Annotated in this window: 50 protein-coding genes, 1 tRNA gene and 1 pseudogene (2 of these 52 cut by a window edge); 26 read left to right on the top strand and 26 right to left on the bottom strand. The window is 71.1% G+C overall.

Annotation, left to right across the window (positions count from 1 at the left end):
- Both Q392_RS10040 and Q392_RS10035 read right to left on the bottom strand, forming a co-directional pair.
- Window positions 1-480 carry the 5' portion of a tyrosine-type recombinase/integrase gene (locus tag Q392_RS10040; RefSeq protein WP_084216977.1) on the bottom strand. 876 nt of this gene lie to the left of the window's left edge, so the window shows 480 of its 1,356 coding nt (coding positions 1-480); it begins with the start codon at window positions 478-480; its stop codon lies beyond the left edge, outside the window.
- Window positions 481-766: 286 nt separating this feature from the next.
- Entirely contained in the window at window positions 767-1,678 is a 912-nt protein-coding gene (locus Q392_RS10035; RefSeq protein ID WP_084216976.1) for a YicC/YloC family endoribonuclease, read from the bottom strand.
- A 130-nt stretch (window positions 1,679-1,808) separates the two neighbouring features.
- Between Q392_RS10035 and Q392_RS10030 the strand changes: the two genes are divergently transcribed.
- From Q392_RS10030 to Q392_RS10005, 6 genes are all read left to right on the top strand, one after another.
- On the top strand, window positions 1,809-2,816 hold the full coding sequence (locus tag Q392_RS10030) for a serine/threonine protein kinase (protein WP_038205746.1): 1,008 nt from the start codon (window positions 1,809-1,811) through the stop codon (window positions 2,814-2,816).
- An 82-nt stretch (window positions 2,817-2,898) separates the two neighbouring features.
- On the top strand, window positions 2,899-3,795 hold the full coding sequence (locus tag Q392_RS10025; protein ID WP_038205743.1) for a PP2C family protein-serine/threonine phosphatase: 897 nt from the start codon (window positions 2,899-2,901) through the stop codon (window positions 3,793-3,795).
- Window positions 3,796-3,853: 58 nt separating this feature from the next.
- The gene (gene rph / locus Q392_RS10020; RefSeq protein WP_038205740.1) at window positions 3,854-4,597 is read left to right on the top strand and encodes a ribonuclease PH; all 744 of its coding nucleotides are present in this window, start codon (window positions 3,854-3,856) and stop codon (window positions 4,595-4,597) included.
- Window positions 4,598-4,601: 4 nt separating this feature from the next.
- Window positions 4,602-5,210, top strand: a complete 609-nt coding sequence (gene rdgB / locus Q392_RS10015) for an RdgB/HAM1 family non-canonical purine NTP pyrophosphatase (RefSeq protein WP_038205737.1) — start codon at window positions 4,602-4,604, stop codon at window positions 5,208-5,210.
- On the top strand, window positions 5,207-6,460 hold the full coding sequence (gene hemW, locus Q392_RS10010) for a radical SAM family heme chaperone HemW (protein ID WP_038205734.1): 1,254 nt from the start codon (window positions 5,207-5,209) through the stop codon (window positions 6,458-6,460). Before rdgB ends, hemW begins: the two co-directional genes overlap by 4 nt.
- Window positions 6,461-6,473: 13 nt before the next feature.
- Window positions 6,474-6,561: transfer RNA gene (locus Q392_RS10005), tRNA-Ser, on the top strand.
- Between the two features lie 183 nt (window positions 6,562-6,744).
- Here the strand turns inward: Q392_RS10005 and Q392_RS31845 are convergent.
- The 5 genes and pseudogenes from Q392_RS31845 to Q392_RS09990 all read right to left on the bottom strand — a co-directional run.
- Window positions 6,745-6,984 (bottom strand): annotated as a pseudogene (locus Q392_RS31845) (inositol monophosphatase family protein); the annotation flags it as partial.
- Complete coding sequence (locus tag Q392_RS32735) at window positions 6,918-7,079, bottom strand: hypothetical protein (RefSeq protein WP_157007882.1); 162 nt, start codon at window positions 7,077-7,079, stop codon at window positions 6,918-6,920. The pseudogene Q392_RS31845 and the gene Q392_RS32735, both read right to left, overlap by 67 nt.
- Before the next feature lie 41 nt (window positions 7,080-7,120).
- On the bottom strand, window positions 7,121-8,344 hold the full coding sequence (locus tag Q392_RS10000) for an MFS transporter (RefSeq protein ID WP_038205731.1): 1,224 nt from the start codon (window positions 8,342-8,344) through the stop codon (window positions 7,121-7,123).
- Window positions 8,345-8,450: 106 nt separating this feature from the next.
- A complete protein-coding gene (locus tag Q392_RS09995; protein ID WP_038205728.1) occupies window positions 8,451-9,566 on the bottom strand; it encodes an alpha/beta hydrolase in 1,116 nt (371 codons plus the stop codon).
- Window positions 9,567-9,610: 44 nt separating this feature from the next.
- A complete protein-coding gene (locus Q392_RS09990) occupies window positions 9,611-10,123 on the bottom strand; it encodes a cyclophilin-like fold protein (protein WP_038205725.1) in 513 nt (170 codons plus the stop codon).
- 102 nt (window positions 10,124-10,225) lie between these two features.
- Between Q392_RS09990 and Q392_RS09985 the strand changes: the two genes are divergently transcribed.
- From Q392_RS09985 to Q392_RS09960, 6 genes are all read left to right on the top strand, one after another.
- Window positions 10,226-11,191, top strand: coding sequence for a LysR family transcriptional regulator (locus tag Q392_RS09985; protein WP_084216975.1), 966 nt, complete (start codon window positions 10,226-10,228; stop codon window positions 11,189-11,191).
- Window positions 11,192-11,241: 50 nt separating this feature from the next.
- Complete coding sequence (locus tag Q392_RS09980) at window positions 11,242-11,910, top strand: response regulator transcription factor (RefSeq protein WP_038205722.1); 669 nt, start codon at window positions 11,242-11,244, stop codon at window positions 11,908-11,910.
- Window positions 11,907-13,298 (top strand): sensor histidine kinase, encoded by a 1,392-nt coding sequence (locus Q392_RS09975; protein WP_051953195.1) that lies wholly within the window; start codon window positions 11,907-11,909, stop codon window positions 13,296-13,298. The genes Q392_RS09980 and Q392_RS09975 overlap by 4 nt, the downstream gene beginning before the upstream one ends.
- A gap of 96 nt (window positions 13,299-13,394) precedes the next feature.
- The gene (locus tag Q392_RS09970; RefSeq protein ID WP_038205720.1) at window positions 13,395-13,805 is read left to right on the top strand and encodes a YgiW/YdeI family stress tolerance OB fold protein; all 411 of its coding nucleotides are present in this window, start codon (window positions 13,395-13,397) and stop codon (window positions 13,803-13,805) included.
- Window positions 13,806-13,907: 102 nt separating this feature from the next.
- Complete coding sequence (locus tag Q392_RS09965; protein ID WP_038205718.1) at window positions 13,908-14,909, top strand: YcjF family protein; 1,002 nt, start codon at window positions 13,908-13,910, stop codon at window positions 14,907-14,909.
- A gap of 15 nt (window positions 14,910-14,924) precedes the next feature.
- Window positions 14,925-16,478, top strand: a complete 1,554-nt coding sequence (locus tag Q392_RS09960) for a phenylacetate--CoA ligase family protein (RefSeq protein ID WP_157007879.1) — start codon at window positions 14,925-14,927, stop codon at window positions 16,476-16,478.
- Window positions 16,479-16,491: 13 nt separating this feature from the next.
- On the opposite strand, the gene Q392_RS09955 is transcribed toward Q392_RS09960, so the two are convergent.
- Window positions 16,492-17,805: a trypsin-like peptidase domain-containing protein gene (locus tag Q392_RS09955; RefSeq protein WP_245610683.1), complete on the bottom strand. Its 1,314-nt coding sequence runs from the start codon at window positions 17,803-17,805 to the stop codon at window positions 16,492-16,494.
- Window positions 17,806-18,023: 218 nt separating this feature from the next.
- Window positions 18,024-18,551: a flavodoxin family protein gene (locus Q392_RS09950; protein WP_038205860.1), complete on the bottom strand. Its 528-nt coding sequence runs from the start codon at window positions 18,549-18,551 to the stop codon at window positions 18,024-18,026.
- Between the two features lie 182 nt (window positions 18,552-18,733).
- Here Q392_RS09950 and Q392_RS09945 point away from each other — a divergent pair, with 182 nt between their 5' ends.
- Window positions 18,734-18,937: a hypothetical protein gene (locus Q392_RS09945; RefSeq protein ID WP_157007876.1), complete on the top strand. Its 204-nt coding sequence runs from the start codon at window positions 18,734-18,736 to the stop codon at window positions 18,935-18,937.
- A 117-nt stretch (window positions 18,938-19,054) separates the two neighbouring features.
- Here Q392_RS09945 and Q392_RS09940 read toward each other — a convergent pair whose 3' ends face one another.
- Entirely contained in the window at window positions 19,055-19,378 is a 324-nt protein-coding gene (locus Q392_RS09940; protein WP_038205715.1) for a hypothetical protein, read from the bottom strand.
- Between the two features lie 255 nt (window positions 19,379-19,633).
- Here Q392_RS09940 and treZ point away from each other — a divergent pair, with 255 nt between their 5' ends.
- The 4 genes from treZ (at window position 19,634) to Q392_RS09920 (ending at window position 25,269) form a co-directional block, all read left to right on the top strand.
- Complete coding sequence (gene treZ / locus Q392_RS09935) at window positions 19,634-21,472, top strand: malto-oligosyltrehalose trehalohydrolase (RefSeq protein ID WP_399684604.1); 1,839 nt, start codon at window positions 19,634-19,636, stop codon at window positions 21,470-21,472.
- Window positions 21,465-24,251 carry a malto-oligosyltrehalose synthase gene (gene treY, locus Q392_RS09930; protein WP_051953192.1) on the top strand — a complete coding sequence of 929 codons (2,787 nt, stop codon included), beginning with the start codon at window positions 21,465-21,467 and terminating at the stop codon, window positions 24,249-24,251. The genes treZ and treY overlap by 8 nt, the downstream gene beginning before the upstream one ends.
- Before the next feature lie 82 nt (window positions 24,252-24,333).
- Entirely contained in the window at window positions 24,334-24,564 is a 231-nt protein-coding gene (locus Q392_RS32730; RefSeq protein ID WP_038205713.1) for a DUF3606 domain-containing protein, read from the top strand.
- 525 nt (window positions 24,565-25,089) lie between these two features.
- Window positions 25,090-25,269 (top strand): hypothetical protein, encoded by a 180-nt coding sequence (locus Q392_RS09920; protein ID WP_038205711.1) that lies wholly within the window; start codon window positions 25,090-25,092, stop codon window positions 25,267-25,269.
- 73 nt (window positions 25,270-25,342) lie between these two features.
- Here Q392_RS09920 and Q392_RS09915 read toward each other — a convergent pair whose 3' ends face one another.
- Together Q392_RS09915 and Q392_RS09910 are read right to left on the bottom strand one after the other, a co-directional pair.
- Complete coding sequence (locus tag Q392_RS09915; RefSeq protein ID WP_245610682.1) at window positions 25,343-27,217, bottom strand: diguanylate cyclase; 1,875 nt, start codon at window positions 27,215-27,217, stop codon at window positions 25,343-25,345.
- A 254-nt stretch (window positions 27,218-27,471) separates the two neighbouring features.
- Window positions 27,472-28,992: a hypothetical protein gene (locus tag Q392_RS09910; protein ID WP_038205705.1), complete on the bottom strand. Its 1,521-nt coding sequence runs from the start codon at window positions 28,990-28,992 to the stop codon at window positions 27,472-27,474.
- Between the two features lie 334 nt (window positions 28,993-29,326).
- Here Q392_RS09910 and Q392_RS09905 point away from each other — a divergent pair, with 334 nt between their 5' ends.
- From Q392_RS09905 to Q392_RS31270, 6 genes are all read left to right on the top strand, one after another.
- Complete coding sequence (locus Q392_RS09905) at window positions 29,327-30,649, top strand: EAL domain-containing protein (protein ID WP_169748294.1); 1,323 nt, start codon at window positions 29,327-29,329, stop codon at window positions 30,647-30,649.
- Window positions 30,646-30,996 (top strand): hypothetical protein, encoded by a 351-nt coding sequence (locus tag Q392_RS09900; RefSeq protein WP_157007873.1) that lies wholly within the window; start codon window positions 30,646-30,648, stop codon window positions 30,994-30,996. Before Q392_RS09905 ends, Q392_RS09900 begins: the two co-directional genes overlap by 4 nt.
- 156 nt (window positions 30,997-31,152) lie before the next feature.
- Window positions 31,153-31,686, top strand: coding sequence for a hypothetical protein (locus tag Q392_RS09895; protein ID WP_038205699.1), 534 nt, complete (start codon window positions 31,153-31,155; stop codon window positions 31,684-31,686).
- A gap of 20 nt (window positions 31,687-31,706) precedes the next feature.
- Window positions 31,707-33,119: a CsgG/HfaB family protein gene (locus Q392_RS09890; protein WP_038205698.1), complete on the top strand. Its 1,413-nt coding sequence runs from the start codon at window positions 31,707-31,709 to the stop codon at window positions 33,117-33,119.
- Window positions 33,120-33,251: 132 nt separating this feature from the next.
- On the top strand, window positions 33,252-38,111 hold the full coding sequence (locus tag Q392_RS09885) for a beta strand repeat-containing protein (protein ID WP_038205697.1): 4,860 nt from the start codon (window positions 33,252-33,254) through the stop codon (window positions 38,109-38,111).
- 681 nt (window positions 38,112-38,792) lie between these two features.
- A complete protein-coding gene (locus tag Q392_RS31270; RefSeq protein ID WP_169748293.1) occupies window positions 38,793-39,521 on the top strand; it encodes a Crp/Fnr family transcriptional regulator in 729 nt (242 codons plus the stop codon).
- 13 nt (window positions 39,522-39,534) lie between these two features.
- On the opposite strand, the gene Q392_RS32725 is transcribed toward Q392_RS31270, so the two are convergent.
- Together Q392_RS32725 and Q392_RS32720 are read right to left on the bottom strand one after the other, a co-directional pair.
- The gene (locus Q392_RS32725) at window positions 39,535-40,881 is read right to left on the bottom strand and encodes a YadA family autotransporter adhesin (protein WP_051953188.1); all 1,347 of its coding nucleotides are present in this window, start codon (window positions 40,879-40,881) and stop codon (window positions 39,535-39,537) included.
- A 60-nt stretch (window positions 40,882-40,941) separates the two neighbouring features.
- Window positions 40,942-41,553, bottom strand: a complete 612-nt coding sequence (locus Q392_RS32720) for a hypothetical protein (RefSeq protein ID WP_051953181.1) — start codon at window positions 41,551-41,553, stop codon at window positions 40,942-40,944.
- A gap of 446 nt (window positions 41,554-41,999) precedes the next feature.
- Here Q392_RS32720 and Q392_RS09865 point away from each other — a divergent pair, with 446 nt between their 5' ends.
- Complete coding sequence (locus Q392_RS09865) at window positions 42,000-44,039, top strand: AsmA family protein (protein WP_051953180.1); 2,040 nt, start codon at window positions 42,000-42,002, stop codon at window positions 44,037-44,039.
- Between the two features lie 19 nt (window positions 44,040-44,058).
- On the opposite strand, the gene Q392_RS09860 is transcribed toward Q392_RS09865, so the two are convergent.
- From Q392_RS09860 to Q392_RS09815, 10 genes are all read right to left on the bottom strand, one after another.
- The gene (locus Q392_RS09860; protein WP_038205694.1) at window positions 44,059-44,664 is read right to left on the bottom strand and encodes a glutathione S-transferase; all 606 of its coding nucleotides are present in this window, start codon (window positions 44,662-44,664) and stop codon (window positions 44,059-44,061) included.
- On the bottom strand, window positions 44,661-46,397 hold the full coding sequence (locus Q392_RS09855; RefSeq protein WP_038205691.1) for an FAD-dependent oxidoreductase: 1,737 nt from the start codon (window positions 46,395-46,397) through the stop codon (window positions 44,661-44,663). Before Q392_RS09855 ends, Q392_RS09860 begins: the two co-directional genes overlap by 4 nt.
- A 62-nt stretch (window positions 46,398-46,459) precedes the next feature.
- Entirely contained in the window at window positions 46,460-47,200 is a 741-nt protein-coding gene (locus Q392_RS09850) for an SDR family NAD(P)-dependent oxidoreductase (RefSeq protein ID WP_038205839.1), read from the bottom strand.
- Window positions 47,201-47,212: 12 nt separating this feature from the next.
- Window positions 47,213-47,965 (bottom strand): SDR family NAD(P)-dependent oxidoreductase, encoded by a 753-nt coding sequence (locus tag Q392_RS09845; protein ID WP_038205688.1) that lies wholly within the window; start codon window positions 47,963-47,965, stop codon window positions 47,213-47,215.
- A gap of 31 nt (window positions 47,966-47,996) precedes the next feature.
- A complete protein-coding gene (locus Q392_RS09840) occupies window positions 47,997-48,716 on the bottom strand; it encodes an ABC transporter ATP-binding protein (protein ID WP_038205678.1) in 720 nt (239 codons plus the stop codon).
- A complete protein-coding gene (locus Q392_RS09835; RefSeq protein ID WP_038205675.1) occupies window positions 48,709-49,473 on the bottom strand; it encodes an ABC transporter ATP-binding protein in 765 nt (254 codons plus the stop codon). The genes Q392_RS09840 and Q392_RS09835 overlap by 8 nt, the downstream gene beginning before the upstream one ends.
- Window positions 49,470-50,438, bottom strand: coding sequence for a branched-chain amino acid ABC transporter permease (locus tag Q392_RS09830; protein WP_038205673.1), 969 nt, complete (start codon window positions 50,436-50,438; stop codon window positions 49,470-49,472). The genes Q392_RS09835 and Q392_RS09830 overlap by 4 nt, the downstream gene beginning before the upstream one ends.
- On the bottom strand, window positions 50,435-51,337 hold the full coding sequence (locus tag Q392_RS09825; RefSeq protein ID WP_038205670.1) for a branched-chain amino acid ABC transporter permease: 903 nt from the start codon (window positions 51,335-51,337) through the stop codon (window positions 50,435-50,437). The genes Q392_RS09830 and Q392_RS09825 overlap by 4 nt, the downstream gene beginning before the upstream one ends.
- Window positions 51,338-51,341: 4 nt before the next feature.
- Window positions 51,342-52,550, bottom strand: coding sequence for an ABC transporter substrate-binding protein (locus Q392_RS09820; protein WP_211260221.1), 1,209 nt, complete (start codon window positions 52,548-52,550; stop codon window positions 51,342-51,344).
- Window positions 52,551-52,597: 47 nt separating this feature from the next.
- A complete protein-coding gene (locus Q392_RS09815) occupies window positions 52,598-53,461 on the bottom strand; it encodes an SDR family NAD(P)-dependent oxidoreductase (protein ID WP_051953179.1) in 864 nt (287 codons plus the stop codon).
- Window positions 53,462-53,600: 139 nt separating this feature from the next.
- Here Q392_RS09815 and Q392_RS09810 point away from each other — a divergent pair, with 139 nt between their 5' ends.
- Window positions 53,601-54,308 (top strand): GntR family transcriptional regulator, encoded by a 708-nt coding sequence (locus Q392_RS09810; RefSeq protein ID WP_051953177.1) that lies wholly within the window; start codon window positions 53,601-53,603, stop codon window positions 54,306-54,308.
- Window positions 54,309-54,411: 103 nt separating this feature from the next.
- Window positions 54,412-55,002 (top strand): HdeD family acid-resistance protein, encoded by a 591-nt coding sequence (locus Q392_RS09805; protein ID WP_084216968.1) that lies wholly within the window; start codon window positions 54,412-54,414, stop codon window positions 55,000-55,002.
- 16 nt (window positions 55,003-55,018) lie between these two features.
- Here the strand turns inward: Q392_RS09805 and recJ are convergent, their stop codons facing one another.
- Window positions 55,019-56,824, bottom strand: a complete 1,806-nt coding sequence (gene recJ / locus Q392_RS09800; RefSeq protein ID WP_038205667.1) for a single-stranded-DNA-specific exonuclease RecJ — start codon at window positions 56,822-56,824, stop codon at window positions 55,019-55,021.
- Window positions 56,824-56,844 carry the 3' end of a hypothetical protein gene (locus tag Q392_RS09795; RefSeq protein WP_038205664.1) on the bottom strand. The gene runs 954 nt beyond the window's last position, so the window shows 21 of its 975 coding nt (coding positions 955-975); the start codon falls outside the window, past its right edge — the gene reads right to left on this strand; its stop codon occupies window positions 56,824-56,826. The genes recJ and Q392_RS09795 overlap by 1 nt, the downstream gene beginning before the upstream one ends.

The raw sequence follows: 56,844 nt of genomic DNA, 5'->3' as shown, positions 1-56,844 counted from the left end.
GATGCGTTCGATGTGCTCCGGCTCGACCTGGTCGACCATGAGGTGCCCGATGATCGGGTCCACATAGCGCACGAACGTGGACTCGATCCGTTCCGGCTGGCCGTAGTTCGGCACGATGTAGCGTCGGTGCCACACCCTTCGCAGGGCCAGGCAGGGCCGCTTGCGCCGCTCGAGGATTCTGGCCTGCTGCTTCTCCGCAGCGACGTCTATGCCTTGCTGGACCTTCGCCCGATCAATGCGGGCGAGCTCGCGCGCCGCCTGCAGCGAGATGTCGGGGTAGCGTCCGAGCATCTTCTCCTTGCTCTTGCCGGCGAAGCGGTAGCGCAGGACCCAGGAGGCCTGACCTCTCTCGGCAGCGAAGGCCGAGGCCACAAACGTCAGTCCACCACCGATGCCCTTGTCGACAGGCCCGGCGCGTAGCCAGGCCCGCAGGGCAATGTCACTCACCTTCTTTGCGATTTCATTGTCAGCCACTGACATCACGCGATCTCCTTCCAGATTTGGAACATGGAGAGCGCGCCATGTGGGGGTCCGCGGGAAACGCGGAAATCCAGTCCTGGCGCGGCTCTCCGGGGAGCCTGTGGGGGTCTGTGCCAAAACACCGCGGAGATCTGGGCGCTGAGCCCGAGACCCCCACGGATACCCCCACAAGAGCGTGCACTGTGGTGAGACGCCGCGCGACGGCCTGAACCTACTTTCCTATGAAGATCAACGGTTTACGTGGTGGGTTGGAGTGGCATGAGACCGCTTGAACCCGCCAATTTGCCTACTCAATGTTTTGCACCTGCTCGCGCATCTGCTCGATCAGCACCTTCATGTCGACGCCGACGCGCGTCAGTTCCAGGGTGGCCGATTTGGAGCCTAGCGTGTTGGCCTCGCGGTGCAGTTCCTGGATGAGGAAGTCCAGGCGCTTGCCGATCTCGCCGCCGTTGTCGAGCAGGGCCTCGATCTCGTCCAGGTGCGCGGCCAGGCGGGTCAGTTCCTCCGCCACGTCGATGCGGATGGCGAAGGCGGTGGCTTCGGCCAGGGCGCGTTCCTGGGCGGCCTCGGGGGCGGTGCCGCCGGCCAGGCCCATGGCCTCCTGCCAGCGCTGCAGGAAACGGGTGCGCTGCTGTTCCACCAGCTGCGGAACGATCGGCGCAGCCTGGCCGGCCAGGCGTCGCAGCGCGGCCAGCCGCTCGCGCAGCATGGCGGCCAGCCGCTCGCCTTCGCGCGCCCGGGCGGCGACCAGGTCGTCGACCACACGGCCCACGACGGCCACTACGTCGAAGCTGCCGGCGGTGGGCGTGGCGGTGTCGCCGGCCGCCATGCGCAGCACGTCGGCGACGCTGAGTCCGCGTGCCTCCGGCAGCCAGGCGCGCACCGCGTCCTGCAGGCCGTTGAGGCGCTGCAGCAGTCGGGTGCTGGGCTCGGCCAGGCTGGCGGAGGGCAGATCGACGGCGGCGCGCACCTCGACTTTGCCGCGCTTGAGCCGCCGGGTGAGCAGTTCGCGCAATGCCGGCTCGTGCTGTCGCAGGTCTTCGGCGAGCTTGAAGCTCAGGTCCAGATAGCGGCTGTTGACCGAGCGGAGCTCGACCCCGAGGCGGCCTGCAGGCGTCGCCCTGCCTTCCTTGTCTTCGGGGGGGCCGGACGGGCCGCTCTGCCCGCTGGCGTAGCCGGTCATGCTGTAAACTGGCATCGAGCCTCGCTCTCGCTGTGTATTGCGTGCCGCCCGGCCACCTTCGGTGTTTCCTCGGTGGCCGTTTTCGCGAGGTTCCGGCGATGCGCTCGCTTGCCGCTTTCCCCGCCTTCAGGCGAAACTCCCGATTATGTCAAAGGTCAAACCCGCGCCACTGCTGCCGGACACCATGATTGGCGGCTATCGCGTGATCCGCCGGCTGTCGGCGGGCGGCTTCGGCGTGGTGTACCTGGCGGTCGATCCCAATGGCCAGCAGGTGGCGATCAAGGAGTACCTGCCCTCGTCGCTGGCCAGCCGCGCCACGGGCGAGCTGACGCCGCAGGTGCCGCCCGAGAAGCTGTCGCTGTACCGGCTCGGGCTGAAGAGCTTCTTCGAGGAGGGGCGCTCGCTGGCGCAGATCTCCCACGCGTCGGTGGTGAGCGTGCTCAACTTCTTCCGCGAGAACGAGACGGTCTACATGGTGATGAACTACCTGGAGGGCGCCACCCTGCAGGACTTCATCGTCACCGCGCGCGACCTGAAGAAGGCCAAGGTGTTCCGCGAGTCCACCATCCGCTCGCTGTTCGACGAGATCCTGCGCGGCCTGCGCGTGGTGCACCAGCACAAGATGCTGCACCTGGACATCAAGCCCGCCAACATCTTCGTCACCAACGACGACCGAGCGGTGATGATCGACTTCGGTGCGGCGCGCGAGGTGCTGTCCAAGGAGGGCAACTTCATCCGCCCCATGTACACGCCCGGCTTCGCCGCGCCCGAGATGTACCGGCGCGACTCCTCCATGGGCCCGTGGACCGACATCTACGCCATCGGCGCGTGCATGTACGCCTGCATGTACGGCTACCCGCCCAACGACGCGCCCCAGCGCATCGAGAAGGACCGGCTGGGGCTGTCGCTCTCGCGCCTGCGCGGCGTGTATTCCGACGACCTCATCGAGGTCGTGGAATGGTGCATGGCGCTGGACCCGCTGTCGCGCCCCCAATCCGTCTTCGCGCTGCAGAAGGAGCTCAGCCGCGAGGGCGAGCGCCGCTACACGCGCCTGTCGGTCGGCGAGAAGATGCGCCTGTCGCTGGACAACATGCGCTCGTCCGAAAAACGCACCCTGCCGAAGGCCGTGGCACCGACCACGCGGCCCGTATGAACGCCCCCCACGCTCCCCACTTCGTGTGTCCGCTGCCCCCCCGGGGGGGGCGCAGTGCCCTTCGGGCGGCCGGGCGGGCACCGTGAAATTCTCCGTCTACCAGGTCAGCCGCAAGGGCGGCCGCGCCACGAACGAGGACCGCATGGGCTACTGCTACACGCGGGAGTCCGGCCTGTTCGTGCTGGCCGACGGCATGGGCGGCCACCCGGAAGGCGAGGTGGCGGCGCAGCTCACGCTGCAGACCATCGCCGCGCTGTACCAGCGCGAGGCGCGGCCGCTGCTGAAGGACGCCAAGACCTTCCTGGCGTCGGCTGTGATGGCGGCGCACCAGCAGATCATGCGCTACGCGAGCAACAAGGCCATGCTCGATACGCCGCGCACGACGGTGGTGGCTGTGGTGCTGCAGGACGGCACCGCCACCTGGGTGCATTGCGGCGACTCGCGCCTGTACCTGGTGCGCGAAGGGCACCTGCTGGCCCGCACGCGCGACCACTCGCACGCCGAGCGCCCGCGGCCGGGCGTCGTCGAGCCGGCCAACCGCAACCTGCTGCTCACCTGCCTGGGCTCGCCCACGACGCCGCTGTTCGAGGTCTCCGCGCCGACGCCGCTGCAGCAGGGCGACCGGCTGATGCTGTGCTCCGACGGCATCTGGGGCGTGATGGACGACACGCTGCTGGTGCGCACGCTGGCGTCGCGCCCGGTGTCCGACGCCGCGCCCGAGCTGGTCGAGATGGCGCTGCGCCGCGGCGGCCCCAACGGTGACAACGCGACGCTGATCGCCATCGACTGGGAGACGCCCGACGCGCCGGGTTCGGCCGGCATCTCCACCGACAGCATCAGCGACGAGGTGTTCGCCTCCACCATCCAGGCGGGCATGCCGGCCGAAGGCGAAATCGACGACCTGGACGACGACGCCATCGAGCGCTCCATCGCCGAGATCAACGAGGCCATCCGCCGGTCGGCTTCCCGCAAGACCTGACCGCGGGCCGTCCCTGCGGGCCGCGGGTTTTCCGTTCTTCCCTTCCTGAATCTTCTTCATGACTGCTTTCATCCGAAGCGGCGGCCGTGCCGCCGACCAGCTGCGTCCGGTGCGCATCACCCGTGGCTTCACCATCCATGCCGAGGGCTCGGTGCTCATCGAGTTCGGCCAGACGCGCGTGCTGTGCACCGCCTCGGTCGAGGAGAAGGTGCCGCCGCACAAGAAGGGCAGCGGCGAAGGCTGGGTGACGGCCGAGTACGGCATGCTGCCGCGCGCCACCCACACCCGCGGCAGCCGCGAGGCGGCCAAGGGCAAGCAGAGCGGGCGCACGCAGGAGATCCAGCGCCTGATCGGCCGCTCCATGCGCGCCGTGTTCGACCTGAAGCTGCTCGGCGAGCGCACCATCCACCTCGACTGCGACGTGCTGCAGGCCGACGGCGGCACGCGCACCGCGGCCATCACCGGCGCCTTCGTCGCCGCGCAGGACGCGGTGGGCACGCTGCTGGCCAGCGGCGCCCTGGCCGCGTCGCCCATCAAGGAGCACGTGGCCGCCGTCTCGGTCGGCATCGTGCAGGGCACGCCGCTGCTGGACCTGGAGTACGTCGAAGACTCTGCCTGCGATACGGACATGAACGTGGTGATGACCGGCGCCGGCCACTTCGTCGAGGTGCAGGGCACGGCCGAGGGCGCCGCCTTCTCGCGCGAGGAGATGAACCGGTTGCTGGCGCTGGCCGAGAAGGGCATCGGCGAGCTGGTCGAGCTGCAGAAGCAGGCGCTGGCCGCACCACTGAGCAAGCAGTGAGGTCATGAAGCTCGTCCTCGCCTCCAACAACGCCGGCAAGCTGGCCGAGCTGCAGCAGCTCTTCGGCGGCCTGGGCATCGAGCTCGTGCGCCAGGGCGACCTGGGCGTGGGCGAGGCCGAGGAACCCTTCCGCACCTTCGTCGAGAACGCGCTGGCCAAGGCGCGCCACGCCAGCGCCGCGACCGGCCTGCCGGCCATCGCCGACGACGCCGGCCTGTGCGTCGAGGCCTTCGGCGGCCTGCCGGGCGTGGACACCGCCTACTACGCCACGCAGTTCGGCTACGAGAAGGGCGACGACAACAACGTGCGCGCGCTGCTGGAGCAGATGCAGGGCGTGGCCGACCGCCGGGCCGCGCTGGTCAGCACATTGGTGGCGTTGCGTTCGGCCGACGACCCTGAGCCCCTGATCGCGGTCGGCCGCGCGGCGGGCGAAATCACGCGCGAGCCTATTGGCGAGCACGGCTTCGGCTTCGATCCGGTGATGTTCATCCCCGCCTTCGGCAAGACCTTCGCGCAACTGCCGTCCGAGGTGAAGAACGCGCACAGCCACCGCGGCCAGGCCGCGCGCGCGATGCTGTCCCTGATGCGCGAGCGCTGGATGCCGCCGGCGTGAACATCCCCATCCATCCGGCGCAGGAAGAGGGCGCGGGTGCGCAGCACGCCAACGATGCCCTCCACCAGATGCGCCCGGGGCCGCTGCAACTGGCCGCGCTGCCGCCGCTGGCGCTGTACATCCACCTGCCCTGGTGCCTGCGCAAGTGCCCGTACTGCGACTTCAACTCGCACGAGTGGCGGGACCGGGGCGAGGGCGATGCGCCGCTGCCCGAGGCACAGTACGTCGACGCGCTGATCGCCGACCTGGAGGCCGCGCTGCCGCTGGTGTGGGGGCGGCCGGTGACCAGCGTCTTCCTCGGCGGCGGCACGCCCAGCCTGTTCTCGCCCGAGGCCATCGACCGCCTGCTCGGCGCGGTGCGCGCGAGGCTCGTGCTGGAGCCCGGCTGCGAGATCACGCTGGAGGCCAACCCGGGCACCTTCGAGCGCGACCGCTTCCGCGCTTTCCGGGCCGCGGGCGTCACGCGGCTGTCGGTCGGCGTGCAGAGCTTCGACGACGCGCACCTGAAGGCCCTGGGCCGCGTGCACGACCGCGCGCAGGCCATCGCGGCGGTGGAGGAGGCCGCAGCCGCCTTCGAGACCTTCAACCTCGACCTGATGTACGCGCTGCCCGGGCAGACGCTGGCGGGTCTGCAGGCCGACCTGGCGCAGGCGCTCGCGCTGCAGCCGCCGCACCTGTCGGTCTACCACCTCACGGTGGAGCCCAACACCGTCTTCGCCAAGTACCCGCCCGCGCTGCCCGACGAGGACCTCGCCTGGTCCATGCTCGACCACATCACCGAGCACACCGCGGCAGCGGGCATGGGGCGCTACGAAGTCTCGGCCTATGCGCGGCCGGGACACGCGTGTACGCACAACCTCAACTACTGGCAGTTCGGCGACTACCTGGGCATCGGCGCCGGCGCGCACGGCAAGCTGAGCTTCGCGCACCGCATCGTGCGCCAGACGCGCTGGCGCGACCCGCGCTCGTACCTGGAGAAGGCGCTCACCGGGCAGGCCGTGGCGAGCAGCGAGGACGTCGCGCTGGCCGAACTGCCCTTCGAGTTCATGCTCAACGCGCTGCGGCTGGCGCAGGGCTTCACGCTGGCGCAGTTCAGCGAACGCACCGGCCTGCCGGTCAGCGCCATCCAGCGCCCGCTGGAAGAGGCCGAACGCCGCGGCCTGGTGGCGCGCGACCTGCATCGCGTGTGGCCGACGCCGCGCGGCTTCGATTTCCTGAGCGACCTGCAGGAGATGTTCCTGCCCTCCTAGAATCCGCTGCCTCGGAGAGTTGGGTGAGTGGTTTAAACCAGCAGTCTTGAAAACTGCCGACGGGCAACCGTCCGTGGGTTCGAATCCCACACTCTCCGCCAGCTATCAATAAAATCAAGAACTTACAAGGCCGCTGCCGTCTCTCGAGCAGCGGCTTTTCTTTTGCCTGTCCAACAGATGTGCTGCGACCGCTTGAAGCGGGCTTGAGCAGGATCGACGTTCACGAGACCGCCAAGCATGAACGTTGCATGAGTCATCGCGGCACCTGACCAAGAGGCGGTGGCTCAGCCCCGTCCTCGTCCAGCAGCCGTCCTCAGCGCTTGCCAACTGGCGGCGTCGGGGACGCAGAGCAGGCCGCCCGAGGTGTGAGTTGGCTGATAGGCCGAGCCGTCGAAGTTCGCGCTGTGGCCACCGGCCTCGTGGTGCAGGAGCCAGTCGCCGGCATGGTCCCAGGGCATCAGCTTGTTGTAGAGGAGGACGTGCACCTGTCCGGCGGCCGCCAGCCGGTACTCGTGCGCAGTGCAGCCAGCCGCCGGTTCACCCGGATGCGCAGTTCGACCTGGCCTGCAGCTCGCAGCGCGTCGCCCACCCGCGCCAGGTCATCGACGGAAAGCGGCATGCATCGGCCCCTTTGCGGAGGCCGATTGTCGGCCCGCGCGGTCAGGCTCCCCGCGGGCCCGCGCTGCGCGCGGTCATCGCCGTCAGTGCCGCGCAGGTCGCCAGCAGTGCCGCGCTCATGAAGAAGGTGCTCCGGTAGCCGCTGTGGTCGAACAACAGGCCGCCCACGGTGGAGCCCAGCGCGATGGACAGCTGCACCACGGCGACGAACAGGCCGCCGGCGGCCTCGGCATCCTTCGGGAACACCCTGGCGATCCAGGCCCACCAGCCCACGGGCGCCGAGGTGCCGGTCAGGCCCCACAGAGCGAGCAGCGCGACGACGATGGCGACCGAGCCGCCGAAGGCGATCAGCGCCAGGGCCGTCACGGCCATCAGCACCGGGATGACGACCAGCGTCCGGTAGAAGCCTCGCTGCAGTACATGGCCGATGAGCACGGTGCCGACGAAACCGGTCGCGCCGATCACGAGCAGGACCAGCGAGATCGAAGTCCCATGCACGCCCGTGACGGCTTCCAGGAAAGGCCGCACGTAGGTGAACAGCCCGAACTGCCCCATGAACAGCAGGCTGCCGGCCAGCATGCCCACGGCGACGCCCGGGTGCTTGAAGAGGGTGAACACCTTGAATACGTTGCCGATGCCGGGTGGGCGTGCAGCGGCCGGCATGGCCGGCAGCGTCTTCCATTGCCAGGCCAGCGCGATCAGCGACACCGGAACGAGGCACAGGAAGGCACCGCGCCAGCCGACGACGGTGCCCAGGCAGGCGCCCAGCGGCGCGGCCACCACCGTGGCGAGCGCGTTGCCGCCATTGACGATGGCCAGGGCGCGGGGAACATCGCGCGGCGGCACCAGCCGGATCGCCGTGGCCGCCGACAGGGACCAGAAGCCGCCGACGACCACACCGATCAGGGCGCGGCCCAGCATGTAGGTGGCGTAGTTGGGCGCCAGTGCGACGATGGCGCCGGACAGGCCCATCGCCAGCGTCAGGCCCAGCAGCAGCGTCTTGCGGTCGAGGCTGCCGGCCAGCGCCGAGATGAACAGGCTCGTGAGCACGGCGAAGGCGCCTGAGATGGCGATGCCCTGGCCGGCCATGCCTTCGGTGACATGCAGGTCCGTTGCCATGGGCGTCAGCAGGCTGACGGGCAGGAATTCCGAGGCGATCAGCGCGAAGGCGCACACCGACATGGCGAAGACACCGCTCCAGGACGTCGGCTTCTCCGGGCTGAGGGTGTTGGCGCCCTGGGAGGCGTCGATGCTGGTGGCAGTCATGGAGTGCTTTTCTTCTTCTGTCGCTCGGCAGGCCGTGCCGCGCCACCGTGACGTGCGCGGTCAGTGGCATGCGAATGCAAGGGGCGCGGCGGGCGCGTCCGGGGCCCTACGCCGAGGCCGCCAGGTTCTTCTGGAAGAACGCCGTCAACTTGTCGAACGGGATCTTGTCCATCCGGTCGTACAGGTCCACGTGGACGGCCCCCGGAACGATCACGAGTTCCTTCGGCTCCGCCGCCGCGGCGTAGGCGGTTTCGCTGAAGTAGCGCGAATGCGCCTTCTCTCCATGGACCAGGAGGATCGGCCGCGGCGCAATCCCCTGGATGTAAGTGAGGATCGGCAGGTTCATGAACGGCAGCGGCGTGGTGAGCGTCCAGGCGTTGCCGGAGTTGACCGCCCGCGGGTGATAGCCGCGCTTCGTTCGGTAGTAGTCGTGGTACTCGACCAGGAACGGTGCCTCGCCGCCCTTCAGTTCGTTGTAGGGCGGCTGGTAGGCGGGCTTGCCGGCCTCCGCGTCCTTCCAGCGCTGCCGGCCCAACTGCTCCAGCGCCTGCGCGCGCTGCGCCGGAGTCATGCTGTCGTCGTAGCCCTTGGACATGACGCGCGTCATGTCGTACATGGTGCTGGCGACGACGGCCTTGATGCGCTTGTCCACGGCCGCGGCGCTCAGTGCCATGCCGCCCCAGCCGCAGATGCCGATGATGCCGATGCGCTCGCGGTCCACGTTCGGTAGCAGGCCCAGGCAATCCACCGCCGCGCTGAAATCCTCGACGCTGATGTCGGGCGAGGCGACGTTGCGCGGCTCGCCGCTGCTCTCGCCGGTGTAGGAGGGGTCGAAGGCCAGGGTGACGAAGCCGCGCTCGGCCATGGTCTGCGCGTACAGGCCGGAGGATTGTTCCTTCACGGCGCCGAACGGGCCGCCCACGGCAAGCGCCGCGAGCTTGCCGCTCGCGTTCTTGGGCTGGTACAGGTCTCCGGCCAGGGTGATGCCGTAGCGGTTCCTGAAGGTGACTTTCCTGTGGTTCACCTTGTCGCTCTTGGGAAACACCTTGTCCCACTTGCCGGTGAGTTTCACTGCCGGCTGCGCCGTGGCCGGGCCTGCGGCGACGGCGCCGACGCCCAGGGCGGCGATTCCCGTGCCGGTCATCTTCAGCAAGCTGCGGCGGCCGGCGTCGGCGACATCCAGCGTGGCGACGTCGCTGCTCGTCTCGATGGTCTTGGTCATGATGGGTATTCCTTTCATGCGGATCGCTGCCGCGTGCAGACGGTTCAGGGCGTGACGCGTTCGATGCGCAGCTTGTACGGGCCGGGCTGGGACAGGACGGCGAGGCCTTCGTCGACCTTGCCCAGCGGCAGCAGGCTGCGCGAATAGGAGCGCGGCTCGACGAAGATCGCCAGGTTGCCCCACGGCGCGTAGTGGGTCAGTTCACCGGCCGCGGGCGCCATGCCCTCGGGGGCGCCCTGCACGGAGAGCCTGCGCGGCAGGTCGGAGACGCGTTCGATGGTGTCGTAGTCCGTCATCGTCAGGGACAGCGGCAGCAGCGATGCGAAATCCCTGGCGGTGGCGTTGTCGTACAGCGTGGCGGTGGCGACCTTGTCGCCGACGATCAGGCGGATCTTCATGGTGGATTCCTTCGGCGGCGTGGACGAAGTGCCGCGCGGCGTCTGGGCCATGGCATGGCCGCCGAATGCGCACGCTGCCAGCCCGAGGATCGGCCCGGCCAGCAGCGCCAGCGCCGCGCGTCTCGGCCGGTGGGTCGTTGTGGGTGCGGGCGTTTCCATGCTTCGAATGATCCCCGTCGAGGTCGGTCCTGACTAGCTAATGAATGCTTAAAGACCTTATTAGCTAGACTAATCCGATCTCGGCATGCGGGGAGACTGCCCATGGCCCGGCGCAACCTCAACGACCTTCTGTCCTTCGTCACCATCGCGCGCGAGGGCAGCTTCACGCGCGCCGCGGCCCTGCTGGGGGTGACGCAATCGGCGCTGAGCCAGGCCATCAGCGGCCTGGAGGCGCGGCTTCGGATCCGGCTGCTGACCCGCACCACGCGCAGCGTCTCGCCGACGGCGGCGGGCGAGCGCCTGCTGAATGCCATCGGCCATCGCTTCGACGAGATCGAGGCCGAGCTGGACGCGCTCACCGAGCTGCGCGACAAGCCCTCGGGCACCGTGCGCATCACCTGCGGCGACAACGCGCTGCACACTCTCCTGCTGCCCAGGCTGGCGCCGCTGCTGCGCGAGTACCCCGACATCGCGCTGGAGTTCGACGTGAACTACGGATTGCGCGACATCGTGGCCGACCGCTTCGACGCGGGGGTGCGGCTGGGCAGCACCATCGACAAGGACATGATCGCGGTGCCCCTCGGCCCGCCGCTGCGCATGGCGGTGGTGGCCGCGCCGGCGTACCTGGCGGATCGCACGGCGCCCAGGACGCCGCATGACCTCACGGCGCACAACTGCATCAACCAGCGCATGCCCACGTCCGGCGGGCTCTACGTGTGGGACTTCGAGCGCAAGGGGCGCAGGCTGAACGTGCGCGTGGACGGGCAGTTGATCTTCAACACCACGCAGCCCCAGGTGGATGCGGCGCTGGCCGGCCTGGGCGTCACGCTGCTGCCCGAGGACGAGGTGATGGCGCACATCGAGGCAGGCCGCCTGGTGCGGCTGCTGGAGGACTGGTGCCCGCCGTTCGCGGGCTACCACCTCTACTACCCGAGCCGCCGGCAGCCCTCGCCGGCGTTCGCGCTGGTCGTCGACGCACTGCGCTACAGGGCGCCGCGTCCGGAGGCGGCCCGCACCGGCAGCGCGCCCCGGCGCGCCGCGGCACCGAGGAAGCCCGCCGCCAGGTGATCGGACCGAGGCATCAGTTCCACTTCATCTTCGTGCTCTAGGCTGGCCCCATGCGCATCCTCCTGATCGAAGACGATCCCTCGCTGGGCAGTTCGCTGCAGTCGTGGCTGCAGATGGACGGCTATGCGGTGGACTGGCTGCAGCGCGGCGACCAGGCCGCCGCGGCGCTGGCCACGCACGAATACCAGTGCGTGCTGCTGGACCGGGGCCTGCCCGGTCTCGACGGCGATGCCGTCCTGAAGGCCCTGCGTGCCGAGGGCGCTGCGCGGGCGCAGCCGCCGGTGATCGTGATCACGGCGCGCGACACGCTGGCCGACCGCGTGCAGGGGCTGGACCTGGGCGCGGACGACTACCTGGTCAAGCCCTTCGACCTGGAGGAGCTGTCGGCCCGGGTGCGCGCCGCCCTGCGCCGGGGCGCGGCGCAGGGTGCCCCCGAGCTGCGCCACGGCGCGGTGGCGCTCGACCCGGCCGCCAAGCGCGTGACCCTGGACGGCGCGCCGCTCACGCTCACCGCACGCGAATTCGCCGTGCTGCAGGCGCTGATGCGCCGTCCCGCCCACATCCTGAGCCGCGCCCAGCTGGAGGACGCCCTGTACGGCTGGGGCGCGGAGGTGGAGAGCAACGCCATCGAGGTGCACGTCTACAACCTGCGCAGGAAGCTGGGCAGCGGCTTCATCGTGACGGTGCGCAACCAGGGCTACCGGCTGGCGCCCGCATGACGCGCTTCCGATGGCCGGCGGCCGGGCGGCGGCCCGACACCGCGGATGCCGCATCCCCGCGCCGCGGCTGGTCGCTGCGCCGGCGCCTGCTGCTGGCCGTGATGGGGACCAGCGTCGGCCTGTGGCTGACGAGCCTCGCCATCGTCGTCGGCGTGGCCTGGTTCGCGACCAGCGACGTCTTCGACGACGCGCTGGAAGAGGGTTCGCGCCTGGTGTTGCAGCTGGCGCCCCAGGGCGAGGCCGCCGCCGGCGCCTTCCCGGGGCTGCGCCCGGGCCGCGGCGACGCGCTGAGGCTGCGCATGTACTACCAGCTCGTGGCACCCGACGGCCGCGTGCTCCTGCGCGGCGAGGACACGCCGGCCACGGCCTTCCGGCCCCATGCGCAGCGCGAGGAGACGGCCACGGTCCGGGTGGAGGGCGAGTTCTGGCGCGTGCACGTGCGCCCCGGGCCCGGCGGCGTCACGGCCCAGGTGGCGCAGCCGATGGAAGAGCGCCTGGATCTGCTGGAGGAGATGGCAGAGAACCTGGCCTGGCCCGCGCTGGCGCTGCTGGCGCTGCTCGGCCTGCTCAGCTGGCTGCTGATCCGGCGCCTGCTGCGGCCGCTGGAGGACACGGCCCTGCGCATCGACGCCAAGTCGCCGCACGACCTGACGCCGGTGCAGGCACCCGATCCGCCGCGCGAGCTGCAGCCGATCCTGGCCGCGCTCAACGCGCTGCTGGCGCGCCTGGCCGCGGCGCTGGACGGCGAGCGCCGCTTCACGGCCGATGCTGCGCACGAGCTGCGCACGCCGCTGGCCGCGCTGCGCATGCGCGTGCAGCTCATCGAGCGCGAGCTGAAGCTGCCGGACACCCACCTGCGGCAACTGCGCGCCGACCTGGACCGCTGCACCGCGCTGGTGGAGGGCCTGCTGGCGCTGGCGCGCCTGGAGCCGCAGGCCGAGCCCCTGGCGCGCGAGGCGGTGGACCTCGAGGCGCTGCTCGACGGCCTGGACCTCCAGGCGCAGGCGCCGGGCGTGCAGGTCGAGCGGGCCCTGGCCGTGCCGCGGCTGCGCGCCGCGCCCGCACTGCTGGCCAGCGCGCTGCGCAACCTGGTCGACAACGCCGTGCGCTACGGCCGTGAAGGCGGACGGGTGCGCATCGAGTCCGCGCGCCTGCCGCAGGGCGGCACGCGCCTGGCCGTGCGCGACGACGGCACAGGCGTGCCGCCAGGACAGCGGGCGCGGCTCGGGGAGCGGTTCTTCCGGGTGCTGGGCACCGGGCAGACCGGCAATGGCCTGGGCCTGTCCATCGTCGCGCGCATCGCCGCGCTGCATGGCGCCAGCCTGCGATTCGAGGACGGGCTGGACGGCCGCGGACTGAGCGTGGTGCTCGATTTCCCGCCGGACTGACGCACATCAGACTGCCTTCATCTTGGGGCCGCCCAATGGGGTTGTCCCGCCTCGGCGGGGTTTTTCTTGCATCGACAGAAAGAAAGGAATCGAATCATGCGCAACACTGCATCCACATGGGCTGTCGCCGCCGTCCTGGCTCTCACCGCCGCCGCCGCCTCCGCGCAGCCGGCGGGATACACCGGTCCCAGCAACGCGCCCAAGGCCGCTGCCCAAGGCGCGTACGCGGGGCCCGTCAACGTGCCGCTGATGACGGTGCGGCAACTGCTCGACGCGGGGCGCGACGACCAGCCTGCCCGGCTGCAGGGCCGCATCGTCTCGTTCGAGGGGAACGAGCGCTACACCTTCGAGGACGCCACCGGCCGCATCACCGTGGAGATCGACGACGAGGACTTCCCCGCGGGCCAGACCGTGAGCGCCGAGCACCGCGTGGAACTGCTGGGCGAGTTCGACAAGGGGCTGCGCAAGACCGAGTTCGAGGTGGACCGGGTGACGCTGCTGCCCTGACCGGGCACATGAACGCCGGGGCGGACCGGAAGGCCTGCCTCTTTTCTTTGCGACTGCAGTGGCGGCCCGCATGAACGGCCGCCCGATCCGACGAGGCATCCGATGAACACAGAGGAAACACGCGCCGTTCTCACCATCTGCCTGCTGGCCGCCTACGCCGACGGCGACAAGCACGACCGCGAGCGCGAGCAGATCCGCGAGGTGGCGCAGGGACTGGCGCAGGACCGGCAGGTCAACCTGCCCGGCCTGTACCAGGACGTGCTGATGCGCCGCGTCCAACTGGCCGACGTGCTGCCGAAGCTGGCCAGCGACGAGGCGCGCCAACTGGCCTACGAGATGGCCGTGTGCGTGTGCGAGGCCGACGGCCGCACCAGCGCGCAGGAGCAGGCCTTCCTGGCCGGACTGCGCGAGGCGCTGGGCCAGGCGCCGGCGGGCTTCGCCGAGCAGGCCGATGCGCTGGCAGCCGCGCCGCTGCAGGCCACCGCCGTGGCGCTGCCGGAAGCACCCGCGGCGGACCAGCCGGCGCCGCACCCCGCCGCGGTCGACGCGCTGCCGGGCACGGCCGCGCAGCGCCGCCCCGGCACGCTCCCGGCCGCGGATATGGACCGCAAGATCCTCCATGCATCGATCCTCAACGGCGCCATCGAGCTGCTGCCCGAGAACCTGTCCACGCTGGCCATCATCCCGCTGCAGATGCGGCTGGTCTACCAGATCGGCCAGAGCTACGGCTACGAGCTGGACAGCGGCCACATCAAGGACCTGCTCGCGACCCTCGGCGTGGGCCTGACCTCGCAGTACCTGGAGCAGGCCGGCCGCAAGCTGCTCGGCGGCCTGCTGGGCAGGGCGGGCAAGGGCCTGCTCGGCGGGCTGGGCCGCCAGGCGGTGAGCAGCGGCATGAGCTTCGCCGCCACCTATGCGCTGGGCCACGTCGCCAACCAGTACTACGCCGGCGGCCGGACGCTGGGCACGCAGATGCTGCGCGATGCCTACCAGCACGTGATGGCCGACGGCCGCCAGCTGCAGGCGCAGTACCTGCCGCAGATGCAGGAGACGGCGCGCGGGCTGAACGCGGCGAAGATCCTGCAGATGGTGCGCGGCGGCTGAGCAGGCGCCGGGACGTTGACGCACGTCAAGCGGCTGCCCGTACCCGGTGTCAAGCTGGCCACTGCCGGCGTGACCCTGCATGCCGAGCGACCTGGAGGCACCATGACCGGCTCGACACATCCGAAGCGGCCGCGCGCGGATTCCGCGCCCGGAAACCACGGCACGTTCTCCCGGGGGGCGCCGCCTGCGCTCGACCCGTGGCTGTGGAGTTCCGTCGCGGCCGACGTGGCACTGGCCTCGCGAGCCGGGCCCGAGGGGCTGGAGGCGCGCCGTGCGCGCCGGCTGCAGCGGCTGCTGAGCGCTGCCGCGCGGCACTCGCCGCTGTGCGAACGCATGCTCAAGGGGCGGGACCTGTCGCGCCTGCGCCTGCAGGAACTGCCGGTCATGCACAAGGGCGAGCTGATGCGCGACTTCGACCGGTGGGTGGCCGATCCCTGCCTGCGGCTGGCGGCGCTGCGCCGCTTCGTCGGCGACGGCCGGCGCATCGCGGACGCCTTCCATGGCCGCTACGTGGTGTGGGAGAGCTCGGGCAGCAGCGGCGAGCCCGGCATCTTCGTGCAGGATGCGTTGGCCATGGCAGTGAACGATGCGCTGGAGGCATGGCGGCGCCCGCTGCTGCGCCCGCTGCAGCGGATGCTGGATCCGTGGTGGCTCGGCGAGCGCGTGGCCTTCGTCGGCGCCATCGACGGGCACTTCGCCAGCACGGTGTCGATCGAGCGCCTTCGCCGCCTCAACACCCTGCTCGCCGGCCGGCTGCGGAGCGTGTCCTTCCTGTGGCCCGTCGAGCGCATCGTCGCCGCGCTGGAGGACTTCGCGCCCACCGTCCTGGCCACCTACCCCAGCGCGGCGATGCTGCTCGCGCGGGAGCGCAGGGCAGGGCGGCTGCGACTGCCGGTGCGCGAGGTGTGGACCGGGGGCGAGGATCTCTCGCAGGCCGAGCGCCGCTTCATCGGCGACGCCTTCGGCTGCCAGGTCGCCAACAGCTACGGCGCGTCGGAGTTCCTGTCGCTGGCTTTTCAGTGCGGGCACGGGCATCTGCACCTGAACAGCGACTGGGCGATCCTCGAATGCGTGGACGCGCAGGGCCGGCCGGTGCCGCCGGGCCAGCCCGGCGCGACCACCTTGCTGACGAACCTGGCCAACCACGTCCAGCCGCTGATCCGGTACGACCTCGGCGATCGGGTCGTCGTCCACGCTTGCGCGTGCACCTGCGGCTCCTGCCTGCCCGTGATCGAGGTGCAGGGCCGCAGCGACGACACCCTGCGCCTGCGCGGTCGCGCGCACCGCACGGTGGATGTGCTGCCGCTGGCCTTGAGCACCGTGCTGGAGGAGCAGGCCGGCCTGTACGACTTCCAGCTCGTGCAGCAGGGGCCGGGCGATCTGCTGCTGTCCACGGGCCTGCAGGGCGTGGAAGGCGACGAGGCGCTGCACCGGGCCCGCCGTGCGCTGGGCGACTTCCTGCGCAGCCAGGGCGCGGAGGGGATCCGCATCGACTGCCGCAGCGGCGAAGCCGCCCGGGCCCTTCGCAGCGGCAAGGTGCCGCGGGTGGTCGCTGCGCCCTGCCGGTGAGCGAGGCTGCCGGTCACGGCGGCGCGCCCCGCACCGCCGGCAGCCGGATCGCCACGTAGGCCATCCGGTGCTCGCGCAGGACCAGCAGCGCGACGTGCCGCCCCGGTCGCGCGGTCTTCAGGCCGCGTCGGAAGTCCTCGAGGCGGTCCAGCCGCACCCCGTTGACCGCGACGATCAGGTCGCCGGCGCGGATGCCCTCGCTGCGCGCCGCGCCGACGGCGTCGCGGACCAGCAGCCCGCCGTCGCTGCCCAGGAGGCGTCGCTGCGCGGGCGTGAGCTCGCTCAGGCTCAGGCCGAGTCCATCGTTCTGTGCCGATGGCAGCTCGGGCGGTGGTGGTGCGGGCTTCCTGGAAGCCGCTTCCTCGGCGAGCGTGACGGAGATCGTCCGCTGCGCGCCCTCCCGCCAGATTGCCAGGCGGGCGAGGCTGCCGGCCGGCCGTGCGGCGATCTGCCGCAGCAGGCCGGTGAAATGGCCGACGGGCGCACCGTCCACGGCCGTGACGATGTCGCCCCGAGCCAGCCCGGCTGCCTGCGCAGGGCCGTCGGCCGCCACCCGGACGGTGAGCGCCCCGCCGGCACGCCCGCTGCGGCCGAAGGCCTCGGCCAGCGCCGGCGTCACTTCCTGGAATTCGGCGCCCATGCGCGAACGATGCACCCGGCCATCGGCCTGCAACTGTGCCGCCACCTTCATGGCGAGGTCGATCGGCACGGCGAACGACAGGCCCATGTAGCCCCCGTTGCCGCTGAAGATCAGCGAGTTGATGGCGATCACCTCGCCGCGGGCGTTGAACAGCGGGCTGCCCGAACTCCCCGGGTTGATGGCCGTGTCGGTCTGGATGAAGGGGATGTCGCCTGCCCCGTCGATGAAGCGGTCGATGGCGCTGACGACGCCGGAGGTGACGCTGCCATGGAAGCCGAAGGGTGCGCCGATGGCGGCCACCCAATCGCCGGGCCGGATGGTCGAGGAGGTGCCGATGACGGCCGGCTGCAGGCCCTTGGCCTCGATCTTCAGCAGCGCAACGTCGCTGCGCGCGTCGGCGCCGAGCACCCTGGCGGGAAGCCGGCGTCCGTCGCCGAGGCGGACGTGCGCTTCGTCGATGCCCGCCACCACGTGGGCGCTGGTGAGGATGACGCCGTCGCCGGTGAGGATGACGCCGGACGCGAGATCGCGGATCTGGCTGATCCTGACCGTGGCGGGCAGCGGCCAGGCCAGCCGGTCCGCGAAGTCCAGTTCCGGCGCGAATTCCAGGTCGATGTCGGCCTCCGAGGCGTCGCGCCCGATGCGCAGCGTGCTGATGTCGACCACGCTGGCGCTGCGGCTGGCCACGAGCGCGGAGAAGGCTGCCGCCGGTGCCGTATCGGCCGAGGGGCGCCTCGGCGCATCAGGAACGGCAGAGCAGCCGACGAGGAGGCATGCGCCCAGGAGCCAGACGCAGGCCAACGCGGCCAGGCGCCGGTTCGTCGCTGGCGTGTGGCGGGCGTCGGGCATCGGGGCAGCCGGAGGCGGGGCCGGGTGTCGGGGCGGCCCGCTGCCGCGGCGGGTCTTCAAGTGGCAGAGGGCGACAGCACCGCGGGGCGCACGACGTCGCTGGATTCCTCGGCACTGCGGATGGCCGTCCCGAAGGCCTGCAGTTGGGCAGCGCAGCTGCCGTCGTCGATGCTGCGCATCGACAGCGAGGTGCTCAGCAGGGGCGCGCGCCCGATCAGTCGGGAGACTTCCGCGATGGCATCCGGCGCGCCGGTTCCGCCCATGACGCTCACCACGGCGGCAGGGGGCAGGTCGGCCCGGCGTTCGGCAATGAAGCTGCGCATCGGACCGGCCAGGCGCTGCATCCAGATGGGAGACACCAGCACCACGGCATCGAAGCCTTTGGGCGACGGCCCTTCGTAGCGCACGCGCGGCCGACGCCGCAGCGCCGAATCGAGCACGCAGCGCAGGGTGCCGGTCGCGCCGCGTCGCGGCCGGGTCTCCAGGACCTCCGCCATGCGCCAGTTCTGCTGGCTGCACAGCAGTTCCGCCACGCGGCGGGAGGTCCCCGTGTACGAGTAGAAGATCACCAGGGCGTTGCTCATCGTCATCTCCAGTTCCTGCGCTGGAGATCAATGTAGGACCGCGGGTCCGCCCCCGAGTTGACATGCGTCAAGCAAGCCATGCGGGCGGGCGCCGTGCCGTTCGTGGGGTGCCATTGACGCCCGTCAAGCCGGGCGCGGCCCCGCTTCCTATGCTTCGTGCATTGATGCTGCAGGAGATCGTGATGGCCCGCGACGACGATGTCTCAGTGCCGCTCGGAGACGACTGGCTGGCTCTGTGGGTGAACTTCCAGAGGAGCCTGCTCGGCGGCTGGGCCACCCAGATGGGCGCCCTGGGCGGCTGGGGCGCATGCTGGCGAGCGGTCGACCGCGAACTGTGGGACCAGTGGGCCGCCCGCTTTGCCGGCGGCGTTCCCATCGACGGCTAGTGCGGCGCCGGGGCGATTGCAGGCGGCCCACCACCTCTTGTTGCGGAGGGGACCGCGGTCGAATCTTGAACTGTTCAAGCCCGCCGCCGAAGCGACGCGCGCGGCGGGCCGTCCGGCTCAGGCGCCCGGGCGCGGTTCCGCGCCGCGATGGCGGCCTGGCCGCAACCTCGGCATCCAGGTGCGCCAGCCGGGCGCAGGATCCTTTCTTTCCGGGTAGCTCATGCGCACGCTTGCCAGTTCCTCCAGCCCCTTTTGCGTGATGGCAAGGACCTGGGCCCCGGTGGCCTTGCCCGAGAGCATCAGGGGATCGGACGGGGCCGGCACCAGCGCGATGACGAGGCCGGCCGCGCGCAGAAGCCGCACGCCATCGACATCCTCGGGCTCATTCAGCGTCAGTGGCAGCCGGGAGCGCGCAATCCGGCTGAGCAGTTCCATGGCCATGGCATTACCTCCTTGACTCGTTGACCATCGACGAACGACGCACGTTGTCCGCGCATTCCTGGCGACAGAGGAAGCGCACCGCGAATGCTTGCACAGCCCCGCCCCTCTTTGCAAACCCCGCGTTGAAAACGGGGTTGAACTCCTACAGCGCCATCGAATCCGGGCGACATCGGAACGCGGTCTCGGCGGGCGCGGCGCCCGAACCGGCACGGCGCCTCCTGCATCACACTGGGGCTCATGAGATTCCGCCATGCCATGCCTTTCGGTGCGGCCCTGCCGGCGGGCGGGGGCGTGGACTTCCGCCTGTGGGCGCCGGGTGTGGCAGAGGTAGGGTTGGAATGGCAGCCGGCCGGCGCCGCGGATGCCTGGACGGCCCTGCCGCTCGCCGCGCAGCCAGGCGGATGGTTCGCCCGCCACGTGCCCGAGGCGTCGGCCGGCGCCCTGTACCGCTTCGTGCTGCCCGACGGCCTGCACGTGCCTGATCCGGCGTCGCGCCGCAACCCGCAGGACGTGCACGGCCCCAGCGAGGTGGTCGATCCGCTGGCTTTCGAGTGGCGGCACGGCGGCTGGCGCGGCCGTGCGTGGGAGGAGGCCGTGATCTACGAACTGCACGTCGGCACCTTCACGCCCGAGGGCAGCTTCGACGCGGCCCGCGCGAAGCTGGCGGAACTGGCCGCGCTGGGCATCACTGCCGTCGAGCTGATGCCGCTGGCCGACTTTCCCCGCGCGCGCGGCTGGGGCTACGACGGCGTGCTGCCCTTCGCGCCGGAATCCTCCTATGGTTCGCCGGCGCAGCTCAAGGCGTTCGTCGACGCGGCCCACGGCCTGGGCCTGATGGTGCTGCTGGACGTGGTCTACAACCACTTCGGCCCGGAAGGCAACTACCTGCACGCGCACAGCCCCGCCTTCTTCCATCCGGCACGCCGCACGCCGTGGGGTGCGGCCCTCAACTTCGACGCGGAAGAGGCGCCCACGGTGCGCAGCTTCTTCGTCCACAACGCCCTGTACTGGCTGGAGGAGTTCCGCTTCGACGGGCTGCGCCTGGACGCCGTGCACGCCATCCGCGACGACTCGCCGCGCCACCTCGTCGCGGAACTGGCCGAGGCCGTGCAGCAGGGCCCGGGCCGCGAGCGCGCCATCCACCTCGTGCTGGAGAACGACCTCAACCAGTCGCAGTGGCTCGCGCGCGACGCGGACGGCCGGCCGCTCGCCGCCACCGCGCAGTGGAACGACGACCTGCACCATGCGCTGCACGTGCTGGCCACCGGCGAGACCGACGGCTACTACGCGGACTTCGCCGAGGAGCCCCTGGCGCTGCTCGGGCAGGCGCTGGCGCAGGGCTTCGTGTACGACGGCAGCCGGTCCTCCGTGTACCGTGGCGGCGAAAGGCGCGGCGAGCCCACCGGCGGCCTGCCGCACACCGCCTTCGTCTCCTACCTGCAGACGCACGACCAGATCGGCAACCGCGCCTTCGGCGAGCGCATCGATGCCCTGGCGCGGCCCGAGACCGTGCGGCTTGCGCGCGCCATGCTGCTGCTGTCGCCGCACGTGCCGATGCTCTTCATGGGCGAGGAATGGGCGGCGCGCACGCCCTTCCTGTTCTTCTGCGATTTCGGGCCGGAACTGGCCGAGGCGGTGTCGAACGGCCGGCGCGAGGAGTTCAGTCGTTTCGCCGCCTTCGCGCAGGCCGAGGTGCGGGCGCGCATCCCTGATCCGAATGCCGAGAGCAGCTTTGCCGCCTCGCACCTGGACCGCGCCGAGCGCGGGCGCCCCGGCCACCGCGAGGCGCTGGCGGCGGTGCGCGCGCTGCTGGCCCTGCGGGCGCGCTGCATCGTGCCGCACCTGCCGTCGCGGCCCGGCTCCGGGCGATGGAAGGTGCAGGGCGACGTGCTCTACCTCCAGTGGACCCTGGTCGGCCGCGGCCGCGCGGCGGACCTGCAGATGGTCGCCCACTTCGGCGACTCCCCCCGGCGCGCGGCCGCGCCCACCGGCCGCGTCATCCACCGGCAGGGATGCCGGCGCCACCCGGCCGGCGGCCTGACGCTGGCACCCGGCGGCCTGTGCGTCGCGCTCGCGGAGGCTGCCCATGCATGAATCCCCCGACACGCTGCCGGCCGCCCGCATACCGCGCGCCACGTACCGCCTGCAGTTCCACGCCGGCTTCACCTTCGACGACGCCGTCGCCATCCTGCCGTACCTGCAGCGCCTGGGCGTGAGCCATGTCTACTGCTCGCCCATCCAGCGCGCGCGGCCCGGAAGCACCCACGGCTACGACGTGGTGGCGCACGGCGAGATCAACCCCGAGCTGGGGGGACACGAAGGCTACCGCCGCTTCTCGCAGGCGCTGCGCGCGCACGGCCTGGGCCAGCTGCTCGACCTGGTGCCCAACCACATGGGCGTGCTCGGCGCCGACAACCCCTGGTGGACCGACGTGCTGGAGAACGGCCCGGCCTCTGCCTACGCCGGGTACTTCGACATCGACTGGGAGCCGATGGACGCCGACCTGCGCGGCAAGGTGCTGCTGCCGGTGCTGGGCGACGCCTATGGCCGCGTGCTCGACGCGGGCGAACTGGTGCTGGACTTCGACGCCGATGCGGGCCGCCTCGTCGTGCGCTACCAGTCGCAGCGCTTCCCGCTGGCGCCGGCCACCTATGCGCAGGTGCTGGCCCGTGCCGAGGGCATCGTGCCCGAGCCGGCGGATGCCGTTCGAGCCCTGAGGCAACGGCCGGTGGAGCCCGCTCTGGAACGCGCGGTGCAGGCCGCGCTCGCGGCCTGGAACCGCCCGGGCGAGCGCGACGCGCTGCACACGCTGCTGGAGGCGCAGCACTACCGGCTCGCCTTCTGGCGGGTGGCCTCGGACGAGATCAACTACCGGCGCTTCTTCGACATCAACGAACTGGCGGCGCTGCGCATCGAGCGGCCGGAGGTCTTCGAGGCCACCCAGGGCCTCGCGCTGGACCTGGCCGCGCGAGGGTGGGTGGACGGCCTGCGCATCGACCACCCCGACGGCCTGCGCGACCCGGCGCAGTACTTCGCGCGCCTGCAGGAAGGCTACGCCCGCCGCACCGGCCGCCCGCCGCCCGGCATCGATGCCGAGGGCCGGCCCGGGCGGCCGCTGTACGTGGTGGCCGAGAAGATCGCCACCGGCCCTGAGGAGGTGCCCGGAGAGTGGGCCATCCACGGCACCACCGGCTACCGCTTCGCCAACGTCGCCGGCGGCGTCCTGGTCGACACCGCCGCCGAGGCTGCCTTCGGGCGCATCTGGCGCACCTTCACCGGCGAGAAGCGGCCCTTCTCCGAGATCGCCATCGAGGCCAAGCGCAGCGTCATCGCCAACCCGCTGGCGTCCGACATGACCATGCTGGCCGCCATGCTGCTGCGCATCGCCCGCGCCGACCGGCGCACGCGCGACTTCACCCTGAACAACCTGCGCCGCGCGCTGGCCGGTGTGGCGGCATGCATGCCGGTGTACCGCACCTACGTCACGCCCGAGCGCGGCGCCTCGCCGCAGGACCGGCGCTTGATCGACGAAGCGGTGGACGCGGCGCGCGCGCGCAGCGAGCTGGCGGACGACAGCATCTTCCAATTCGTCCGGCTGGCGCTGCGCGGCGAGGCGCCGGCCGGCGGCGAGATGCCGCAGGCGCTGCGCGAGCAGGTGCAGCGCTTCGCCGCGCGCTTCCAGCAGTTCAGTGCGCCGGTGGCGGCCAAGGGCGTGGAAGACACCGCCTTCTATCGCTGGTTTCCGCTGGCCGCGCTCAACGAGGTGGGTGGGGAGCCCGACCGCTTCGGCTTCACGCTGGAGGCGTTCCACGCCGCCAGCGCCGACCGGGCCCGGCGCTGGCCGCACACCATGCTGGCCACCTCCACGCACGACAACAAGCGCTCCGAGGACGTGCGCATGCGCATCGCCGTGCTGTCGCAGATGCCGGCGGCCTGGCGCCTGGCGCTGCGCCGCTGGCGCGCGCTGAACGCGCCGCTGCGCCGGCGGCTGGCGGCACGGCACGGCGGCGCGCAGCCTTCGGCCGCCGACGAGTACCTGCTCTACCAGACGCTGCTCGGCACCTGGGAGGAGGGGGGCGACGCCGCCGCATGGGCCGAGCGCATGGCGGCCTACCTGCGCAAGGCCGCGCGCGAGGCCAAGCGGCACACCAGCTGGGTGCAGCCGCGCGAGGCCTACGAAGCCGCGCTGGAGGGCTTCGTGCGTGGCGCGCTGGAGAACGGCGCGTTCACCGCCGACCTCGTGCCCCTGGCCCGCCGCCTCGCCTGGTACGGGGGCCTCAACAGCCTGGCGCTGATGGCGCTGAAGTACACCTCGCCGGGCGTGCCCGACCTGTACCAGGGCAACGAGCTGATGGACTTCAGCCTGGTCGATCCCGACAACCGCCGTCCGGTGGACTACGCGCGGCGTGCCGCGATGCTGGCGGCGGCCGACGAGGCCGGGGCGCCGCCCGTGCTGTCGCCCGCGACGCTGCCCGAGGCCAAGCTGTGGATCGTCTCGCGCCTGCTGCGGCTGCGCGTCGAAGCGCCGGCGCTGCTCGCCGGAAGCCATGAGGCGCTGGCCTGCGCCGGACCTGCGGCCGATGCCGTGATCGCCTATGCGCGTGCGGCCGGCGACGGCTCGGCCGTCGTCGTCGTCATGGCCCGCTTCCATGCGCGGCAGGCCGGCGGCGCCGCCGGCGAAGAAGGCGATGCGCGCTGGGACGCCTCTGCCTGGCAGGGCACCACGCTCGCGCTGGCAGGCCCTGCGCCGTGGCGTGACGTGCTCGGCGGCCAGACCCATGAAGCGGGGCCCGCGGATGTGTCCGTGCTGCTGCGGCGGCTGCCCTGCGCGGTGCTGGTCGCGTCTTCGCCTTCCCCGCCCGGCGACATGTAGGCCGGGACCGACGCGGCGCAGCGATTCCGGCTTGTGCCGGCGGCCCGGCCGGGCGCTCAGCATGGCTGCAGGAGACAAGACCATGCCCACCCCGATCCACGACGTGTTCCCCTACATCCGCCTGACGCGCCCCGACCGCATCGACCTGGAGGTGCACGACGACGTCAGCATCTGGATGGGCCGGTTCGGCGTCACCGAGGCCGTGCTGCGCGAGGCGGTGCAGCGTGTGGGCCCTTCGCCCGATGCCGTGCGGACGCTGCTGCGGCATGGCCCCGCCGCCGAGAGGGCCCGGGCCCCGGCCGGCCGCGCCTGACGCGTCGCGGCAAGCACCCCGGCACCGCCGGATGCCCACCGTGCGGTGGGCCGGGACCAGCGGCCCGAAGGGCGCAGCCGCCTACAAAGAGCCGAACGCTCGCGCCGGCACACTGGCCGCTCGGCGGGTCTCGGACAGCGCAGATCCGCCGGCTGCTTCAGCATGGAGAACGTCTATGGCAACCGATCCCGATGACCCCGACCCGACGCTGATCCAGCCAGGCGAGAGCCCGCCTGCACCGCCCCGGCCGGATCCGAGGCCTCACGAGAAAGAACCACCCGACACGCCGGACGAGCTGGAGCCGGGCGATCGCCCCAACCCCGACCATCCGAGCATCACGCCAGGGTGAGGGACATGAGGCCGCGCAGTCAGCTCGATCGCGTCTCGCCTTCCCTGCTGCGGATCTTCATCGGCTGCGTGGCGCCGTCCGGCACCGCCCTGCAGCAGCCGGCGTGACGGTGGCGCCGCATGCAATTCTGGAAAAGGAGACACCGAACGCCGCGCGAACTCGAGCCCGGATGGACGGTGGAAATCGACGAGGGCATCGGCGATACCCTGGTGGCCACCATCGCGCTCCATCACATCACCCTGTGCAGGATCGTCCATGCCTCATCGGACCGCGAGGGCGAAGGCGCGCACCTGGCGCTTCGGCGTGAAGCCGAGGACTGGATCGCCGAATACGTCTCGCGGCATCGCGGCGCGTAGGGCAGGCTCTCAGCGCCCGCGGGGCGAGCCCGGGTGATGCCCGGAGACCGCGGGGGTGTCGAAGGCCAGCCTTTCACACGGCCTGCCGGTTGCCTGTCGGATCGTGCGCCGCGCCGCCGGCGAAGCTGTAGGCCGGCCCCTCGCGCCGCTGCTTGCTCTGGTACATGGCGGCGTCCGCCGCCCGCAGCAGCATGGCGAGGCTGTTCCCGTCGCCGGGATGGCGGGCAATGCCCACGCTCATGCCGACCTGCAGGGCGCGGCCCTCGTAGTCGATCGGCGAGTCCGCGGCGCCGATCAGTCGGGTGGCCAGCCCCGCCAGCGCCGGTTCGGCGTGCCGCCCCGGCACCAGCACGGCGAACTCGTCGCCTCCCAGGCGGGCCACCAGGTCGTCCGGGCCGAGCTGGCGCCGCAGCCTGGCGGTGAGCTCGGCCAGCACGGCATCGCCCGCGGCGTGGCCGTGCCGGTCGTTGACGGTCTTGAAGCCGTCGAGATCGAACAGCAGCAGGGCGAAGGGACGCTGCTGCGCCAGCCATTCGTCCGCCTTGCTCTGCAGGCCCGAACGGCTCGCCGCCCCGGTCAGCGCATCCGTGCCCAGCGCGGCCACCAGTTGCTGGGTCCGCACCGCAAGGGCCTGCTCGGAGCGCAGCACCAGCCGCAGGCGCGAAGCCATGGCGATGGCGAAGACGACCAGTTCGGCCACCAGCGCGGCCTGCGTCACGTTCATCTGGCTGGGCGCCCAGGCCACCCAGCCCCAACTGGCCACGACGATGGCCGAGATGCCCGCCAGCAGGACGGCCACGCCGATGCAGTACAGCACCGCCGGCCAGTAGCGGCGGCGCACCGCCATCGCCGCGCCCGCCACCAGGACGACGGTGGAGGCGACGACGGAGACCTGGACCAGCCGGAACATCAGCAGCGGATGGGAGCCCCACAGCGCGTAGACGACCGCCGCGGCGAGCAGCCAGGCCATCCAGCGCACGACGGCATCCAGGCGCGGCGCGTAGTGCTGCAGGCGCAGGAGATGGCGGCCGAACTGCAGCTTGCAGATCGCCCAGAGCCCGGGCGCCACCGTGTAGGCAGCGCTCGCCGCCGCGGGCCAGTCCGCGAACGGATAGCGCAGCGTGTGTCCGTTGAAGCCGGCGATGGCCAGCAGCGCGCACGCGCAGGACAGCAGGTAGTACAGGTGCAGCGGCTCGCCGAACACCAGCAGCAGCACCAGGCCGAACACCACGAGGCCGAGCAGCACGCCGTAGCTGATGCCGTCGAACATGCGCTTGTCCTGCGTCGCCTGGAGGTAGTCGACCGGGTCCCAGGCCCGGACGTCGTAGATGCGCGCGAACGTGGAATCGACGCGGAAGTAGACGGTGTAGGGCTGCTGGTCGGGCAACTGGAAGCGCCACGCCATCTGCTCGGAACTCAGCGGGCGCGTGCTCCACGGATGGCGCATGCCCGTGGTCACCGGTGGCGCGATGGCACGCCGGTTCCGGTCGAAGGGGCCGTAGAACTGCAGGTCGTGCGTGGACACGGTGGGCACCACCAGCGCCCATTCGCGCCCGGCGTCCTGCGGCCGGTCGAGCTGCAGCGTCAGCTTGAACCACAGCACGCGGTCGGCCTCCTTGCCCACCAGGGGATCGTCGGCGAGGGCGAAGCGCGCCTGCTGCCGCGCGCCGAGGACGTCGGCGATGGCGAGCGGGCGGCCGGCATCCTCGAAGTACTGGAGCTTGCTGGCCAGCGGCTGGCCGCCGGGCAATGCCTGCAGGCGCGCCACGTGCGGCCCATCGCCGGACGCATCCGCGATGGCATGCGGCGCGAGGGCCAGGCCGCCCAGCAGGGCCAGCCAGAGCACCGCCACGCGCGGCGCGGCGGGCGGCTGCCGGCGCGGGCAGCGGCTGAACCAGGAACGCATGCCAAGCCGCAGTACGGCGACGAGCGCGAGGACGTGGCTCATGGGACTTCAGGCGGACAACGCGTGCGACGGGTCGGCGGCGGCGCCGGAAAAGCCCACGGCGGCAGCGATTCTCTCGATGGGCAGTCATTGTCTCCCAGCGCCGCTCTCCCTGCGGCCGTCGCGCGCCAGGCCGCTTCGGCGGCATGGCCCGGTCGCACGCGGGCGCCCGTGACGGGCGGCGCAGGCCGCATCTCCACGGACCCGGCCCGGCTGAAGGCCCCGGCGCGGCGACGGCGCTCCCGGGGCCCTGCGGCTCACTCGAAGGCGAAAGTTCTCACGCCGTCGTTGTACCGCAGCGCTCGCACCTGCCAGGTCGATGGAGCCTGATTGCTGCTGCTTCCCAGGAAGAGATAGGCGCCCCGATAGGGCGCACCGCATGCTGCCGGCGCCTTGGTGTCCAGTCCCGCAGCCGTGTCGCAGGCCGGCATGGCCTCCTTGTCGCGGAACATGCCGCCGTCGGCGGGCGCGGCGTCCGCGAAGCAGGCCTCCGCCGGCAGCGCGGCCACGTCCAGCGGCGTGCCGCCCGTTTCGCTGCCGCTGACGTCGGTGCCGCCGATCGGCGCGCCGGGGGAAGAGCGCCAGCCAGGCGTCTGCGGCGTGATGACCACGGTGGAGAACTGCCCGGGGGTGAGTTCGCCGTAGTGCTGTCCGCCCGGCTGCAGGAACTGGTAGTACGTGTCGTAGGTGACCGTGCGGTAGCGCACGCGCGCATCGGCGATGCTCGCATCGGCGCCCAGCGGCGGCTGGCCGCACTGCATGTCGATGACGAAGTCGAAGGCGATGTAGGGAAGGTACTGCGTATGGACGTAGCCGGGATCGGGCTGCATCTCGATCTTGATGTTCTTGAAGTCCCGCACCTTCAGGCCGTGGAAGCCCGGCAACTGCAGCACGGCCTTGTTGCCGGTGCCGCCGCCCACGAAGGCGCCGACGGGCGCCGCCGATCCAGTGCTCGTGCTCATGGACAGCACGCCGTGCGCGATGGACAGCGAGGCCTGGTTGAGCTGCGGCATGGCCTCCACGTCTGCATTCGTCCACGTCCGCGTGAAGGGCAGCGCGGTGGGGGAGGCGTCGGGATCGCCGAGCGCTTCCGCGAACTGCGCATAGCCCATGCCGGCATTGCTCAGCGACACTTCCAGCGCTGCGAAGAAGGCGTCGAAGCGCGTCGCCGCATCGGCATCGAAGGCGTCGGCGAGATCGCCTTCCAGTTCGTAGCCGGCCGCGGTGAGCAGCGTCTTCAGCTCGGTGGCGGCGGCGGGCAGCGCCTCCCCGAGTTCGGCCAGGGCCTGCGCCAGGCTGCCTTGATGGAGTTCGAGCCATGCGGCAGGCGACTGGCCGGCGGCCAGGGTGACGAGAAGGTCCGTCAGCGGATTGATGGCCGCTTCCTTCTTCGCATCGGTGGCCACGGTGTACAGCGCGTCGGGCGGCGGCGGGGCGGCATCGCCGCCTGCCTTGAGCGTCATGCCGCTCGCTGCCGTGGCGCGCACCAGGCAGGGCAGGGCCTGTTCCTCCAGCGACAGGCTCCAGTGGCCGTCCTGGTCCGCCGTGGCCGAGGCGACAGGGCCGCGGGCGCAGAAGGCGGTGACTTCGGCGCCGGGCAGCGTCGTGCTGCCCTTGAGCGCGGGCGCCGGGGCAGGAGAGGGTGCGGGCGCAGGCGCGGGAGCGGGCGGGGGAACGATGAGCGGCAGGCCGCCGCCACCTCCGCCGCCGCCACCGCAGCCGGCAATCAGGGCAGCCACGGCCAGGGCCGGCCAGCTCCAACGGAATTCAACATGCATCGGACTCTCTCCTCCAGGGGATCACAAGGGAATCTTGAGGATAGGGAGCGTGGTTGCCTGCTGTTACCTGCCTATCTGGCGGTCCCTGTCATCCCGATGACAGTTCGCGTGAAAGAGCATGGCGCCGCGGTGGATGCATGTCGGACCAGCACAGCGGTTTGTAGTGCTTCCGTACATATACAAGAGCACGGGCAGTTCGTGCGGTGCAGCGAGACCCGCCATCTGTGTGTGAATGCCGCCGCATCGGGTGTTTTTCAGTCGCGCTGTTATTCGGATGACAACTGCCTAGAACCAAATGCTGCGTAAACGAAAGTGGCTACCTAGCATTCGTTTCATGCAACAGATGGAAACAGCTCTTGCCGCAAGCGCGCCGGCGGCCCGCGAGCACACCACATACCGCAGCGCCTTCGTCTGCATGGGCAACCTGGCGCGCGTACGCGAAGCCTGCGGCCACCGGATCGCGTCCGAGTTCAGTGCGCAGATCCTCGAGCGGCTCGCAGCGTTCACCGACGACCCGCAGCGGCAGGTGGTGCGCGTGGGCGACGACTGCCTGGTGCTCTGGCTGCCGGTGTCCGAGGCACATGACGACGACGTGCTGGAGCAGTTGATGGTGCATGCCGCGACGCAGCCGATGCGCGTGGGCGGCGACGGCAAGCCGTTCGTGCCCGCGCTGCATGCCGGCTGGACGGCGCTGTACGCCGAGCAGCCGCGCGCGCTGACGGCGGACGAGGCCGGTTATGTCCTCTACGCCTCGGCATCGAACCCGGTGGCCTGCACGCCGATGTGGCGCGGCTACCCGGACCGCTTCCAGGCCGACATGAAGATCGCCGCCGCGGTCGCGCAGGCGCACTCGAGCGACCTCGTCGGCTGCGAATGGCAGGGCGTGATCAGCCCCTACTCGCCGGTCAACGTGCTCTATTGGCGGGGCGTGGCAAGCCCGACGGTCGGCGATGCGGACATCCACCTGTCGTCGCCGGAAGTGTTCATGCCTTCGATGGAGCGCCTCGGCCTGACCCGCATCCTCGACCGCAGCCAGGCGCTGCAGGTCTTCGGCCGGCTGCTGCGCGATCCGTCCCTGCGCCTGGCATGCCGCATCTCGTCCCTGAGCGTCCAGCACGACCACTACTGGTCGAAGCTGCTGGCGCTGCTGGCTGCGAACCCCGCCGCGGCGAGCCGGTTCACGCTGGAGATCTCCGGGCGTGCGCCGCTGCCCTCGCTGGATTCGGCGCGCTCCTTCTGCACCGCCGTGCGCGAGCGCGGCGCGCGCATCGCGATGGCGGGCTTCGGCAGCGGGCCGATCAACCTCGAGGGCCTGCAGGCCTGCGGGCCGCAGACGCTCCTGCTGGACGACAACTTCGTCCTTCGCAGCCGGCACGGCGCGGAGGCCAGGCGCGCACTGCGCGACATGATCCGCATCTGCTCGCATCTGGCCGAGCAGATCGTGGTGGCCGGCATCGAGACCGAGAGCGACTACTCGTACGCGCTGCGCGCCGGCGCGCGCTGGATGTGCGGTCGCTTCGTGAACGGGGCCCAGTTCGATCCCGCCAAGGCCTTCGCCCAGAAGCCGGAGGACAAGTGGATCACTTCCTCGGCCGCACGCGCGGACACGGCCGTGCGCCATCCGCCCTATGTCGCTGCGTGGGGGATCGCAGGATGAGCCGCCACGTCGCACGGGACATGCAGCAACTGCGGGTGTTTCTGCTGGAGCTGCGGGCGGACCTGAACCGGATGAACGAATCGATCCAGCAGATGCAAAGGCGCACCGGCCAGTTGCTGAGCCTGTTCCAGCAGCAGGAAAAGGATCTGTCCGAGCAGATGTACCTGGACCTGGAGCGGGCCATCCGCGAAGCGGCTTCGGGCAGCCTGCCCGGGGGCGCGGGCCTGCAGCCCGTGGCGAGGCTTCCATCCGCGTCCGTCTCCAGGATCACGCCAACCGTCGAGGCACGTTCATCCGTGCAGCGCCGGCTGCGCGTGGCAGCCAGCAAGTCCGCCGCTTCGGGATAGGTCCGCATGACGCCGAGCAGCTAGACCCCGAACCACGCCCACGGCGTGCGTGCCGCCGCACAGCGGCGGCCCGGCCTCCGGACTCCGGAGTCCCGCTTCATCACCAAGGATTCTTTTATGACTTACTCAGCAGTCAGGGCCGCGTTCGCCTTGCCCATGCTCCGCCGCATCGCGCTGGCCGCGTTCGCATCCGCGATCCCGGCGGGCCTCGTCCTGGCCAACAACGTCGGAGAGAACGCCGCATGGCAGTTCCAGACGTCGGCGGACAAGGTCAATGCGGCGGCCGTGCAGGACATGATCCAGAAGAAGAAGTCCGGCTACTACGCGGCGCCGGTCACCAACTACAACTACACCACCAACATCCAGCGCCAGTACAACTGCGACGTCACCGCCAACGCGACGGGCAACCAGGGCACCAACAGCACGGTGGCCAACTCGCCCAGCAGCGCGGGTGCCGCCTCGCAGTCCACCGGCAACGCCAACGCGAGCGACGTCGGCAGCACCGGATCCACGGAGATCGGGAGCTCCCAGGGCAACAGCGGCGTGGTGGCCGCGGCCGCGGCCGGCAACACCAACAGCTACGTCAACGGCGCGGCGTGGCAGGCGCTGAACTCCAACCAGACCAACAGCGGCAACCAGTCCGCCTCCGTCAGCGGCAGCACCGCCTGCGCCTACGGCGCATTGAACTGATTTCCTGGAGACAGCACGTCATGCAATCGAACAACAGCGGGACCCGTCGCAGCGTCGAGGCCAACCGCGCAGCCCGGAGAATGTGGCGAACGGGCCTGGCCGCCGCGGCGGTCGTCCTGGCATCGGGCTGCACCTACATCCCCCAGCAACGCGTCGCTCCCGGCGAGGTGCCCATGCTGCTGGGCCCCTCGGTGCGCGACAACGTCACGCCCATGGAGGGCGTGCTCGCCTGCTTCGCCGACCACGTCGCCGCATCGAAGCGCCCGCCGGTCGTCATCAGCGTGGGCGACGTCAAGGACTACACCGGCAAGTACAGCATCAACGAGGGCAACGCCATCACCCAGGGCGGCGCGCTCATGGTGTATTCCGCACTGGGCAAGCTGGCCGGTGCGGTGGGCGTGGCCGAGCGCTTCGACCCCATCATCGCCGAGCGCGAACTGGGCTACGCGGACCGCCGGCAGCTCGGCGACGGGCGCGCCCATCGCCTGGGCACCAACGGCTCCACGCAGGTCGTGCCGTGGCTGCCCTATTTCGGCGGCAGCATCCACAAGTCCGACTACTACATCGTCGGCGGCATCACCGAGCTGAACTACAACATCAACTCGGGCGGCTTCGAGGTCGCGAAGAACCAGGTGGGTGCCAAGGCCAGGACCTTCACCGCATCGGTGGGGGTCGACCTGCGCATCGTGGACACGCGCTCGCTGGTCGTGCTCAAGACGGTCAGCCTGACCAAGCAGTTCCATGGCTACGAAGTGGGCGTGAACGTGTTCCGCTTCTTCAACAGCGACCTGTTCGACGTGGACATCGGCGGCAAGGGCCAGGAGCCGCTGCAGCTCGGTATCCGCACGGCGCTGGAGGAGGGCGTGGTGCGCCTGCTGGGCACCGTCACGAAGGTCGATCCCGAGCCGTGCCTGACGCTGCGCCCCGGCAGCGGCGCACCGCTGCCGACCACGGCCGCCGAGAAGCTGCGCACCGTGCCCAACCCCGCGCCGAGGGAAGACGAGCCGGCCGCGGCGGCGCCCGTGGGCAGCGCGGTGAACCTGGTGCGCAGCAGCGGCGCCGCCGGCGAGCCCTCGCAGGCAGCCAGCCAGATCACCTTCGACGTGGGCTCCGCCACGCTCGGCGGCGCGGCGATGTCGATCGTCGACCAGATCGCCGCGCAGGCGCGCAAGCAGGCCGTCGAGTTCGTCCTGACGGCGCGCGACACCGAGAACTGGGACGCGCGCAAGCGCGACGCGCTGACCGACCAGCGCATCGCCGCCGTGACGTCCGCACTGGCCAACCAGGGCATCGCACCGGGCGCCATCAGCCTGAGCTGGCGCCCCGATCCGTCCGACACGTCGATCCACCGCGACGGGCCGGGCCTGCAGGAGATCGCGAGGCTGCGCATCCAGGGCGCCGCCGCGCCGGCCGCCCCCGCGGCGGCGAAGTAAGCATCCAGAAGAGAAAACGAGAACGAGGCGAATCACCGTAGAGGAGGAGACATCCACGCCTGAACGCCGTTCACATCGCCCGCACATTCCTTTTTCACGTATTCCAGTTCATTCGACTTCACAGGACATTCCATGAAAGCACGCAAGAACCGCGGCCTACCCGGTCGCCGGCCGGCCCTGAGCACCATCGCCGTCGCCGCGACCCTGATCGCCGGCGGCGCCCAGGCCGCCGAGACCAACGTCTTCGGCACGGCCGTGCCGCCCGCCACCGTCAACGGCTACACCACCGTCGAGTCGACGCAAGCCAACATCAACACCGTCGACGCGGCGATCTCGAGCGCGACGGGCGAGGTCACGGTCGACGGCAACGGCGCTCCGGTGACCGGCTCCACGCTCCAGGCCTCCGACAACCTGATCCGCGCCAGCGCGGGCGGCAACAGCTTCACCAACACCATCGACCTGGCCGCCACCCCCGAGACCGCGGGCACCGGCACCGGCGCGGGCTCGCTCGGCCTGTCGGTCAACACCAACGGGCTAGACGAAGACGATCTGCCGGTCACCGGCAACGTCACCAGCAGCGTCACCGGCAGCACGGTGCGCGCCGTGGCCGACCACTTCGAGGACGGCAACGCCACCGTCACCGGCAACACCATCTCGGCGGTGACGCAGGTCAACAGCGGCAGCACCTCGATCGCCGGCAAGGTGAACGGCGGGCAGACCTCCTTCAACACGCCGGGCTCGACGACGCTCGACACCGTGGGCACCCCGCTGGCCACCGCGATCGGCGGCGTCGTCGCCACCTCGGTCCAGCGCTCGGACGAAGCGGGCGGCAGCTCGGCGACGGTCTCGGACAACGCGGTCGAGCTCCAGCTGACGCACCCCGACACCCAGGTCATCGAGGCCGGCCCGGTGCTGGGCACCAACACCATCTCCGCCACGCTCAAGGGCAACACCGCCCGCACCACCATCGACCTGCAGTCCGGCGACGCGCCGGCCTTCGAAGGCTCGGCCGTGCTGAGCAACCTGCAGGAGCGCAACGCGGCCGCTGCCTCGGCCCTTGCGGCGGATTCGTCCATCGGCGCGGTCGTCCATTCGAGCGAGCCGGGCAGCGTGGTCACGCTCCAGGGCGCGCTGTCGGTCTCGGGCAACAGCATCGCCAGCGCCGCCACCGGCAACGAGGCGCTGGGCGCCAACGGCACGGCGGGCAACCGCATCCTGGTCGGCGACCAACTGTCCGTGACAGGCGCCACCGGTGCCGGCACGCCGCAGAACAACGCCGCCCACGACAGCGGCAGCCTGGGCGTCAACCTCGACGCCGACCTGGCCATCCTCAACAGCCAGGGCAACAACTTCGGCGCCAACGTCGGCAGCACCACGGAAGACAGCCGCATCAGCGGCGCCGTGCAGTCGCTCGACGGCGGCTCGGTCGCGCTGTCCGGCAACGGCATCAGCGCGGCGGCGACCGGCAACGCAGCCGCCAGCGCCATCGCCAGCGGCGCCGGCGCGGCAGCCTTCGACGCCACGGCCGCCATCGCGAACCAGCAGACCAACTACAACGTGGGCGTCACGGCGACGGTCGACGGCTCGGACATCCTGGCCGGCACCGGCCTGAACGGCGGCGTCACCCAGAACGGCACTGTGACCGTCGAAGGCAACAGCGCCTCGGCGCGCGCCTCGGGCAACGAGGCGTCGCAGAGCATCTCGCTCGCTGCCAACAGCGTGGGCCTGGGCGGCGGCAATGCCGTGCTGACGGGCGGCACGGCCGTGGACGGCAACGTGTCGGCCGCCGGGGGCGCCACGCTGACCAACCTGCAGGCCAACTACAACGGCTCGGTCAGTGCCGTGAACGCGGATTCCACGATCGGCCTGGACGCGGACTCGCGCGCCGGCGGCCCGCTCGGCAACGTCGTCGCCAACAGCACGCTGTCGACCGCGGGCAACACGCAGGAGGCCGTGGCGCTGGGCAACAGCGCGGGCAATGCGCTGTCGCTGAGCGGCAATGACGTCTCCACCGGCGCCGGCATCGCCAGCGTGCAGATCGGCGGTCTCGCCTCGCCCGTGTCGGCCACGCTGGACTCCGCGGCAGCGGGCCTGGTCGCGAGCACGCACGTCGCGGGCAGCACCCTCGCGGTGGAAGACAACCTCCAGCGCGCCATCGGCTACGGCAACTCGGCTTCCAACACGCTGGACGTGCAGGCCAACAACGTGACCGGCCTGGCCGTCGGTGCCGGCGTGGCCTCGCAGGTCGGATACGACGCCGCAGACGCCGTGGCCTTCAACGGCGCCGGCGACCTGCCGACCGTCACCGCCGCCTACGGCATCCTGAACAACCAGTCGATCCAGTCCGGCGTGAGCGCCGAGGCCGTGAGCGCGCCTGGCCAGGGCGGCCTGGGCCTGATCGTCGAAGGCAACCTCGCGGGCAGCAGCGCACGCAACGAGGGCAACGCCTTCGTCGGCGCAGCCTACGGCAACGACGCGTCCAACAGCCTCACCCTGGAAGCGACCGACCTGTCCACGACGGGGGTGGGGACAACGCCGGTGGCGAGCGCCACCAACGTCCAGGCCGTGGCCGGTTCGGCAGCGGTGCTGGCCCGTGCGGCCGGCGGCAACGTGGTGCTGACCGACATCGAGGACGACGTGACCAACGCCTCCGTCTCCGCGTCGGAGAACACCATCCAGGCGCTGGCCTACGGCAGCCGTGCGACCACCCGGCTCGAAGCGGGCGGCGTGGACATCGCGACGTCCACGCCCGCCAGCAGCGGCGCCACGTCCAGCGGCGGCAACCTGCAGGCCAACGCAGCATTCACCGTGCAGAACGCGCAGTCCGGCCAGGGCAGCGTGGTGGCCACGCAGCTCGACGCCGCACCGGCCTCCGCCACGAGCGCGGCCGGCGTGCGGCTGGAGATCGGCACCGCGGCAAGCGTGGGCAGCGTGCCTGGCCCGCTGCGCACCGAGCTGCTGAACAGCTCGGCGGCGGCCGACGGCAACACCTCGTCTGCCGGCGCCACCAGCAACAGCGCCACCAACGGCCTGGCGCTGGACGCCAACAGCCTGGCTGCCACCAGCGCGCTGCAGAACTTCCAGGTGACGAATGCGGATGTGTCGGCGTTCATCGGGCTGGCGGGTACTCCGGCGACGGGCGGATCTATCGAGCATGACTTCTCCGCCAGTGTGACGGCGACCGGCCTGGCGGGCAACGCAGCCGACGGCGTCGTCACTCTGACCGGCGGTACCCTGACCGTGCAGAACCCCGGCGCCCTGTCGGATGCAGAGCGGAACTATCTGGAGAGCCTGGCTGGTTGGAGTTACACGGGCGGAGTTCTCACGGGGCCTGCTGTGGCTCTGGGGACCATTCCGTCGCCGCTGTACTCCAGTCTCGACACTGGTGGCACGGCAAGCCTGCCGTTCACGATCCCCGCCGTAGCCCCCACCCCGGGCACCCCCAACCAGGGTGGCGTCGTCCTCGCAGTCCAGAGCTCGACCGACCCCGGCTACACGGCCCAGGTCATCGGCTCCACGCTGTCGGTGAACGACAACACGACCAGCGGCTCGGTCACCGGCAACTCGGCCTCGAACACCCTGGCCGTGACCGCGAACGAGATCGCTCATGGCACGGCCCAGACCACCTCGACGGCCAGCAGCGTCGGCGGCTCGGTGCTGGCCGACCACGCGCTGTCGAACGTGCAGAGCGTGACGGAAGGCGCCACGCTCACGAGCAACGTCAGCGGCACCTTCGCCATCGACGTGGCCGCGGATGCCACCATCCAGGACAGCGCACTGAGCGTGTCGGGCAACAGCCAGCGTGCCTCGGCGGTCGCCAACACGGCCACCAGCAGCCTGTCGCTGAGCGGCACCAGCGTCTCGGCCGGCTCGGCCCTGTCCTCGGTGCAGGGCAGCGAGGCAGCGGTCGCCGCCAGCTCCAGCCTGGAGGTGTTCGCGCCGGCCGCGGTGGCCAACTCCAGCGTGTCGCTGTCGGACAACCGCAACACGGCGCTGGGCGTGATCAACGACGCGAGCAACACGCTGAGCGTGGCGGCCACCAACGTGGCCCCCGTGGGCGGCGTGCTGGCCAACGCCGTGCTGCTGCCCGGCATCGCGACCGGCGACCATGTGCTGAGCAACCTGCAGACCGCGGAAACCGCCGTGTCCAGCAGCGCCTCGACGCAGCTCTACAACCAGGACCGCGCCGCGGACCAGACCTCGGGTGTGGTCAACAGCACGGTGGCGATCAGCGGCAACAGCACGGTGTCCGAGGCCTCGGCCAACCGCGCCGCCAACGCGGTGTCGGTGGAGGGCGCAGCCGCGCTCAACGCCAGCGCCGGACTGATCAACCAGCAGGTGAGCAGCGCCGACGTCACGTCCACCGCGACCACGACCGCTGCGCTGAACCTGACGGGCAACGGCGCAGTGCTCAACGGCAGCAGCCTCTCGATCGACGGCAACAGCACCTCGGCACTGGCACGCGGCAACTCGGCCAGCAACGTGCTCAACGCCTCGGCTGGCGGCAGCTACGGGGCTTCGTCCTCGACGACGGCAGGCAGCGCGCTGGCGCTGGGCGGGCTGGGCTCCACCAATGCCACTGCCGCAATCCTGAATGCCCAGGGCAACACCGGCGACGTGACGGCTTCCAGCACGAACGTGGCCTACCAGGTCGCGCTCAACGCCGGAGCACCGGCCGGCGCGGCGGTGGCCGGTTCCACCGTGGGCGTGACGGGCAACAGCGTGGCCGCCTCGGCCTACGGCAACAGCGCGACCAACGCGCTGACGCTGACGGCGCTGAACACCGGCGCCCCGGGCGCCGGCGCTCCGACGGCCGCGGTGGGCAACTACCAGGTGAACAGCGGCGCCATCGTCGCCACCGCCACCAGCGTTGCCTATGGCATCGGGGTGACGGGCGGCGTGGGCGGCAGCTCGCTGCGCGCCACCGGCAACCAGGTCACCGCCAACGCGGTGGGCAACTCGGCCGCCTCGTCAATCCTCTCGGCGCGCTGAGACTGAAAGGTCGCCTCATCCCGGTGTGTTCCCGCCGGGAATTTGGCCCGGACCACTTCCCGTGGTCCGGGTTTTTTTATTTCTGCTTCGCGAACCCGCTGCGTGCGACGTGTAGCGCTTTCGTCGCAAGCGCGGGCGCGCGCAAGCCTGCCCAGGCAGCAGCGCGGGCCGCCGTGTGCACTAGTGCAACAGGCGCCGATCTTTTTTTCGCCCACTTTGTTATCTGGATGACACCTCGATGGAACCAGATGCTGCTTAGGTGAAATTAGCTACCTAGCATGCGTTCCATGCAACAGATGGAAACAGCCTGTGCTGTGGATGTGCCGCCGATTGGGAAGCGCACCACGTACCGCAGCGTCTTCGTCTGCCTGGGCAACCCGGCCACATCGCCGATCGCGGCCGAGTGAGCAGCAACTGACCCGGCACGCCGCGCACAGCGGCTGGCCGGGAAAGGAGTTCCCGCCCTGGCGCAATGCAATCCCCCGAGATGCGCCAGTTCGATCCGGAGACGCCCAGTGCGTTTCTGGGTCTTTTTTTCCTGAGTCGGCAAGGGAGTGTGCGAGCCGTGACGATCGCCCTGATGCGCAGCAGTGCGGCCGTCACAGACAGTACTTTCTTCTGCGCAATGCGATGTACATCCACCCCCTGCTAGCCTCCCTGCCCGAAGCGACACGCAAGGCCGTGAGCGCCGCCGCCACCTTGCGGTCCTTTCGCAAGAACGAAATTGTTCTGGAATCAGGCCAGCAGACCGAGTTCGTCTACTGCGTCGGTGCCGGGCTGCTCCGTGTGGTCTCTTCCGGCTCCGGAGATGCGGACCTCACCACGCACTTCCTCAAGCCCAACGAAGTCCACGTCGGCCCCAACTTCACCGACAGGGACTATCGGGCGGACGTCACGCTGCTCGCCGCGCTGCCGTCCTCCGTCTACATGATTCCCAGGCGCTACCTGCGCAGGCTGTGCGAGGCCTACCCGGCGGTCGCGCTGGGGCTGCTGGAGATGAAGCTCCAGCGGATCGCGGCGATGGGCAGGCAGATGCGCCGCGTCGCCACGCTCTCGGCGGAGCAGATCGTCGGCAGGGCGCTGTACGACCTGACGCAGGAGGCTTCCGACGGGACGCGGGTGCTGGACAAGCGCATACCGCAGTCGGTGATCGCGTCGTACGCGGGCCTGTCCCGGCCGGTCGTCAACAGGGTGATCAAGGAGATGGAGGAGCGGGGCCTGCTGCGGCGAGAAGACCAGGTGCTGACGCTTTCGCAGCGCATCGGCCACTCCACCGACTTCGGCGAGCTGACGCCGGGTGAACGGCCCGCGGAGGCGGGCCAGGCGCCGTACGCGGCGCCGGATTTCGATTTCGGGCTGGATGGTCCACCGCTTCCCCCGGACGATCCGTCGAAGAAGTCCGGGGACTGAAGCGGCAGGGGCGCTACCAGGCGTAGCCCAGTTGCACCCGCGTGGCGAGCTGGCTCGTCCCGCTGCTGAACGACCCCGAGACGCCGATGCCGACGTTGACGGCATCGTTGATCTGGTAGCCCCAGGACGCACCCAGCGCGTTCTCGCCGGCATAGTTGCCCACGGCCACGCCGACCCACTGCCTGCCGGGAGCCAGTGCAGGCATCTGGGGCATGGCCAGTGCCGATGCGACGCCCCGGGCGGCGAACTGCCGCGCCTGGGTCGATGCCGCGCTCACCGCCTGCTGCAGTTGCCAGACGTTGGCTGCGTCGGTCGGCAGCACGCCGGGCGCCACGTTGGCGATCTGGCGCAGCAGGCCGGTGGAGGCATCGCCCACCGAGACCGTGTTGTCGCGCGTGGCGACCGAGCCCTGACCGAGCGCCACGGAGTTCGCGCCGGCGGCGAAGCTGTTGGCGCCGAGGGCCACTGCGTTGTTGCCCGCGGCCACGGCGTTGCTGCCGACGGCCGTGGTCGGGTCGGCCAGCGCACGCGCGCCGGCGCCGATCGCGACGGAGCCTTCGTAGCGCGCCTCGGCGCCCGTGCCCACCGCTGTGGTGTTGTCGCCCACGGCCTGCGCACCCCGGCCCATGGCCGTGGCGCCGGTCCCTTGTGCAACGGCGCCGGTGCCGCAGCTGACGTTGCCGTTGTTGAAGTTGCACAGGCCGTTCTCGAACGCCTGGTTCATGAGCGTCTGCAGGGCCAGCACCTGCTGGCTGGTGAACGCGTTGGCCGTGTTCAGCGTGACCTGGCTGGACTGCTGGAGCTGCCCGACGTTCACCGCGTCCGTCGCGGCCTGGCCCGCGCGGACGTTGCCGATGGTGGTGCCTGCGCCGCCGTTGCCGTTGAGGTTGAGCGACTGGCCGTCGGGGCTGTACTGCGCGGAGTTCTGCGCCAGGCCCAGCGCGGTCGTGGCCGTGCCCTGCGCACCGTCGGCAGTGGCCTGGGCGGTCTGCGCGGCGGCGACCGCCGTGTCGGCCGTGGTCTGTGCCGCGCCTGCCGCGCCCAGGGCCGTGTTCGCAGTGGTCTGGGCTGCGCCCGCTGCGTTCAGTGCCGTATTGGCGGTGGTCTGGGCTGTGCCTGCGGCACCGAGGGCGGTGTTGGCCGTGGTCTGTGCTGCGCCCGCCGCGCCCAGCGCCGTGTTGGCCGTCGACTGGGCGTTGTTCGCGGCACCCAGCGCCGTTCCCGCGTTGCTCTGCGCGGAGTTGGCGGACTGCTGGGCGGCATGGGCCGCCGTGCCGGCCGCATTCGCCAGGCTGAATGCACTGTCGGCAGTGCCCTGCGCGGTGCTCGCCGCGCCGGCGGCCGCGTTGGCGTTGGCCAATGCCGTGTCGGCGGTGCCTTGCGCGGTGTTGGCGGCGGCCTGGGCCGCGTTGGCGGTGTTCTAGGCTGTATTGGCAGCGCTGCCGGCTGAGTTCGCCGCGCCGAGCGCGGCGTTGGCGATGCTGTTGGCCGTGTTGGCGGACTGCTGCGCGCCGAAGGCCGCATTGTTCGCGGTATTGGCCAGGCTCAGCGCGCTGTCGGCGGTGCCCTGTGCGGCGCTCGCTGCACCGGCGGCCGCGTTGGCGCTGCCCAGGGCCGTGTTGGCGGTGCCTTGCGCGGCGTTCGCGCTGGCCTGGGCCAGATCGGCGGCGTTCTGGGCGTTGCCTGCAGCGTTGTTGGCCGTGTTCGCCACGCCGAGCGCGATGCCGGCGATGCTGTTGGCCGAGTTGGCCGACTGCTGCGCGGCGTTCGCCGCGGTGTTGGCGGCGCCGGCGATGGCTCCGGCATACGAGGCGGCGCCGGCGGCGTCCTGGACGGCCGACTGGATCTGGTAGGCCTGCCCGCCGTTGATGGCCTGTGTGCTGCCCGGGGCGATCGCGCCGTCGCCGACGTCGAGGACGGGTGGGGTGGATTGCGCGAAGGCGCCGGTGAGGCAGGTGGCCGCGGCGATGGAGACGAGGCTGCGCGCGAAGCGGCCGTGGCGACTGGGGGTGAAGGAGGAAGAGAACGGCACTGTGGGGTTCCTGGGGCAAGCGCATGGGACGACGCTTCGGCCATCGCGCCCCGCCGCAGCGGGCGAAGAGAGGCGGCCCGAAGCGACCTGTGTGCGGTTCGTACGCCGGCCAGCAGGGAGCGGGCTTCGAGCCGTCGCCGGCCGAGCCATCGCCTGTCTGCGTGCGCAGTACGCCTCTCTCGTGTCGGGATGTGCGGATGCCGTGCCTCTCGCAGCGGCCTACCGCCTTCCCGTTTCATTTTGTTGCACGGCGCGCATTCTTGATGGATGTGCCGCGCGTACGGCGGCCCATTTGGACGAAAGTGTTATCCGGATGACAGGCGGCAGGCGTAGGCCGCCGCGCACAGCGCCCCGGGCGCGATGCCGACCGGTGTGCTGCCTCCCTACGCGCTACGCTGACACCTGTCCGCCGGTCTGCATCGGCCTGACTGGCGGGCAGCGACCGCATGCACATTTCTTCCGCCACCGCATCCCACTTGCACGCGCCGCGCTGGCTGCGATGGACCCTGGCGGGCCTGCTGGCGCTGATCGCCGCGCTGGTGCTGCTCGTGCTGTTCTTCCCCTGGGACCTGCTGCGCGGCCCCGTCAACCGCTTCGTCAGCGAGAAGACGGGCCGTGCCTTCGAGATCACGCGGCGCCTCGACGTGCAGCCGGGCTGGCGCCAGGCCACCGTGATCCTGGACGGTGTGTCTTTTGCCAACCCGGGGTGGGCGCGCAGCTCGCACCTGGTGCGCGCCGAGCGGGCCGAGATCGACATCCGCCTGTGGCCGCTGCTCTCGGGCCGGGTCGAGCTGCCGCGCATCCTGCTCGCGGCGCCGCAACTGGGCCTGCAGATGGAGGCCGACGGCCGCCGCACCTGGGCGCTGGGCAAGACCTCGGCGGGCGAGGGCGGTGCCGGCCGCGTGCCGCAGATCGGCCGGCTGGAGGTGGACCGCGGCGAACTGGACTTCCTGGCCCCGGCCTATGGCGTGGACATGCAGGCGCGCTTCGACCTGGACCCGTCGCGCGGCACGCTGCCGCTGCACTACAGCCTGCGAGGCCGCTACAAGGGCCAGCCGCTGCAGGCCGAGGGCCGCGCGGGCCAGGTGCTGCAGATCGATGCGATGGGCGCCGACCCCTTCCCGATGGAGATCCGCGCGCGCGCCGGCAACACCCGCCTGGAAGCCGAGGGCACCGTGGCCGCGCTGGCGAAGCTCGACGGCGTCGACGCGCGCTTCGACCTGCGCGGCCGCACGCTGGGCGACCTGTTCACGCTGCTGGGCGTGGCGCTGCCCGAGACGCCGCCCTACGCGGTGAAGGGCACGCTGCGCAAGAACGGCACGCGCTGGGACGCCGGCGCGCTGCAGGGCCGGCTCGGCCTCTCGGACATCGGCGGCGACCTGGCGTTCGAGCAGGGCGGCGCGCGAGCGCGCCTGAGCGGGCAGCTTCATTCCCGGCTGCTCGACATGGACGACCTGGGACCGCTGATCGGCCTGCCGCCCACCGCCCGCTCGGCCGCTGCCGTGAAGGTGGAAGGCGTGCCGCCGCCGGTGACCGCGGGGCAGGCGCAGCGCCGGCGCGCCGGCGGCAAGGTGCTGCCCACCGCGCCGCTGGACTTCGAGCGGCTGCGTGCGATGGACGCCGACGTGCGCTACCGCGCGCAGCGCATCCGCAACGTGCGCGACGTGCCGCTGGAGCGCGGCGCCGTGCACGTGCTGCTCAAGGACGGCGTGCTGACGCTGGATCCGCTCGACCTGGGCGTGGGCGGCGGCACCGTCGCGGGCGCCATCCGCATCGACGGCGCGCGCCGGCCGGCCGACATCCGCGCGGCGCTGGACGTGCGCGGCCTGCAGCTCGCGCGGCTGCTGCCGCGCCTGGAAGGCAGCGGCAACAGCGTGGGCCGGATGGACGGCCGGCTGAACATCGCGGGCCAGGGCGTGTCGGTCGCCTCGTGGCTGGGCGGCGCCTCCGGCGACGTGGCGCTGCTCATGGGCAGCGGTCAGTTCGGCAACCTGCTGCCGGTCTTCGCCACGCTGGTGGGCGGCGACATCATCAAGTTCATCGCGCGCGGCGAGCGCGACGTGCAGTTGCGTTGCGCTGCCATCGCCTTCGACGTCGAGAAGGGCCTCATGACGGGCCGCACGCTGGTGCTGGACACCAGCAACGCGGTGTTCCAGGCCGGCGGCACCATCAACCTGGCGACCGAGGGGCTGGACCTGGTGATCCGCCCCGAGCCCAAGGGCAAGAGCATCCTGTCGCTGCGCACGCCGCTGACGGTGCGCGGCATGCTCGGCGACCCGCGCCCCGGCGTGGAGGCGGGGCCGCTGCTGGCCCGTGCCGCGGCCGTGGTGGCGGGCGCCACCGTCAACCCGCTGCTGGGCCTGGCCGCCACGCTGGAGCCGGGGCCGGGCAAGGACGCCGACTGCGCCGCCGTGCTCGCCGACGCCCGCACGGCGGACAGCAAGGCCGCCCGCCAGGGCGCGGCCAAGGCACGCGCCATCCGCTGACGCGGCTGCCGTCAGATCGTCAGAGCGACCAGCTCGCCGCCATGCTCGGCCGCTGCGAGAAGCCGGCGTACCAGCGCGCGGTTTCGGCGTGGCGCGCGCGCCAGTCGACGTCGGGGAAGCGCAGGTCCAGGTACCAGAGCGCGCAGCCGATGGCCAGCGCGCCCAGGTCCACGCGGCCGTCCAGCAGGTCGGGCCGCTGGTCGAGGTAGGCCAGCGAGGTCTCGACCTTGTCGAGCTGCGCGGCGCGCCACTCGGGCCACTTGCGCTCGTCCGGGCGGGCCACGTCCTCGTAGCGCGCGAGCAGCGACGCGTCCAGCATGCCGTCGCCGAGCGACTGCAGCGTCAGCGTCTGCCAGCGTTCCGGCCCCGCCGCAGGGATCAGCGTGCCGCCGGCGAGGTGGTTCAGGTACTCGCAGATCACGCGGCTGTCGTAGAGCACCTGGCCGTCGTCGGTGAAGAAGGTAGGCACCTTGCCCAGCGGGTTGTTGGCGATGATCTCGCGGTCGCGCTGTACCGGGTGCGCGTTGGAGGGCAGCAGTTGCACCCGGTCGCCGAGGCCCAGCTCGTGCGCCGTCACCAGGCACTTGCGGACGTAGGGGGAGAAGGGGGAGAAGAGGATCTTCATGACGCTGCCGCCTGTGTGGAAGAGGGAGTATTGGAACGTTCGCGCGCGATGTGCTGGCCGGCCACCCAGCCGAAGGTGAGCGCGGGCCCGAGCGTGATGCCTGGCGCCGGGTACTGGCCGCCCATCACCGACTGCATGTCGTTGCCGGTCGCGTACAGGCCGGGGATGGGCTGGCCGCCGGCATCGAGCGCCTGCGCCTGCGCGTTGCAGCGGATGCCGCAGGCCGTGCCGATGTCGCCCGCGTAGACCTTGACGGCGTAGAACGGCGCCTTGCGCAGCGGCCCCAGGCAGGGGTTGGGGCGATGGTCCGCATCGCCGAGGTAGCGGTTGTATTCGGTGCTGCCCTTGCCGAACTCCGGGTCCTCGCCCGTGGCGCCGTAGCCGTCGAAGCGGGCCGCGGATTCGCGCAGCCCCGCGGCGTCGATCTGCAGTTGCGCGGCCAGCGCCTCCAGCGAGTCGGCGCGGTGCAGGTAGCCGGCGCGCACCAGGTGCTCGCGCGGCCGGCCGCCCGGCAGCGCCAGGCCCAGGCCCCAGCGTTCCATGAAGTCGCTGTCGCACACCAGGCAGGCCGGGATGGTCGGCACCGTCTCGTTCGAGCGGTACATGGCCAGCACGAACTCGTGGTACGAGGTGGCCTCGTTGACGAAGCGGCGCCCTGCGGCGTTCACCGCCATCAGGCCCGGCTTGGCGCGGTCCCACACCAGGTGCGGGTAGCGCACCTGCGTGCCGTCGGGCCGCTGCAGCAGCGACACCGGCGCCCAGAAGGCGGGGCCGAAGTGGTCGTTGCCCAGGGCTGCGCCGGCGGCCTGCGCGATGCCGATGCCTTCGCCGGCGTTGCCGGCGGGGGACATGGACCAGGGGCCGGTCGGATGCGGGTAGAGCTGCTCGCGCAGCGCCGCGTTCCACGGAAAGCCGCCGGTGGCGACCACCACGGCCTGGCGTGCGCGCACCCAGGTCGGACGGCCCTCGTGCTCGATGCAGGCGCCGGTGACGCGGCCGTCCTCGACCTGCAGCGTTTTCAGGGGCGCGTTCAGCCAGTAGTCGATGCCGCGCTCCAGCACCGACATGAACAGCCGCCCGGCCAGCGCATTGCCCAGCACCAGCCGCGTGCCGCGGTGGTAGCCGCGCAGCCGGTCGGCGAAGTAGCGCAGCACCAGCTTCATGCCCTCCTTCCAGGAGGCGAAGGACTTCGTCACCGACAGCAGGTGCTTGGCATCGGTCAGCGTGATCATCATGCCGCCGAGCACCACGAACTCGGGCAGCGGGTCGCGCAGCTCGCGGAAGTGCCGGCCCAGCAGCCGGCCGTCGAAGGCCAGCGGGTCCAGCGAGCGGCCGCCGAGCGCGGCGCCCTCGCGGTCCGGGTAGTAGTCGGGCGAGTAGGTGCGCGCGGCCAGCTTCACCTGCGTGTGCTGCTCCAGCGCGTCGATGGCGGGGCCGCAGGCTTCGAGGAAGGCGCGCTGCATGTCGGCCGGCGCCGCGTCGCCCACCGTGTTGCGCATGTAGGTCCACGCCTTGGCGAAGCTGTCGGGGTGGCCGGCGCCTTCGCTCTGGCCGTTCATCGGCGCCCAGACGGCGCCGCCGGACACGGCCGTGGAGCCGCCGACGCGGTCGGTCTTCTCCACCAGCAGCACCGAGCAGCCGCCCAGGTGCGCGCTCAGCGCGGCCGCCATGCCGCCGGCGCCGGCGCCCACCACCAGCACGTCGACTTCACGCTCCCACGTCACGTTGCTCACTGGAATACCTTCGCCCTGGCGGGCCGCGGTGCGAGCCCCCTTCGGAACGGCCGGGCGGGGGCTCATGCGCCCGATCCCCCCAGCGACTTGCCGCCGTCGACGAAGAGCACCTGCCCGGTGATGAAGCCCATCTGCGGCGACACGAGGAAGGCCACCGCCTGCGCGATGTCCTCCGGCCGGCCGGCCTGGCCCGTCGGCTGCAGCGCGAGCTGCGCCGCCAGCCGTTCGGGCGTCAGCGCGCGCAGGATGGGCGTGTCGATCAGCCCCGGCGCGATCGCGTTGACCAGGATGCCGCGCGGCGCCAGCTCCATCGCGCTGGCGCGCGTGTAGCCCACGATGGCGGCCTTGGAGGCGACGTAGTGCGGGTGGTTGCGCGCGCCCAGGTAGGCGCGCGAGGCGATGTTCACGATGCGGCCGCCGTCGGGCATGCGGCGCACCACCTCCTGGGTGAGCGTCGCCGCGGCGATCAGGTTCACCTCGTAGGCGCGGCGGAAGTCATCGCTCGTCACCTCCATGAAGCGGCGCTCGTCGAAGACGCCGGCGTTGTTCACCAGCGCGCTGATCGGCGGCAGCGCCTGCACCAGCGCGCGCACGGCGGCCTCGTCGGTGAGGTCCAGCACGCGGGCCTGCACGTCGAGGCCGGCGGCGCGCAGGCGGGCTTCCTCGCGCGCGGCCTGCTCGGCCGCGCGGTCGACCATCACCACCGAGAAGCCGCCCTGCGCCAGCTTCTCCACCGTGGCCAGCCCCATGCCGCTGGCGCCGCCCGTCACCAGGGCGACGGGTTTGCCGTTGCTGCTGCTCATGTCCGATCCCATCTATGCGGAGAGAAAGCCGCCGTCCACCGGCAGCACCACGCCGTTGACGTAGCTGGCCAGGGAGGAGGCGAGGAACACCACGGGGCCGACGATCTCGTCGGGCTCGCCGCCGCGCTTCATCGGCACGCGGTTCATGTACCAGTCGGTGCCGCCGGGCACCTGCAGCTGCGGCGTCACCATGTCGGTGAGCATCAGCCCCGGCGCCACCGCGTTGGCGCGCACGCCGTGCGGCGCCAGGTCGCGCGCCAGCGCCTGCGTGAAGGAGCGCACCGCGCCCTTCGACGCGATGTAGCCGGCCGACGAGATGCCGCTGACGAAGGCGACGATCGACGACAGGTTGACGATGCAGCCGCGCGAGCGCTTGAGCGCCGGCACGAAGGCGTGCGTGACGTTGAACAGGCCCTGCAGGTTGACCTGGATCAGCCGGTCCCAGGTCTCGGCCGAGTGCGGGTCGTCGATGCGGGCGCGCGCCGAGATGCCGGCGTTGTTCACCAGCACGTCGATGGGGCCGAGCCGTTCGGTGAGCGACGCGGCCAGGGCGGCCACGGCGGCGCGGTCGGTCACGTCGATCGACTCGGCCCAGGCGGTGCCGCCGGCGCCGCGCACCTCGTCGGCGATGGCCTGCGCGCGGGCCGGATCGATGTCGGCCACGATCACGCGTGCGCCCTGGCGGGCGAAGCCGCGCGCCATGGCCGAGCCCAGGCCGCCGCCGCCGCCCGTGATGAGGGCGAGCTTGTCCTTCAGAAGATCCATGGGAAGCGTTCCTTCATGCCGCCGCGGTGCTTCACACGCCCAGGTAGGCGCGCCGCACCGCGGGGTCGTTCATCAGCTGGCTCGACGGGCCTTCCAGGCTCATCTCGCCGTTCTCGAGGATGTAGGCGTAGCGGGCCATGCGCAGCGCCAGGCGCACGTCCTGCTCCACCAGCAGGATGGTCAGGCCCTGTTCGCGGTTCAGCCGCTGGATGGTCTCGAAGATCTGCTCGACCAGCAGCGGCGACAGGCCCATCGACGGCTCGTCCAGCAGGATCATGCGCGGGCGCGCCATCAGCGCGCGGCCGATGGCCAGCATCTGCTGCTCGCCGCCCGAGAGGGTCGAGGCCTTCTGCTCGCTGCGCTCCTTCAGGCGCGGGAAGGTCTCGAACACGCGCTCGAAGTCCTGCGCGACCTCGCCGCGCGAGCGGCGCAGGAAGGCGCCCAGCTCCAGGTTCTCGCGCACGCTCATGTCCTTGAAGACCTCGCGGCCCTCGGGCACCTGCACCAGCCCGCGCCGCACGATCTCGTCCGAGGGGCAGCGGCGGATCGGCTCGCCGTCGAAGAAGATCTCGCCCGCCGAGGGCTCGATCAGGTGCGACACGGCGTTGAGCGTGGTGCTCTTGCCCGCGCCGTTGCTGCCCAGCAGGGCGACGATGGCGCCGCGCTCGACCTTCAGCGACACGTCCTGCAGCGCCTGGATGGCGCCGTACGAGGCGCTGACGCCGCGCAGTTCCAGCATGAGTTCACTCATCGGCGGCTCCCTTGCCGAGGTAGGCCTCGATCACCCGGGCGTCCTGGCTCACCTCGGCGGGCGTGCCCTCGGCGATCTTCTCGCCGAAGGACATGACGGTGACGCGGTCGGAGATCGCCATCACGAGCTGCATCACGTGCTCGACCAGCAGGACGGTGATGCCGTCGTTGCGGGCCAGCTCGGTCAGCAGGCGGTCCAGGCTCTCGATGTCGCGGTTGCGCAGGCCGGCGGCCGGCTCGTCCAGCAGCAGCAGGCGCGGCTTGAGGGCCAGCGCGCGCGCCAGCTCCAGCAGCTTCTGGTGGCCGAAGTCCAGTTCGCGGGCAGTGGTGTCGCGGTCGTGCGTGAGGCCCACGCGCTCGATCAGGCTGTCCACCAGCTCGCGCGTGGCCGCGTCGGGCCGGCGCAGCAGGCGGCCCGGCGGGTTCGCGCTGTGCGAATAGCAGCCGAGCAGCACGTTCTCGTACACGCTCAGCTCGCCGAACAGCTCCAGGTTCTGGAAGGTGCGGGCCACGCCGAAGCCGGCCATCCGGTTCGGCCGGGCGTGGCTCACGTCCACGCCGTCCAGCACGATGCTGCCCGCGGTGGGCTGGTAATAGCGCGAGATGCAGTTGAAGGTGGTGGACTTGCCGGCGCCGTTGGGCCCGATCAGGGCGTGGATCGTGCCGCGCTGCACCTGGAACGACAGGTCGTTCACGGCCGTCAGCCCGCCGAAGCGCACCGTGATGCCGCGCACGTCGAGAAAGGGCGCCGCGCTCATGCGGCACCCCCTTGCCGGACGTGTGCCGCGGGCGCCTTCGCCGCCCGCTTCTTCGAGCCGGCGAACAGGCCGCGCGGCTTGAACATCATGAAGCCCAGCAGGATCGCGCCGTACAGGATCTCCTGGATCGACAGCGCCTGGCGCAGCAGCTCGGAGATGATGCCGAAGGCGATGGCGCCGGCCACCGCGCCGCGCACCGAGCCGATGCCGCCGACCACCACCATCGTCAGGATCAGGATGGTGGTCTGGAAGCCCAGGCTCTCCGGGTGGATGAAGGAGATGAACAGGGTGTACATGCCGCCCGCGATGCCGGCGAAGGCCGCCGAGATGACGAAGGCCGCCTGCTTCATGGCGCGCGCGTTGATGCCCATCGCCATGGCGGCGACATCGCTCTCGCGCACGGCGCGCAGCGCGGAGCCGAACTGCGAGCGCGACAGCCACACCGTCACCCACAGCATCAGCGCCGCGATGGCGATGACGAAGGGATAGGCCTGCAGGTCGTTGGTGAGCGTCAGCCCGAACAGCTGCGCCGGCTGCATGCGCATGCCGTTGGAGCCGTTGGTGACCGACTCCCAGTTGAGGAACACCCACTGCATCGCCTCGCCGAAGGCGAAGGTGGCCAGCGCCAGGTAGATGTCGCGCATGCGCAGCGCCAGGAAGCCGATCACGTAGCCCAGCACCGCCGAGAGCAAGCCGCCGGCCAGGATCGAGACGACGAAGGGCGGGTGCCACGCCGTGTTGATGAGCCCGGCCGTGTAGATGCCGATGCCGTAGAAGGCGGTGTGCGACAGGGCGAACTGGCCGGCCTCGCCGATGACCACGTGCATGCCCAGCGCGAGCACGACGAAGACCATCAGCAGGTTGACCACGTACAGCACGTAGCCCGTCACCGTGAACGGGAGCACGCACAGCACGGCCAGCAGCACCAGCAGCGCCAGGTGGTCCAGGGAGAAACGCTTCTTCATACCTTCTTCACCTGCACCTTGCCGCCCAGCAGGCCCTGCGGCCGCACGATCAGCGTCACCAGGATCGCCAGGAAGGGCGCCACCACGATCGCGTTGGTGGAGATGAACAGGCCCACCATGTTCTCGACCACGCCGATCAGCAGGCCGCCGACCACCGCGCCGGGCAGGCTGGTGAAGCCGCCCACGATGGCCGCCGCGTAGGCCAGGATGGCGATGTGCGCGATGTCGGGCGTGACCAGCACCTTGGGCGTGATGAGCAGCGCCGCGATGGCCGAGATCAGCCCGGCCAGCGCCCACACCATCATGCGGATGCGCGACAGGCGGATGCCGACGATCTGCGCCGCGCGCGGGTTCATGCCGACGGCGCGCATCGCCTTGCCGATGCGGGTGTAGGTGAACATGAGGTAGATGAGCGCCATCACCACCACGGCGACGACGAAGATCGCGATGTCCAGTTGCGTCAGGGCCGCGTCGCCGATCAGCACCGTGTCGCTGGAGAACAGCGAGGGCAGCGAGCGCGGCGTGTCGCCCAGGCCGGTCTGGCGCACCAGGCCCTTGAGCACGTAGGCCAGGCCCAGCGTGGCGATCACCAGCTGCACGCCGACGCCGCGCGAGCCGGTCACGCGCTCCATCACGACGCGCTGGAACAGCGCGCCGCCCAGGGCCATGACCGCCAGCGTGAGCGGGATCACCGCCGCGTAGGGCAGGTGCGCCAGCAGCAGCAGGCTCAGCGCCACGTAGCCGGCCATCATCAGCATCTCGCCCTGCGCGAAGTTGGGCACGTCGGTGGTCTTGAACACCGCCACGATGGCCAGCGCGAGCAGCGCGTACACGCTGCCCGTCACCAGCCCCGACAGCAGGCCCTGCTGCAGGAACAGCCAGATCTCGTCGAAGCTCATGCCGTTACTTGGGCTGGTAGGTCCAGGCGCTGGCGTAGCTGCCCGGCACGCGGTTCTTGTTCTCGCCGTCGAACTTCAGGTAGATGGCCGCCTTCTGCGCCGCGTGGTCGGTGGGCGTGAAGGCGATCGGGCCGGCCATCACCTTGGAGTCGAAGTTGAGCTTCGACATCGCGTCGAGGAACTTCTCGCGCGTGGGTTGCGGGCCGGCGGCCTTGAGCGCGTTGACCACCGCCATCGCCGAGGGGATGCCGTAGGGCATGTAGGTCTGCGGGTAGCCCGGCTTGGCGGCCAGGTCCGGGTAGTACTGCTTGTACATGTCGTAGACCCACTTGAGCTGCTCGCCGCCGGGCACGTCGAGCATGACCTCCTGCAGGTAGACGTTCTTGAATGCATCCTTGTTGCCGACGTTCTCGACCAGCTGCTTCAGGTCGGCCGTGCCGTTGACGGCGATGACGATCGGCTTGTTCCAGCCCAGCTCGTGCGCCTTCTTGACCAGCAGGCTCACCGGGCGGGCGTAGGTGGTGACCAGCAGCACGTCGGGGTTGGCGGCGCGGATCTTCAGCATCGGCGCCGTGACGTCGGTGATGTTCGGGTTGATCGACTGCACCTGCAGCGTCGCGCCGACCTTCTTGGCCTGGAACTCGGCGGCCTCCAGGTTCCAGCCGCCGTAGGCGTCGTCGTGGTTGAGGTAGCCGATCTTCTTGGCCTTCAGGTGCTCGGCGGCGAACTGGACCATCGAGCCGCCGACGGCGCGCTGCGAGATGGAGAAGGCGCCGTAGATGTACTTCGACGGCGGGTACAGCGCGCCGTCGCCCGAGGCGTTGAGCATGACCAGCGGGATCTTCTCGCGCTCCACGTACTCGCGCGCGCCCACCACCGGGCCCGAGCACGAGCCGCCGTTGAGCAGGAAGACCTTGTCCTGCTCGGTGAGCTTCTTCACCGCGGCCAGCAGGTCGTTGGCGTTGCAGCGGTCGTCCTCCAGGACGATGTCGATCTTGCGGCCGTGGATGCCGCCTTCCTTGTTGACCTTGTCGTAGTACATCTTCGCCGCGTTGACGACGTCGAAGCCGTAGGCCATCGAGTTGCCCGACAGCGGGCTGAACATGCCGATCCTGATGCTCTTGTCGGTCAGTCCGGGCTCGCTCTGGGCGGCGGCCGCCAGGGCGGTGGCCGCCGCCACGGCGGCGAGGGTGGTCTTGATGAAGGTATTCAAGGGGAGTCTCCTTTGGTCGCGGTCGAATCGTTGCGGGGTCGTCGGGTTCACAGGTCGCCGGAGGCGGCCGATGCGGCTGCGTCTTCCTTCTGGAAGCCGGGGCGGGGGACGAGGCCGAGCCAGTTCTGCGTGAGGGCGCCGTCCACCAGGATGTCCTGGCCGCTGATGTAGCCGGCGCGCTCGCTGGCCAGGAAGAGCACGGCACCGGCGATGTCGGCCGGCGTGCTGATGCGGCCCAGCGGCACCATGCGCTCGCGCTGGCGGCGCACGGCCTCCTGCGTGTAGATGCCCTCGCTCATGGGCGTGCGGATCATCGCGGGGCTCACCACGTTGCTGCGGATGCCGTGCTCGCCCAGCTCCGCCGCGAGCAGCTGCGACAGCATCTTCACGCCCGCCTTGCTGACGCTGTAGGCGCCGCTGTAGGGCTGCGGGATGGCGCCCGAGATCGAGGCGATGTGGACCATCGCGCCGCCGCCGCGCTCGCGCATCTGCCGGCCGAAGACCTGTGCGCACAGCAGGTAGCCGGTGAGGTTGACCGACAGCAGCCGGTTCCACTTGTCCACGGCGATGTCCATCAGCGCGTCGGCATACAGCGACGCGGCGTTGTTGACCAGCACCGCGGCCGGGCCCCAGGCGCTGTGCACCGCGTCGGCCGCCGCCTGGACGCTGGCAGCGTCGGTCACGTCGCAGGCCAGGGGCAGCACGCTGCCCCCGCATCCGGCCACGGCCGCCGCGGCGCGCTCGGCGTCCAGGTCCAGCAGCGCCACCCGCGCGCCGGCCGCCAGGAGCTGGCGGGCGATCTCCGCGCCGATGCCGCCGCCGGCGCCGGTCACGACGCAGGCGCGTCCCTCCAGGTCCAGCCAGTCCCGATGCCCCTGCGGGGCGTTCGTGCTCTTGTCTGCGCTCGTCACGGTTCCTGTCTGTCAAAAAATCGTCAAGAACCGCAGTATGTATACATGATGGCTAGATACTCATGGTATTTACCCCTATATCGGGGTATTGAAGGCTCTATATGTATACTTGAAATCGGATGCTCAAATAGTCCGCACGATGAGAACACTGGCCCAGGACGTCACCGAGACGCTGCGCGACTGGATCCTCCACGGCCGCCTGCGGCCGCAGACCCGGCTGGAGGAACTGCCGCTGGCGGAGGAGCTGAAGGTGTCCCGCACGCCGGTGCGCACGGCCCTCGCCACGCTGGCGAACGAGGGTCTCATCGACCACCAGCCCAAGCGCGGCTACCTCGTGCGCGGCTTCGACCTGGAGGCCATCGCCGCGGCCTACGACGTGCGCTCGGTGCTGGAGGGGCTGGCCTGCCGCAATGCGGCGGTGCGGGGACTGACCGAGCAGCAGGCGATGTTCCTGCAGTCGCGCCTGGCCATCGGCGACCGCATCCTGGGCAAGGGCCGCCTGGAGCCGGAGGACCACGAGCCCTACCAGCAGATGAACGTGGAGATCCACGACACGCTGCTGGAGGCTTCGGGCAACCCGTGGGTCACGCGCTTCGCGGAGCAGGCGCAGAACATCCCCTTCGCGTCCGACCGGATCATCCTTTGGGACGACCACGCCATCATCCTGCGCTCGCACGGCGACCACCACCGCATCATCGAGGCGGTGCTCGCCCGGGACAGCGCGCGGGCCGAGGAGCTGATGCGCGAGCACGTCTACTACGCCGGCCTGATCTTCCGGCGCGACTACCAGAAGCTGCTGGACGCCGGCGACGCGGCGCCGGGCGTGAAGCCGCCGCGGCGGCGCTAGCTGCCGCCTTCCTTTGCAGGACGCGCCATCGGCCGACAGCGGCCGGCCGGCGATGGCGTGGAAGATGCCGGCTTCCTTCGCTCGTGGATGGAGATTCGCGGCCATGGCCTTTCAAGACCCTCCCTCTTCGCCGCTTCGCGGCGGCGCGGCCCTCTCGCTGGGGCCGCTGTTCGCTCCGCACTGGGGCTGGATCGCACTGCGCGGCGTGGCCGCCATCGTGTTCGGCCTGCTGGCCTTCGCGCTGCCCGGGCTGACCGTGGCCGTGATGGTGGCGGTGTGGGGCGCCTATGCCCTGATCGACGGCGTGCTGGCGCTGGTGGCCGGCTGGCGCATCCGCGACAACGGCCGCCCCCTGTGGTCGGTGATCGTGCTGGGCCTGCTGGGCATCGCCGCCGGCGTCGTCACCTTCGTCTGGCCCGCGCTGACGGCGCTCACGCTGATCCTGATCATCGGCTTCTGGGCGATCGCCGGGGGCGTGTTCCAGATCGTCGCTGCCTTCCGGCTGCGCAAGGAGATCGAGGGCGAGTGGCTGTATGCGCTGTCGGGCGTGCTGTCGGTGGTGTTCGGCGTGGCGGTGGTGGCCTCGCCGGGCGCCGGCGCCGTGGCGCTGGCCTGGCTGATCGGCGGCTTCGCCTTCGTCTACGGCGTGCTGCTGGTGCTGCTGGCGCTGCGGTTGCGCACGGCGCGGCGCTGACGCCGCGCAGGCGCGTTCAGGAGGCCATCCCCTCCACCATCAGGCGCAGCCGGCGCTGCCCCTGCCACTCGTCCGCATCCAGCCGGAAGGCCAGCCGCACGCGCGCCGGCAGCGGCTCGGTGTGGCCGAACCAGATGCCGTCGATGGGCTGGCCGGCCAGCCGCAGCTTCAGCGCCAGGTGCTTCTCGCCGACCAGCCGCTGCGAGACGACCTCCACCTCGTCGCTGAAGACCGGCGGCGCGAAGCCCTGGCCCCACACCTCGCGGTGCAGCGTGTCGGCCAGGTCCACGCGCAGGTACTCGCGGTCGATCGGGCCGTCGGTCTCCAGCCGGCGGGTCAGCGTAGCGGCGTCCAGCCACTCGGCGGCGACCTCGGCCAGGGCGCGCTCGAAGTCCGCGAAGCGATCGCGCGCCACCGTGCAGCCGGCGGCCATCGCGTGGCCGCCGAAGCGCAGCAGCACGCCCGGGTGGCGCTTGGCCACCAGGTCCAGCGCGTCGCGCAGGTGGAAGCCGGGGATCGAGCGGCCCGAGCCCTTCAGCTCGTGCGACCTGCCTTCGGCGCCGCTGACGGCGAAGACGAAGGTGGGGCGGTGGTGCCGGTCCTTCAGGCGCGAGGCGACGATGCCGACCACGCCTTCGTGGAAGTCCTCGTCGAACACGCTGAGGGCCGGCGGCAGCGTGCCTTCGTCGTCCACGAACAGCGACTCCACCAGCGTCAGCGCCTGGTCGCGCATGCCGCCTTCCAGCGTGCGGCGCTCGCGGTTGATGCCGTCGAGCAGCCGCGCCAGCTCGTCGGCGCGCGCGGCGTCGTCGGTGAGCAGGCATTCGATGCCCAGCGTCATGTCGGCCAGCCGCCCGGCGGCGTTCAGGCGCGGGCCCAGGGCGAAGCCGAAGTCGAAGGTGGTGGCGGCCTCGGCCCGGCGGCCGGCGGCGCGGAAGAGGGCGGCGACGCCCGGCGGCATCTGGCCGGCGCGGATGCGCCGGAGGCCCTGCGCGACGAGGCGCCTGTTGTTGGCGTCGAGCTTCACCACGTCGGCCACCGTGCCGAGGGCGACCAGCGGGAGCAGTGCGTCCAGCTTCGGTTGGGGGATGGGTGCCCCCACGCTCCCCGCTTCGCGTGGTTCGCTGCCCCCTGAGGGGGCTGGCCCGCCTTGGGGCGGCCCGGCGGCGGGCCGGGCCTCGAAAACGCCGCGGGCCCGCAACTCCGCGCGCAGCGCCAGCAGCACGTAGAACATCACGCCCACGCCGGCGATGCACTTGCTCTCGAAGCCGCAGCCGGGCTGGTTGGGGTTGACCAGCACGTCGGCCTCGGGGAGCTGCGGGCCGGGCAGGTGGTGGTCGGTCACCAGCACCGAAAGGCCCAGCGCCTTCGCACGCGCCACGCCCTCGACGCTGGCGATGCCGTTGTCCACCGTCACCAGCAGCTCGGCGCCGGTGGCGGCGACGCGCTCGGCGATGGGCGGCGTGAGGCCGTAGCCGTCCACCACGCGGTCGGGCACGAGGTAGCCGACGTGCGCCGCGCCGAGCAGCCGAAGCCCGCGCACGGCCACCGCGCAGGCGGTGGCGCCGTCGCAGTCGTAGTCGGCCACGATGCAGATGCGGCGCTGCCCGGCGATGGCGTCGGCCAGCAGGCGGGCGGCGTCCTGCACGCCGTGCAGGCCCGACGGGCCGGTGGGCGGCAGCAGGCGTGCCAGGCCGTCGTCCAGCTCGTCGGGCGAGCACACGCCGCGCGCGGCGAACAGGCGCGCCAGCAGCGGATGCACGCCGGCCTGCTCCAGCGCCCAGGCGGCGCGCGGCGGGATCTCGCGCACGACCAGCTTCATCACAGCGCCTCCAGCACGTC

Origin of the sequence: Xenophilus azovorans DSM 13620 (assembly GCF_000745855.1) — a bacterium.
GTDB lineage: Bacteria > Pseudomonadota > Gammaproteobacteria > Burkholderiales > Burkholderiaceae_C > Xenophilus > Xenophilus azovorans.
This window is presented reverse-complemented; position numbering and strand designations above follow the sequence as displayed.

Excerpts from the sequence above, each read along its gene's own strand:
- Q392_RS10035 (WP_084216976.1), bottom strand. The coding sequence starts at position 1,678 with ATGCCAGTTTACAGCATGACCGGCTACGCCAGCGGGCAGAGCGGCCCG.
- Q392_RS10030 (WP_038205746.1), top strand. The coding sequence starts at position 1,809 with ATGTCAAAGGTCAAACCCGCGCCACTGCTGCCGGACACCATGATTGGC.
- rph (WP_038205740.1), top strand. The coding sequence starts at position 3,854 with ATGACTGCTTTCATCCGAAGCGGCGGCCGTGCCGCCGACCAGCTGCGT.
- rdgB (WP_038205737.1), top strand. The coding sequence starts at position 4,602 with ATGAAGCTCGTCCTCGCCTCCAACAACGCCGGCAAGCTGGCCGAGCTG.
- Q392_RS32735 (WP_157007882.1), bottom strand. The coding sequence starts at position 7,079 with ATGCCGCTTTCCGTCGATGACCTGGCGCGGGTGGGCGACGCGCTGCGA.
- Q392_RS10000 (WP_038205731.1), bottom strand. The coding sequence starts at position 8,344 with ATGACTGCCACCAGCATCGACGCCTCCCAGGGCGCCAACACCCTCAGC.
- Q392_RS09995 (WP_038205728.1), bottom strand. The coding sequence starts at position 9,566 with ATGACCAAGACCATCGAGACGAGCAGCGACGTCGCCACGCTGGATGTC.
- Q392_RS09990 (WP_038205725.1), bottom strand. The coding sequence starts at position 10,123 with ATGGAAACGCCCGCACCCACAACGACCCACCGGCCGAGACGCGCGGCG.
- Q392_RS09985 (WP_084216975.1), top strand. The coding sequence starts at position 10,226 with ATGGCCCGGCGCAACCTCAACGACCTTCTGTCCTTCGTCACCATCGCG.
- Q392_RS09980 (WP_038205722.1), top strand. The coding sequence starts at position 11,242 with ATGCGCATCCTCCTGATCGAAGACGATCCCTCGCTGGGCAGTTCGCTG.
- Q392_RS09975 (WP_051953195.1), top strand. The coding sequence starts at position 11,907 with ATGACGCGCTTCCGATGGCCGGCGGCCGGGCGGCGGCCCGACACCGCG.
- Q392_RS09970 (WP_038205720.1), top strand. The coding sequence starts at position 13,395 with ATGCGCAACACTGCATCCACATGGGCTGTCGCCGCCGTCCTGGCTCTC.
- Q392_RS09965 (WP_038205718.1), top strand. The coding sequence starts at position 13,908 with ATGAACACAGAGGAAACACGCGCCGTTCTCACCATCTGCCTGCTGGCC.
- Q392_RS09950 (WP_038205860.1), bottom strand. The coding sequence starts at position 18,551 with ATGAGCAACGCCCTGGTGATCTTCTACTCGTACACGGGGACCTCCCGC.
- Q392_RS09945 (WP_157007876.1), top strand. The coding sequence starts at position 18,734 with ATGGCCCGCGACGACGATGTCTCAGTGCCGCTCGGAGACGACTGGCTG.
- Q392_RS09940 (WP_038205715.1), bottom strand. The coding sequence starts at position 19,378 with ATGGCCATGGAACTGCTCAGCCGGATTGCGCGCTCCCGGCTGCCACTG.
- treZ (WP_399684604.1), top strand. The coding sequence starts at position 19,634 with ATGCCTTTCGGTGCGGCCCTGCCGGCGGGCGGGGGCGTGGACTTCCGC.
- treY (WP_051953192.1), top strand. The coding sequence starts at position 21,465 with ATGCATGAATCCCCCGACACGCTGCCGGCCGCCCGCATACCGCGCGCC.
- Q392_RS32730 (WP_038205713.1), top strand. The coding sequence starts at position 24,334 with ATGCCCACCCCGATCCACGACGTGTTCCCCTACATCCGCCTGACGCGC.
- Q392_RS09915 (WP_245610682.1), bottom strand. The coding sequence starts at position 27,217 with ATGAGCCACGTCCTCGCGCTCGTCGCCGTACTGCGGCTTGGCATGCGT.
- Q392_RS09910 (WP_038205705.1), bottom strand. The coding sequence starts at position 28,992 with ATGCATGTTGAATTCCGTTGGAGCTGGCCGGCCCTGGCCGTGGCTGCC.
- Q392_RS09905 (WP_169748294.1), top strand. The coding sequence starts at position 29,327 with ATGCAACAGATGGAAACAGCTCTTGCCGCAAGCGCGCCGGCGGCCCGC.
- Q392_RS09900 (WP_157007873.1), top strand. The coding sequence starts at position 30,646 with ATGAGCCGCCACGTCGCACGGGACATGCAGCAACTGCGGGTGTTTCTG.
- Q392_RS09895 (WP_038205699.1), top strand. The coding sequence starts at position 31,153 with ATGCTCCGCCGCATCGCGCTGGCCGCGTTCGCATCCGCGATCCCGGCG.
- Q392_RS09890 (WP_038205698.1), top strand. The coding sequence starts at position 31,707 with ATGCAATCGAACAACAGCGGGACCCGTCGCAGCGTCGAGGCCAACCGC.
- Q392_RS09885 (WP_038205697.1), top strand. The coding sequence starts at position 33,252 with ATGAAAGCACGCAAGAACCGCGGCCTACCCGGTCGCCGGCCGGCCCTG.
- Q392_RS09865 (WP_051953180.1), top strand. The coding sequence starts at position 42,000 with ATGCACATTTCTTCCGCCACCGCATCCCACTTGCACGCGCCGCGCTGG.
- Q392_RS09860 (WP_038205694.1), bottom strand. The coding sequence starts at position 44,664 with ATGAAGATCCTCTTCTCCCCCTTCTCCCCCTACGTCCGCAAGTGCCTG.
- Q392_RS09850 (WP_038205839.1), bottom strand. The coding sequence starts at position 47,200 with ATGAGCAGCAGCAACGGCAAACCCGTCGCCCTGGTGACGGGCGGCGCC.
- Q392_RS09845 (WP_038205688.1), bottom strand. The coding sequence starts at position 47,965 with ATGGATCTTCTGAAGGACAAGCTCGCCCTCATCACGGGCGGCGGCGGC.
- Q392_RS09840 (WP_038205678.1), bottom strand. The coding sequence starts at position 48,716 with ATGAGTGAACTCATGCTGGAACTGCGCGGCGTCAGCGCCTCGTACGGC.
- Q392_RS09835 (WP_038205675.1), bottom strand. The coding sequence starts at position 49,473 with ATGAGCGCGGCGCCCTTTCTCGACGTGCGCGGCATCACGGTGCGCTTC.
- Q392_RS09830 (WP_038205673.1), bottom strand. The coding sequence starts at position 50,438 with ATGAAGAAGCGTTTCTCCCTGGACCACCTGGCGCTGCTGGTGCTGCTG.
- Q392_RS09825 (WP_038205670.1), bottom strand. The coding sequence starts at position 51,337 with ATGAGCTTCGACGAGATCTGGCTGTTCCTGCAGCAGGGCCTGCTGTCG.
- Q392_RS09810 (WP_051953177.1), top strand. The coding sequence starts at position 53,601 with ATGAGAACACTGGCCCAGGACGTCACCGAGACGCTGCGCGACTGGATC.
- Q392_RS09805 (WP_084216968.1), top strand. The coding sequence starts at position 54,412 with ATGGCCTTTCAAGACCCTCCCTCTTCGCCGCTTCGCGGCGGCGCGGCC.
- recJ (WP_038205667.1), bottom strand. The coding sequence starts at position 56,824 with ATGAAGCTGGTCGTGCGCGAGATCCCGCCGCGCGCCGCCTGGGCGCTG.